The sequence below is a fragment of the Gammaproteobacteria bacterium genome, assembly GCA_029862005.1.
Classification (GTDB): domain Bacteria; phylum Pseudomonadota; class Gammaproteobacteria.
Window position 1 is genome coordinate 1 of the sequence record JAOTYD010000005.1, and the last position, 57,671, is coordinate 57,671.

The window sequence follows — 57,671 nt, forward strand, 5'->3', positions numbered from 1 at the left end:
TCAGCTGGATCTGAAGTCCGAATCGGACCGGGAGGCCTTGTTGGCGCTGCTCGCTGATGCCGATATTCTGCTCGAATCCTTCAGACCGGGCGTGCTGGCACGGCTTGGCCTTGGTCCCGACCGACTCGCCCAGGTTAATCCCGGGCTGATTCACTGTGCGCTCTCGGGTTACGGCCAGACGGGACCTTATGCCCGACGCGCCGGACACGATATCAATTATTGCGCGCTCAGCTCCCAATCGATTGTCAGCGGCACCGCGAAGCAACCGGTGATCGGCTATCCACCGATTGCCGACCATGCCGCGGCGATGCAGGCGAGTATCGCCATGCTCGCTGCGCTGCACGCACGGGCCGGCAATCCCGGCAGTATTTATCTCGATATAAGCATGACCGAATCGATCCTGTCCTGGCAGTACCTGCCGATATTGACCCAATCCGGGGAACGCGCGACGTCGATACTCAGCGGCGGTGCAGCATGCTACAACCTATATCAATGCGCCGATGGTGGTTTCATCAGTCTTGGCGCCATCGAAACCGCATTCTGGAAAAATTTTTGCGATGCATTGGACAAACCGGAATGGATTGACCGTCAGTTTGAATTAATGCCCCAAAAGGCCCTGATCGCCGAGGTCAATGCAGTCATATCCAGCCATCCCCGGCAGCACTGGTGCAATTTACTGGACAATGTTGATTGTTGCTTTGAAGCCCTGCTTGACACGAACGAGTTGACGCAACAGGCACAATTCGTCTCTCGTGGCGCGTTAACCGAAAATGGACCAACCTACCCGGCCCGGATCAACAACCAGCCGGTTGATATAACGATTGAAGTAGAGGAGATCACATCATGTGATCAACTCCACTGGAACTCAAAGGATAGTTAAGACTGCGGGAGTAACGCTCTTGATAGCTACTTTCTTAAATAGGTTCTTTTCGCTCCATCCCATTGCTTAGGGCCGTAAGTCGTCGCTCGATTCTTTAATTTGTGCGTCTGTTTTGCGGAAATTACAGGTTAGTGTCTATCGGTTCACAGAAACTGTAGGGGGCTGAAGATAATTTTAAGCGCGGAGGGGCATGTAGTTTTCGATACTGCTCAGTTGTAACTAGAATTTCACTGTTAAGTATCGTTAATGCCCCTTCTCACTTCTTTCCGAATTCTCATTCTGCTTATTCTTATCTTGATCCCGCTACGACATGGGGTCTGGGCGCGTCCACAGGAAAGTGCCTATGCAAAGAAAGAACAGACTCATGCCGAGCAGGAAGCCCCAGTGATAGCCTGACCAAAGCAAGAATAACCAGCTTACGATCATCATCACAGTCGCAAGCCACTTGGCATTCGACGGCACCGCGCCCTGCTCATGCCAGTCGTTAATCAGGCGTGCAAACTGAGGCTGGCTGTAAATCCAGTCATGTACGCGTTGCGATCCTCTCGACGCCGCCCAGATGGCTACCAGCAAGAATGGTGTCGCTGGTAGCAACGGCAGGAACACCCCGGCAATGCCGAGCGCGGTGGCGGTATAAGCGAGCACCAGGTAACCCAACTGCACTCGTTTACCCGGCATCGGATGATCTTGACAGGCTTCATCTACGTCTTCAGTCATCAAAAGATTCGGGGGACTTTTGGCACATACACAAAATTAACAGATTAACAACAATACGAACAATAGGGGACAGATCACGTATTCTAGATTGAGAATTTCATGGGCGTGATTACCAGAAAATTACAAACCTCCGTTCTTGGCCGAAGATTGCCTCCTGTAACTAGTTGCCAGCGTCGGCTTTGGAGAAAGCTGCCGCTCAGAACGAAAATTTCAGAGGCGATTGTCGACCCAATAGAGACGCTCATATTCATAGGAAAAATATTGCAGATCACCGTTTGAACTACCAATAAACTTGACAGAATCTAATAATAGGCAGACCCTGCATTCATCTACTGACGACCTCGAATGTTAACGCTGATTACAAAAGAGGTGCGGAACCTGCGGTTCAAATAGTTATTCAATGGGCCAACAATAGCCTTCCCAAGTCGCCCCTAGAGATCGTAGCTAATAAGCTAAGACCGCGATGGGATATTGCTTACATACAATTCATTATCTTGTGATTCTGGATTACATCCGACGTATTAACATCGCGCTCGTTTAATAATAATTAGGAGAGCAGTATGAAAGCATTAAAAACAAGTATTCTCGCGGTTGTATTTTGCACTTTCTCAATGGGAGCTGCGGCGCAGCAGAACTGGCCCGAAGCCATCGAGATTCCCCTCGGATTCGAGGCGGAGGGCATCGAACTGGGCAAGGGGCACGATTTTTTTCTGGGCGCCTTTTCCTTTTCCAGCGCTTTCGACTTCCTTTCAGCCAACCCCTTCATCTGTGAAGAGCCTCAGTCTCACGACCTATCCGCTTTCGCCGGCTCCATCTACAAGGGGAACCTGCGCACTGGAGAAGGCACTATTCTGGTCCTGCCGACAGGCAAACCGGTCAGCGGCTTGTCCTATGACTCCCGCACCGATTATCTCTACGCCGCGACAGGCTCCGGCGACTTAGTCAACGGATTTACTGCTCAAGGCGTCATCATCTATGACGCCAGCAGCGGCGAACTCATCATGGAGATTGGGTTCGGCGATGGCATTGTTATCAACGATGTCCTGGTCACCCGCAAGGCCGTGTATTTCACGGACTCGTTCAACCCCTTCTTGTACAAGCTACCCCTTGAGAAGGGCGGACGCCTTCCCTCGACCCCTGTGTTCGAAACGATCTTCATGCCTGACTTCGGGATGGTGCCCGGTTTCAACGCCAACGGTCTCGTCGGAGAGTTTGACGGCAGACAACTCGTGATCGTGAATATTTCCACCGGGGTGCTTTGGCTGGTGGACACGGCAAGCGGTGAGGCATCTCCCCTCGAGATCGAAGGCGCTGAGCCACTGTTTCCGGACGGCGACGGGCTCTACCTGGACGGCCGAACTCTTTACATTATGCAGAACTTCTCCGACAAGATCGCTGTGGTCCAACTCTCGGGAGACCTCAGCAGAGGCGAGTTCATCAGGAATATTGGCGAGGGTCCAGACACTCCGTTGAATATCGCCACGACCATCATCGGTTTCGGCGACAGCCTCTATGCCATCAATACGCACTTCTTTGAACTCATCTGTGGCGACAATCCAGCCGGGGTCCAGACGGAAGTTGTAAGACTAAAGAAGGGGAAGAAAGAGAAGAGATAGGTTAAGGACTCTCTGAATTAAAGGGGTCGGGCCGGTACCGAGAGGTGTGAATGGGTGGCACATCCTCCGTAAAGGTTGTGGGCGTCTCAGTTCTCGATCAACTCAAAGCCTCCTTCACGCCGCCGCGGACTTTGCGTATATCTATGAATTTCACCCGGGTGGTTGTAGAGAAACCGGACCCGGCTCTAACTGCGATCCTATCGCGAGACTCAAAACCCTTACGCATAAAATACGGGCTGTTCGGGCTTTATAACTACTTGTCCCTTTAACTATTAAGCCTCGACCCGGCGGATTTTTTATATCTACTAGTGTCTCTTGTTGGCCGAAGATTGCCCCTGGCAAAGAATTTGTCAACGTCTGCTTTGAAGAAATCACTCGGCCTTATCGACAATAAATCCGTTTGATCTGATGTCGTTTATCTACGGGTGTCGCCGAATTCCCCAGCTCTCGGAAGGCTAAGTAAAAGTTGCACAATAGATAGTTGTCTGGATTGACTTTTATTAAAAACTTCATAATATACTTTACAAATCGGATATAAGTTATTAAATTTAAATGACTTGTTCATTCGAATTAATTGAATAAATGGGGGGATTCATGGAATTGTCTTATGCCAACGATATGGTCGATCGGCGTGCTTCTACGCGTGATCGGCGTTTCTTCGGAGACCGGCGCTCCATCGTTTTACCCAACCTGTCAGATGAATCGCGTCGGATTACGGTGACTGATCGTCGCAGCAGGTTTGTCGATCGGCGAATGCAACAACGCGTGTCTGCGTAAGCAAATGGGGTATCGCTGCGAAATGCAAGTACATGTCCATAGTACTTTTCGATGTTAGCACCGAAATTCCTAAAAGCATCCCGGATGCGCTTGTGAACTAACTCCCTTTATATAACGGGCTGAATTGGGGCGATGATGAGTAAACGACTAATACCCTCGAAGCGTGGTTGGTTACGGCGATATCTTCAGGACCATCTGAAGGTGACCGTACCCTCGAATACAGACGACAGTGAATTGCAGCAAATCTGCGATGAAATCCCGTCTAAGGACTGGGTCCGGGTAAAGAACGCATGGCGTCAGCATCAACACAACGACACGCCCCGCTACATGCGATATATCCATGCCACCAACGAAGAAAACAAGCGCTTGGGATTATTCTGGCAGCGGTTGGTTGCTCAAGATTTCATCACTAAAGAAGATGCGATACTGTTGGCCGAGAATTTTTTCCAGGGATTAGGCGGGTACAGTGACGAGATGGCGAAAAACATGGTTAGAAAAATTTTGAGTGGAGCCGCAGATCGGTACAGAACTAAAACAACCACGACCCACAGTAACTTGAAATCAGATGAGATAGTGCGGGACACTTGAATATAATCAGCAAAGAAACGGTTAACTATTTGAGATGCCTATTGATCTTTAATTAGGGCATTGAAGAAATTAGAAACGGTGTAACCGCTTGGGCACCTATCAATGAAGCCAAAACTCCGGGGCCTCTTACATGCACTAACCGCGTCCGATGTAAGGCATTCTGGTCGCCATGATCGTCATGAACTGCACGTTCGTGTCGAGCGGCAGGGATGCCATCTGCAGCACGGCCTGCGCAACATGTTCGACATCCATGACCGGTTCAGCGGCGACTTCGCCATTGGCCTGGGGTACCCCTTTCGGCATGGATCGGGTCATCGGGGTCGCAGCATTACCGATATCGATCTGGCCACAGGCAATATTATGCTCGCGACAATCGAGCGAGATGGATTTTGTCAGCCCCGTTATAGCGTGCTTGGTTGACGTATAAGGAGCCGAAAAAGGCCGAGGTGCGTGGGCTGAAATGGAGCCATTGTTGATAATTCTGCCACCTTTGGGAGATTGCGCCTTCATGATCCGAATCGCCTGCTGGGCACACAGGAACGGGCCGGTCAAATTGACATCGACTGTCGACTGCCACTGCTCGTAGGACAGTTCCTCCATTGGAATTCCCGGGGTATAAGCACCCGCGTTGTTGAACAGTAAATCGAGTCGACCGAAGCTTTGCTCGACCTGCGCGAACAAGTCTCTTACCTGCTCGGGTTTACCGACATCCGTTGGCACGCAAAGAGCCCGGGTCGAGTCCACGCCGGCAAGTTCGACAGTTTCCTGCATGGGTTCAAGTCGCCTGCCAGCCAGCACCACCGAGTAACCCTGCGTCAATAGGGTACAACTAACCGCCCTGCCGATCCCGCTTCCGGCCCCGGTTACGAGCGCAATATCCGTTTCTTTAACCATGCTCGCTGCCTCGATACTCGATCGAAGTACTATAACGAGGATCGTCATGCAGGGCCCAGTAGGCCGCATTCAGCTTTGCCGTCAACGCACCCGGCTTACCGTCCCCAACCTGTTGATCCGCGATCCTCGTAACCGGCATAACACCGCCCGCGGTGCTGGTGATGAACATCTCGTCAGCAGTTCGTGCCAGGGCTGCGGGCAGCGCGTCCTGCACCACCTCCAGGTCTTCCTTCATCAGCAACTCAAGTATCGTCAGACGGGTCACCCCCTCGAGCACACCGCGTGCAGGCGTGATTACGGTACCACCCCGGCGCACGAATACGTTAAACCCCGGTCCTTCTACGAGATTGCCCTCGGCGTCAACGAGCACCGCGCTATCGGCGTTATTGTCATAGGCTTCGAACAGGGCCATGACCATATCGAGCCAATGATAATTCTTGATCGTGGAATCGACTGACTCGGGCGGGATACGCTGCTGATGGCTGATTAATAGATTGAGCCCCCGCTCGCGCAGCGCGTCATCGGCGATCCAGATGAAGGGGATGGCGAACGCCAGAAACCGGTTTTCACAACTGCGTGGGTCGCGTGATCCGGGCGCGGGTATGCCCCGGGTACAGACAATTTCGACATAGGCATCTTGCAAATTGCTGCGGCTGACCAGCTCGAACATGATTGATCGAACCTGTTCGCGGCTGTAGGGCAACGACATGCGCAGTTTTGCCACGCTGGCATGAAAACGGTCCAGGTACTCATCAATGCGAAAAAATTTACCCCGCCAGGCGTGTGCGACATCGTAGGTTGCATCTGAATGCAGGAATCCCCAATCCAGCACAGGGATTCTGGCCTCGGCAACCGGTATGTAGCTGTCATCGATAAATGCAATGCCCTGTGAAAAATCCGCCATCGCAGCGCTACCCCTGTTCAAATTCCGGTTTACGCTTTTCGACAAAAGCCTGGATTCCCTCACGCCCGTCGGGTGACGCGGCGCAGCGTGACAAGAGTTTTCCCTCGAGTTCCATCTGGGCCTCGAGATCGTTATCCACGCTTGCGAGCAGCAGTTTCTTGACGTAGGCGGTAGACAGGCGCGCACTGTTGACAAGATCGTTCGCAACCTGGTCGGTCTGCGCCGCTAGTTCGTCATCGGCCACGACGCGTGTTACCAGACCCATTGAAGCGGCTTCTGCCGCATCCAGGGTGCGGTTGGTTAACATCAGCTCCTGGGCCCGGCGTAATCCCACCAGGCGTGGCAGGAAATAACTCGAGCTGCCGTCCGGGCACAGCCCGGCCCGGGTATAGGCCATCGTAAAACTGGCGGATTCTGAAGCCAACACGATGTCACCGATCAACGCCAGGCTGAATCCGGCACCCGCAGCGACACCGTTAACCGCGACGATCAAGGCCGCCTGCATACGCGACAACGTGGAAATCGAACTGTGCAAGTCATCCGCCAGCGATTTGACTGCCCCGCCAACCTCGTCGCCATGCGACAGCATTTCCTTGATATCGCCCCCGGCACAAAAAAACCGGCCGCCGGCGGTCAGCACGACTGCCTTGAGCCCTGGGTCAGTGCTACATAAGTGGGCTGCCTGGTTTAACTCACTGGCCATGAGGCTATCGAGCCCGTTGGCTGCATCAGGACGATTTAACGTAATCCTCGCAATCGCATTCTGCGTTTCTAATTTTATGTGTTTGAATTGATTCATCTCGAACTTGATCGGATCTGGTTAAACGCAGTATAACGATTCACCGAACCATGCAGAACATAATTTCTACCTGCCAACACAACGGGAGTCAACCATGAGCGCATACCTGATCGTCGATACAATGATTGAAAACGCGGACCAATACGAAAACTACAAGCAACTGGCGAAACCAATTGCTGAAAAATATGGGGGCGTTTACCGGGTGCGGGGCGGTGACATGGATGTTCGCGAAACGGATTTGTGGACACCGACACGCATGGTCATCATCGAGTTTCCGGATATGGATTCAGCGCGTGCATTTGTCGACTCGGAGGAATATGCCCCGGTTAAACCGCTGCGTCGCGACAATGCCAGGTGCACGCTGGCGATTTTAGATGGGGCCTAGCGGGTGAGATAAAACCGACAGGTTCAGGTTTGCCTGGCGTGAACATTGGCAATCGCCAGGTCAAAGGCATCCAGGGATTCGGATTCACGGTTGCTCACGTCCGGATCACCGCTGCTGACATTGTTGTGTTCCGATTTGTTCCACAGGATTTCCGAGGCCGAGTTAAAGGCATCGACAATTTCGACATAGATATTGGTTGGCGAAAGCAGGGTATTGAGGAAGCTCATGATTATCGACAACACGATGCCGAGTATCGACGTGCTCAGCGCGAATGAAATTTTGATCAGGAAATTATCGATGACAATCTTACTGGCCTCGGCATTGGTGATATCCATCGCAGTCAGTTCAGGTAGAGCTCTCATAATTCCGAGAAAGGTACCGAATATTCCGCCGACGATGAAAATGCTCGGCAGGATGTTTAGTACGTCATTGGTTCGACTTAACGAGAATATACCCAACACCCGGTTGAATACCGGGTTCGAGCCAAACACGCTGTTTGAAATCTCGTGAAAATCGGGCTGGTGGCCGGATTCCTTGCGCAGGTACCGGATGTGCTGCAAAAAATCATCGATCAGGCGAATAATGCCATCCTGGATTAAAAATACGCGGTCGCCAACCGTCATAATATGATCCTCGTTACGACGCTTGTAACGCGCACGTAACTCGAAGTTTTCAAAATAGGTTCGCGTCATTGCCCTTTTGACATGATGATAAAAAGAGCCCCGCGGTTCCGGCCGGGCCATGATGTCTTCATGCACGCGTTTGCAGAACTCTTTGACGAAACGTCGCTGCCGGTGAATCGTTACCGTGATCAACAGTCGCATGATTACGGCGAGAATAAAGGCGAATAACAACACCGGCATCAGATAGTCGGTCGCGTATTGCACCACCACGTTAATTAACTCGACAATAAATTCGTTCATTAGGTGTTCCTTTTTTCTATTAGCCCAAACTTGATAATTACGCGTTGTGATTCCAGGCAATTATAGAGCTTGCAAAAATCTCTGCGTGACAGGTTGCCGGTATCGTTCGGGTCCACCTGCTCGGTGAAGAAACTTCTACCGGTTACCTTGATTAACGGCAACATGGCGTCCTGGTGTTTGAACTTAAGCTTCTGGGTATCGAAAACATACTCGAAGATCGATCGCGCCCGCGCATAACTCAAATCCAGGTTGTAGTTAACCGCTTTGCGGTTCGCTAATGACAGTGAATTGGGATTGACCGGCTTGCCGCCATAGGTCGGGGATGCGAATCCAATAATCTCGATTGACGAAATATCGGCGGTCGCCGATTCACGGTCAAACAGGCTCTTGGCGTAGACCGGAATAGCCCTGCGGATGGTCGTGCGCATACCCGGCTTGAGTTTATAACTATCAGTATCAAAATAATCGTTGCCGAAATCCAGTATCACGTCACCGGTGCTCTTATCAACGTCGGCGATGATACCCGCCTTGGCAAAATCATCTTTAATGCGTTGCGCAACATCCTGGCGATTCTTGGCCAGTTCAAGCGCCTTTTGCAGCTCCTTGGAAGTTTCGGTCAGATCAGATTCGGCCTTGCTCAGGTTTTGCGCGGTATCCTCGAGATCTTCCTTGGCACTGCCCAGGTCCTCCTGCAAACGCGCCACTTCAGCCTGGTTTGCTTCGTAGGCATCCTGTAAACCCTTGAACTTGTCTTCGAGTTCCTTGACCTGCCCCTGGTGTTCTTCTTCAAGACCTGCTATCTGCGACCTGCCCTTCTCGATATCGTCTTCCAGCGATTCAAGTTCACCGCGTTTCTTATCATAATCACCCTGCAGGTTTTCATATTTTTCTTCCAGGTCGGCCAATTCCGCGGCACTCGCGTTTTTCAACGCGGCTTTCTCCGCAGCCTGCTGGTCCAACTGATCTTCGAGCGCTGCGAGCTCCTCCTGGCTTTGACCCTGTTTTTGTGTGAGCTCCTGGATCTTGCCTTCAAGGTTTCTGGTTTGTTCAGCCAGGGATTCTTCCAGCGCGGCTTTTTCGTTCGCTTCCCTGGCCAGGGTTTGCGCCAGCGCCGCAAGTTGCAGTTCGCTTTCGTTGCGCTGGGCACTCAATTCCGAGATCTTGCCTTCGAGGTAATCGGTTTGCGTAATCAGGGTTGCTTCCAGGGCCTGTTTTTCGGCAGCACGCTGTTGCAGTTGCTGTTCAAGCGTGGCCAGCTTGGTCTGATTCTTACCATACTCACTGGCCAACTGCTTTAGCTGGTCTTGAAGGCCCTCGGTCTGCCTGGCATAGGCGACTTCAAGCGCGGCCTTTTCCTGGGTTTCCTGCTCAATTTGCCCCTCGAGTGAAGCCAGGTTACTCAGACTCTGATCAAACTCTGATTTCAGCGAGGAGAACTTTTGCTCCAGCGCCTCGGTTTGCTTCGTGTGCAGTTTTTCCAGGCGTGCCTTCGCTTCCGCTTCTGCGACCAGGGTTTCCTCCAGTGTAGCGACCTGGCTTTTACCCTGCTCGTGTTGCGCTTTCAGCTCTTCGTATTCGGCAGCGAGTTTTTGGGCTTCCAGGGCATGCGCTTTTTGCAACGCTTCGCGTTCCTGTGCCTCGGTACGGATGAAATCTTCCAGCGAGGCGAGTCGGGTCTGATCGTCCTCGAACCTGGAGCGCAGGGTTTCAATTTTCTGTTCCTGCTTTCGGGTTTCGGCGGCGTACTGTTTTTGCAGCTGAGCCAGTTCCGCTTCTTCCTGCTGTAACTGTTGCTGTAGTGTTTGGAGGTCCGCACTACGCTCGTAAACGGTTTGCTGCAGTCGCTGGTTCTGTTGCTTTTGCGATGAAAGTTGCCGCGATGCCTCCGCCTTGGCAACCGCGTTGGCGTTCATCATCGAAACTATCATTTGCTGGTATTTATTAAGCTCGGCCTCGCGCTGTTCCTGATCCTTCGATTGCTGTGCCAGCTTTTTCTTCTTGGCCGATGCTTCGTCTTCTAGCAGGGCAATCTGGTCGATGATTTCCTCGTATATTTTTTGTTCCTGCTGGCTGGCTTGCTCGGCCAGGTACTCATCCTTTACCGTTTCATATAGTTCAAGCTCCTGTTTGACTTCCTTGATCCTGGCGTGAGAGGTGACCGAGATCATGCCGGTGCGCAGGCTCGATACCATGTACATGACGAGAAAAATAAAGGCGAGCACCATAAACAGGTCGCTGTACGAAGCCCACTGGGTACCGCTTGCATGTTGACTTGCACGAATTTCGTTGTAGTCGAAGCTCACAACCTGTCCTTAGATACTGTTAGAGTATGTGTGGACAATTAAGGTTAGCACGGAAACACCCCTTTTGTTAATTGAACTGCGTAACAGTTTTGAGATAAATGTTACTGAATTTAATGGAATAACGGGGTCTGAGAAGGGCCTGCGGAGGGCAATTTGGTTTCCTTGATACAGGCCATCGGCGGTATTGGTGTTTTTCTGCTCGGTATGGTCGTCATGACCGAGGGTCTGAAAGCACTCACCGGGGCACGCATCAGCCAGTGGCTGGCGGACGCCACGCACAGTCCCTGGAGCGGCGCTACCACCGGGGCCATTAGTACCGCAATCCTGCAATCCTCGAGCGCAACCACGGTCGCCGCGGTCGGCTTTGTCGGCGCTGGGCTGCTCGGTTTTTCACAATCGCTCGGGATTATCATCGGCGCCAATATTGGCACCACGATCACCGGCTGGATGGTCGCACTCCTCGGATTCAAGTTGCAATTGGGAAGCCTGTTGCTGCCGATTATTTTCGTTGGTGTGATGATGCGCATTTTTGCGTCCGGCAGAATTAGGCAAATTGGTTTCTCGCTGGCCGGATTTGGTTTGATATTTATCGGCATCGACCTGTTGCAACAGGCGGCGGCGCAGTACACGGATTTCGTCAACCTGGATCTGCTGCCGGCAGACAACCTGACGGGTCGCCTCAAGCTTTTACTGCTGGGCATTATCATCACCATTCTTACCCAGTCATCCAGTGCCGGTGTCGCCACGGCACTGGTCGCGATCAACGCCGGTGCGATAAATTTTGAGCAGGCCGCAGCGCTGGTGATCGGCATGGACGTCGGCACTACCGTGACCGCAGCAATCGCCACGATCGGTGGCACTGCCGGCACGAAACGCACCGGCTTTTCACATGTCATCTACAACTGCTTTACCGCGATCGGTGCCCTCATCCTGATTACACCTTTCGTCTACCTGTGGGAGGCGTTAATTGAAATTCAGATCCTGGACAACCCGGAAATCGCACTGGTCGCCTTTCACACCAGTTTTAATCTGCTCGGTGCACTGCTGGTGCTTCCATTCACGCAACAGTTTGCGGCGATGATGGTAAACCTGATTCCCGATACCGGCCCACGCTACGCGCGTAGCCTTGACAAGGCACTGTTGAGGGAACCCGACGTCGCACTCATGGCAGTAGAGAAAATTATTGTCAGCGAGTTTCTGACCCTGATGGTTAACATCAACCTGATACTGGAGCAGGAAGAGCATGAAATTCGTGCCGACATGCCGAAGCTGCAAACCATACTCGATGAAACACACGACTTCCTCGACCAGATCGAACTACGCAATCCGCAGAGCCGGGAAGCACAAAAACTGATTGCACTGATTCATGCCACCGATCACATGCAGCGTCTGCACGAGCGCTGTGACGAGGATCTGCAGCGAGCCATTATTGCCAGCCAGCGTCCTGAATTGACCGATGTCGAAATCATCATGGATAGCCAGATCGATGAAATTATCGACGCCGTCGAAGCCCGCCAGTTCGAACGAGCCTGTGAACTGTCCGAGCAATCCTATCAGCGTACACACGGCATGGAAGATCCCCAACGTGAAAAAATTTACCAGGCGGTAGCACGCGGTGAAATCGATATTCGTTATGCTACCGAGTCGGCCGAAGCGCTGCGCTGGTTAACCCGCGTCAGCCACCACATCGATCGCATTTGCCATTATCTGCACAATACACAACAGCAATAGCCGCAACTACGGCAATGGTTCAGCCGAATTGCAACTCTCGAATCTGAGCGGTGTGCAGGTGCTCCAGCTGGCGATGTTCGGAACCATCCATCCGGGCAAATGCCGTTTCTAAAATCTGCAGTGCGTCACCGTGGGAAACCAGCAAAATGCTGGTATTCGAACAGCAATTTTCATACTCGACAATCACCGATGTAACCCGCTCCATTACCTGGTTTACACTCTCCACTCCCATCACCTGGTGGTCGGGATTCTCCGCGTCTGCTTTCCACACATCGTCGTAGCCACTATCCGCGGTGAGTTCCAGCTCGCCAAAATTGCGCTCACGTAATCGCCGATCGAGATTAATTGCCTCGACAGCGTCAAGCGAATGGGCCGCGATTTCGGCCGATTCCCGGGCGCGACAGAAATCAGAACTGACAATAATGGTGTTGGCAAATGGAAATTGAATCAGCTGTAGACTTTCCCTGACCTGTACCCGTCCCTGGTCGCTTAAGCCGAAACCGTCGAGACCGTTTTCGGGCTGACTAACGATAATAGCCCGCTGGTTAGCCAGGCTATGACCATGCCGCATCGCGAAGTAGCGGTTATTCAAATGCTCGAATTCAAGCAGGCAATTCAAACTGAATCTCTACAGTAACATGGGAAGTCGGGATTCTCCCGCGGGTTGAACAACAGTTGCATCACCGGTATCAAAGGATAATAATGAACCCACAGCGGGGACAGGTCTAATTTACTGACACCGATAATAATAGCCCGCTCAATACAACAAACCGAGGAGAATTTTAATGAATAAGCCGATATCGATCCCGGCCCGTCTTTGCGGGATGCTTTTAATCTTTTGTTTTTCTAGCCTTGCAATGGCCGCAGACTGCTTTCGCGGTACGCTGGATGAACAATACTGTGACCGCGACCATGACCTGGTCGCCGACCTGCCGCTTGACCCGGCCGAGTGGATCAATCCCGACACCATCATCTTTTCTTATACTCCGGTCGAAGATCCCGCGATCTACGCCAAGGTCTGGGATGGTTTCATCAAGCACATGTCCGAGGTTACCGGTAAGAAAGTCGTATTTTTTCCGGTCCAATCCTATGCCGCCCAGTACGAAGCAATGCGCTCCGGGCGACTGCATATTGCAGGGGTAAACACCGGCGGCAATCCGGTTGCAGTTTCCTGCGCCGGCCTGGTGCCATTTGCAATGATGGCGTCGAAAGACGGATCTTTCGGCTACGAAATGGAAATCATCGTGCCCAAGGGTAGCGCTATCAAATCACCCTCTGACATCAAGGGCCGCACGCTCGCATTTACCTCACCGACATCCAACTCGGGCAACAAGGCCCCGTCGGCACTGCTGAAATCCGAATTCGGCCTGGTCAAGGACGTTGATTTCAAGACCGTGTTTTCCGGTAAGCACGATAATTCCGTGCTCGGCATCGCCAACAAGGACTACGAGGTCGCCGCGGTGGCAAACTCGGTCATGAATCGCATGATCGATCGCAAGGTAATCGACCCAGCCAATATAACCTCGATCTACAAATCGGCGACCTTCCCGACCACCGGTTACGGGCACGCACACAACCTGCACCCCGAAGTCGCGGCCAAGGTCAAACAAGCCTTTTTTACCTTCAAATGGGAAGGTTCTGATCTGCAGAAAGAGTTCAAGAAAGAAGGCCGTTTCGTCTCGATACACCATAAATCCGACTGGAACGTCATCCGCAAGATCGACACTGCCAATGGTGTCAGCTACGACTGTAAGTAGGTGCTGCCTGCATTATTGAAACACTGAGCCGCGAAAACTTTTTCGCGGCTCGGATTCTCTACACGCCTGCATAACACTTCCACCGGATCAGCAAAATGCTTCGCATCGAAAACCTGGATAAACAGTATAAAACCGGCGATCACGCACTTAAAGACATTCATCTTGTGATCCCTGGAGGCCAGGTTATGGCATTGATCGGCCCGTCAGGAGCAGGCAAGAGCACTCTGATACGTTGCGTTAATCGACTGGTTGAGCCGACCTCGGGCCAGGTTTATCTCGGTGATCTTGAGCTGACCGGTCTGGGTTCGACCGCGTTGCGGCGCGCACGCCGGCGCATGGGCATGATATTCCAGGAATACGCACTGGTGGAGCGACTCAGCGTGATGGAAAACGTATTGTCCGGACGCCTTGGCTACGTAGGCTTCTGGCGCAGCTATTTCCGCAAATTTCCGCAATCCGACATCGACGAGGCTTTCAAATTACTGGGCCGCGTTGGCCTCGATCACATGGCCGACAAACGCGCAGATGAACTATCGGGTGGACAACGCCAAAGAGTTGGTATTTGCCGGGCCTTGATCCAGAATCCGGAATTGTTGCTGGTCGATGAACCCACTGCGAGTCTCGATCCCAAAACCTCGCGCCAGATCATGCGTCTTATCTGCGAACTCTGCGACGAACGGCAACTGGCCGCAATCATCAATATTCACGATGTGCTGCTGGCGCAGATGTTTGCACGGCGCATCGTCGGTCTGCAACTGGGCACCATCGTCTACGATGGTCCTCCAGAGGATCTGACCTCCGAAGTGCTGACCGATATCTACGGTGAAGAGGACTGGGAAGCGACCATTGAAGCCGTCAAGGATGACGATGACCTGGATAATGACCTGGATCTCGATGCAGATTCCAAGGTCGCAAAATTGAAGCCCGTCTCTTGAATCAGACCGCACCAATCCGCACCTGGAAACGGCCACCGTTTATCAAGAACCCAACCCTGCGCTGGGGGCTTTGGGTCGGCGTTGCAATTTATCTCGCGCTGGCGCTCGGCACGATGGAAATTGACTGGATCCGTGTTACCGAAGGCGCGACCCGCGGCAAGCGTTTTATCATGGCGTTTTTTCCACCCGATTTCGTGTCACGCTGGGATTCGATCGAGGAAGGCATTATGGAAAGCCTGTGGATGACGATTACATCGACCGTAATCGGTATCCTTCTATCGATACCGGTAGGTCTTGGTGCTGCTAGAAACCTTTCCTACAGACCGATCTATCTTTTCTGTCGCGGAATACTCGCGGTATCACGGACATTTCCCGAAATAATACTGGCCATCTTCTTTGTCAAACTGTTTGGCTTTGGTCCGTTCGCTGGATTTCTGGCACTCAGCGTGGGTACCATTGGTTTTTACGGCAAGCTCCTCGCCGAGGATATCGAATCCATGGATCCGGTACAGGCAGAGGCAGTCAAGTCCGTTGGTGCCGGCTGGCTGCAATGGTTGAACTATGCGGTGCAACCGCAGGTGATGCCGCGCATGATCGGCCTCGGAATATATCGGCTCGATATAAACTTTCGCGAATCGGCCGTGGTTGGAATCGTCGGTGGTGGCGGCATCGGAGCGACCCTGTTGACATCCTTTGATCGCTACGAGTTCGATTCCGCGGCGGCGATCCTGCTGGTCATTATCGGCATCGTCATGGCGATGGAGTATTCCTCCGGTTACATTCGGCGCTGGGTGCAATAATGCCGACACTGGAAATAGCGGGTAGCAAGATCTGGAAACGACGCACCACGCCGGCACAGTTCGCCGTGTGGTTTGGGTGGCTAACCGGGGTTGCAATATTTGTTTATTGCTGGGAATTGATTTCGGAAAAAACCATCTGGTTTTTCGTTACCGACGCACCCAAGCAGGCCGCCGATATGGCCGAACGCATGGTACCACCGAAGTGGTCCTATATGGATACACTATGGGCACCTGTCTGGGATACGATTAATATCGCCACGCTGGGCACGATGATTGCCATCGTGATCGCAGTACCGGTTGCTTTTTGCGCGGCGCGCAATACAACGCCCAGCGTGCATTTCGTGCGCCCCGTGGCCCTGTTTGTCATCGTCTCGTCGCGTTCGATCAATTCGCTGATCTGGGCATTGATGCTGGTGACGCTGATCGGCCCCGGTGTGCTCGCCGGCGTCATTGCGATCGGCTTGCGCTCGATCGGTTTTTGCGCCAAGTTGCTGTACGAGGCCATCGAAGAGATCGATCACAATCAGGTCGAGGCAGTTATCGCGACCGGTTCATCACGCGGTCAGCAGTTAAGCTTCGGTATCGTGCCGCAGATCATGCCGGCGTTTGCCGGTATTTCCGTGTTTCGCTGGGACATCAATATCCGCGAATCGACCGTATTGGGACTGGTCGGCGCCGGTGGAATAGGCCTGCAACTCGACGCATCTATCTCGACCCTGGCCTGGACCCAGGTGTCATTGATTCTACTCGTGATTCTGGCAACCGTCATAGTAAGTGAGTGGGTCTCGGCGAAAATCCGACACGCGATTATTTGATCCAGAAAACTTCATGACACGCGCCATACCCGTCGATCCTCTGCTCGAAGACAATTACAACAATATGGCCCGGCGCCCCGATGCGCCCGAACTGTTGCGTCAATGGTCAGAGCGCAGCGAACGTTATCGAAGCAAGGCGGATGCGATACTCGATTGTGCCTATGGCAGTAGCGAACGGGAACGAATCGATTTGTTTCGTTGCGGTGAAAAAGATGCCCCGCTCCTGGTTTATATTCATGGCGGCTACTGGCAGCGTGGTGATAAATCGATCTACAGTTTCGTTGCCGCCGCTTTTAATGATTCAGGAGTAGACGTGGCAATCATCGGCTATCCATTGTGCCCGCAGGTCACGCTATCCGAAATCGTCGCCAGCATCCAGGACGCGCTGGCCTGGTTGTACCTGAGTGCGTCATCCCTTGGCATCTGTGCCGAACGCATCAATCTTTGCGGTCATTCAGCGGGCGGACATCTGACCGCAATGGCACTGATCACAAACTGGATCGCCCGTGACAATGGCTTTCCCCTTGACCTGGTCAAGACTGGAATCCCCATGAGCGGCCTGTATCAACTTGAACCATTGCTGCACACAACGATCAGCGACGCGCTGCACCTTAGTACAGACGAAGTGCAACGACTCAGTCCCGGTTTCTCAAGGCCGACATCATCGGCACCTGTGCTGGCGATTGTGGGCGGTGCCGAAACCCCCGAGTTCTTCCGGCAAACCGACGCACTGGTTGAACACTGGTCTGAATCCGGCCAACAAATTGAAAAGTTTGTCGAATCCGACGTCGATCATTTCGACCTGGTCGATCGGCTCGCATCCACCGACAGTGAAATTTTTCGGCGCGTTACCGGCTGGCTCAGGTAAATTCAATTCCGGAAAGTTTGCTGTCGTCTAAACTGCTTCAATCGCGCTCGCGCTATGCATCGAGATAATCTTCGTAGGCAGTGATGAAATCGGGTGACAGCTTACGCAAACGCTCCATGTCAATCCTGCCCGAGCGAGCCAGGTAGCTGTAGGCAAATTCCATCGGCGGCAGCTGCATGTGCTCAGCAAAATGATCGTACCATCGCGCCGAGCTGTTGGCGGCGTCGACGATCTTGCGCGCGATCGGCTGACGTTGCCGCTGAAAATCAGCGAGGGCGGATTCAAGTTCCAGGTTGTCTTTAATCGCCTTACCCAGTGCAATCGAATCCTCGAGCGCCAAGCGCGTGCCCGAGCCGATCGAAAAATGTGCGGTATGCGCTGCATCACCGAGAATTACGCGATTGCCAGCAACCCAGCGCTCGCACCACAGCCGCGGGAACTGCCGCCAGTGCGATTTATTGACCAATAGCGGCGCCTCGTCAAGCGTTTCGAAAAACAGTTCGCCACAGACGCGTGCACTTTCGCACTCGTCCATGTCTGCAAAACCGTAGGCGGCGAAGCTCGCCGGGTCGCACTCGACAATGAAAGTGCTCCGGCCCGGCGCATAGCGGTAATGGTGCGCGTTCAACACCCCGTGTGGACCTTCGATGAAGGTTTGCGTCAACGTGGCAAAGTCCCGCGGCGTGCCGAACCAGGCAAAGTGATTATCGAAATTTGTCAGCTTTGGCGCGAAAGCTCCCGGATCGCTGCGGCGCACCAGCGAATTCAGGCCGTCGGCGCCGACGACTAAATCGGCCTCGATACCGTCAAGGGATTCGATTGTCTGTCCGAATGTGATTTCGACGCCGCAGTCCTGCGCCCGCCGCTGCAGGATTTGCAACAGCTCGAGCCGCCCGATGGCGGCAAAACCGATACCGTCCAGCTTGATTCGTTTGCCCTTGAGCGAGAGCGTCATGTCACGCCAGCGCTCCATCTGCGGCGTGATCAATGCATGCGTCGCGGGGTCGTCGGCTTGCAGAAAATCGAGTGACTGGTCGGAAAACACCACGCCGAAGCCGAAGGTAGCATCTGTCGGGTTCTGTTCGGTGATCCGGATGCGGGATCGTGGCAATGCGACCTTGAGCAAAATCCCGAGATACAGACCAGCCGGCCCGGCGCCAATGATTTCAACCTGTTTCAGTTCGACCATGAATTATCCTGCCCGCGAATTGGTAGCCGCGTTTCAAACACCGAGATAACGCGCCTTCAATTCGCCATCGCCGGCCAGCGACTCGGAATCGCCAGACCAGACAATGCACCCTTTTTCGATAATAAAATGGCGATCGGCAATCTGCGTCAGCTCTTCAATGTTTTTGTCGATCAGCAAGATGGTCAGGCCGGTTTGTTTTAACTGCTCCAGTCGGCGCCAGATTTCCTGACGGATTAACGGCGCCAGCCCCTCGGTCGCTTCGTCCAGGATCAACAGGCGCGGATTGAGCATTAACGCGCGGCCGATGGCGAGCATTTGCTGCTCGCCTCCCGACAGCAGGGCGCCCTGATTACCGAGACGCTCGGCCAGCCGTGGGAAAAACTCGAGCACCTTTTCAAGCGTCCATGGATCGTCGCTGCCGCTGTAGTTGGCGGCGGTCGCGAGCAGATTCTCGCGCACGCTCAAATTGGGAAAAACCTGGCGGCCTTCCGGTACCAGGCCGATACCGAGCTGTGCCACTTCATAGGCCGGTCGGCCATCGACGCGCACACCGTCGAAACGAATCTCGCCCTGGCGGCACGGAATGATGCCGAGGATCGAGCTGATCGTCGTGGTCTTGCCCATGCCATTGCGACCAATCAGTGTGGTAACCTGCCCTTCGTCGCAATTTAGGCTGACGCCGAACAGAGCCTGGATCGGACCATAGAAGGTCTCGACTCCGTCGAGCTCAAGCATGACTGTCCCCGAGATAAGCGCGCTGAACTTCCGGATTGTTGCGGATATTCTCAACCGTGTCGGTGGCAATAATGTGGCCGTTAACCAGCACCGACAGGCGGTCTGCCAGGCTGAACACCGCGTCCATGTCGTGTTCGACCAGCAGGATCGTCATCTCGCCCTTCATGCGGTTTAAGATTTCCACCATCATCGCGCCCTCCTCCTTGCCCATGCCGGCCATGGGTTCGTCGAGCAACAGCATACGTGGTTGCATCGCCAGTGCCATTGCCACCTCGAGCTGGCGTTGCTCACCGTGGGAAACATTGGCGGCAATGCGGTCGGCTCTATCGTCGAGGCCTACCTGCGCCAGGCCCGCCAGTGCAGCCTGTTTCAATTTATCGTCCTGATTGACCGGCGCCCAAAAGCGAAACGAATGTCCGCTACGCCCCTGCACCGCGAGCATGACATTTTCCAGCAGCGTCATCGGCAGCACCACGCTGGTGATCTGGAACGAGCGCGCCAGACCCTCGCGGGCACGCCGCGCCATGCTGAAGCCGGTAATGCTGTGCCCGGCAAACTCAATTTCACCGCTGTCGGGTTTCAATTGTCCGGACAGCTGTGCCAGCAGCGTGGTTTTACCGGCGCCATTGGGACCGATGATCGCATGTATCTGCCCGCGCTCGATTTCAAGGTTGACGTTTTCAGTAGCGACGATGCCACCGAAATACTTGTGCAGACCACTGATCCTGAGCAGTATTTCAGCCATCTTCGTCTCGCTTGCGATCGAGCAGGCTCATCCAGCCGTGAATGCCGCCCTTGCCGTAGAGTACCAATACCACCAGCATCAGGCCGAAGATCAGGTGCCAGTAAACCGTAATCGCCGACAGAAACTCCTCTAGGGTGATAAAGGCTATGGTGCCGATCAGCGGCCCGAACAGACTGCCGACGCCACCGATCAGGACCATGAAGATCAGCTCACCGGAACGCGCCCAGCCGATCATGTCCGGGCTGATAAAGCCGGAGAAGTTACCCAGCAGCATGCCGGCCAGGCTGCATAACATTGCCGAGATCACGTAACAGGCGAGCCGGTAGCGGTATGTGTTGAAGCCGAGCGCCTGCATCCGCTGTTCGTTGAACTTGGCGCCGACGATGACCCGGCCGAAGCGCGCATGCACCAGGCGATGAATCAAAAACAGCGACAGGATCAAAAGGCCGAAAATCCAGTAGTAAAGACGGGCGCTGCCATCCATGCTGAGCCAGGCCGGGAATTCGCTGCGCGAATAGATCACCAGGCCATCGTCGGCGCCGTATTCTTCGAGGCTCAGGAAAATAAAATAAACCATCTGGCTGAAAGCCATCGTGATCATGATGAAATAAACGCCTTTCGTGCGCAGGCTTATCGCGCCGGTTATCAACGCAAAAATCCCGCCGACCGATAACGCCAGCGCCAGATGCAGCCAGCCATTGTATAAATCGTAATAAGACGGGATGCCGACGCAGTAGGCGCCGATGCCAATATAGGCGGCGTGGCCGAGGCTGACCATGCCACCGAAGCCGAGTATCAGGTTCAGGCTGATTGCCGCGATGGCGAAGATCAGCGCGCGGCTGAGCAGATCGAGATAAAACGGCTGACCGATCCATTCGAAAATAAACGGCGCCGGCGCGAGGATCAGCAGAATCGCCGCATATACTCTGCCCGAGACCGTCGGCGGCAGCCAATTCACTATTTCATCCCGGCCGGTGGAAACAATCCCTGCGGGCGAAACGCGAGCACGGCCGCCATCAGGATGTAAATCAGCATCGCCGACAGCGCCGGCGCCGCCGTCTCGGCATAGGTGACGGGCATTGCCAGCTTTAAAATGGCATCGAGATACGACCGGCTCAGCGTATCGATCAGACCCAGGATCAGGGCCGCGTAAAACGCGCCCTTGACCGAGCCAATGCCGCCGACAATGACCACCACGAAGGCAACGATAATGATGTCGTTACCCATGCCGATACTGGCCTCGGTAATCGGAGCGATCAGCATGCCGGCCAGTCCGGCCATCGCGGCGCCGAGCGCAAACACGATCAGGAACAGGCGGTTGATGTTGATCCCGAGCGCCTCGACCATGGTGCGATTCGAAGCACCGGCACGGATCAGCATCCCGAGCCGGGTGCGGCTGACCAGGAAATACAGGATTGCCGCTACGCTCAAACCGGCGACGATAATCAACAGGCGGTAGCTCGGCAGCACCAGGCTACCGATCGTAATTTGACCGTTTAATATATCCGGTAACGGTATCGCCATGCCGGCAGCACCCCAGATCAGATGTACCAGCGTGTCGAAGATCAGAATCAAGCCAAAGGTGACGAGTACGTGATCGAGATGATCCTCGCGGTATAGTTTGCGCGCGATCAGCCACTCGACCGCCGCCCCCACGGCAAACATACCAAGCAGGCCGAACACGACGCCGGCGAGAAACGAACCGCTCTTGGCCACCACCGTGCCGCAAAAGTACGCCCCGATCATGTAGAAAGAGCCATGCGAAAGATTGATGAAATCCATGATGCCGAAGATCAGCGTCAGGCCGGATGCGAGCAGGAACAGCAGCAGCCCGAGCTGCAGCCCGTTCAACAATTGCGTGATCAACAAGTTCCAATCCATGCGCTTCGGCCCATAGTGGAATCGGTAGGGAAACGGAGTCGCCCGGTTCAGTTTGGAACCGGGCGCTTCGGTTCAGTTTACATCTTGCAATCTTTGGCGTAGGGATCCTGGTGGTTGGTCAGGACGGTCGAGACGATCTTCGTAGTCCAGCGACCCTGGGAGTCCTCGACGACCTCGCGCAGGTAAAAGTTCTGGATCGGCATATGGTTTTTGCCATAGCTGTACTTGCCGCGCACCGAATCGAAGTCGGCCTCCATCAGCGCCGCTCGCAAAGCATCCTTGTCTTTCAGATTGCCACCCACCTTCTCGACCGCGCTCTTGATCAGCATGATCGCATCGTAGGATTGCGCACCGTAGAAAGACGGGTATTTGCCGTGTTTCGCCAGATAATCGTTGACGAAGCGCTGGTTGGCCGCATTCAGGATATCGGGCGACCATTCCTGGGTATTCTTCGATCCCAATACGCCGGACAGTCCGGCCGCCTGCAGTTTCGGCAGCGCGATCGAATCGACAGTGAATACCGAGTAAAGGTCCATCTCGCCCTGCAAACCGGCCTGCTGGTACTGCTTGATGAAGGCACCGCCGGCCTTGCCGGGGTAAAAGACGAATATGCCTTCCGCACCCGAGGATTTAGCCTTGGCCAGTTCGGCGGAAAAATCAAGCTGGGCATCAGCACCCCACTTGGTCATGTCCTTGCCCAGAACCTTCCCCTTGAAGGTGGATTCGACACCGCGCACCATGTCCTTGCCGGCGGCATAGTTCGGCGCCATGACGTAGATCGACTTGACGCCTTTCTGGTTCAGGTGCTCACCCATTGCCATCGGCGTCTGATCGTTCTGCCAGGACGACGAAAAGAAATTCTTGTGGCAGCGCTTGCCAGCCATCTGTGACGGACCGGCGTTGGCGCTGATCAGGAACTTGTCCGCGTCGAGCACTGACTTCGCCGACGCCAGCAGCACGTGCGACCAGATGTAACCGGTGACGAAATCAACGTCGTCCTGCTTCACCAGCTTGTCGGTTTTCTGCTTGCCGATATCGGGCTTGAAGCCATCGTCTTCCATGATCAGCTCGACGTCGAGCGGACCCATTTTGCCGCCGATGTGCTCAAGCGCCAGTTCGACCGAGTTTTTCATGTCTTCACCGATAACGGCCGCGGGCGTAGTCAACGTCGTAACAAAGCCGATCTTGACCTTCGCTGCCTGCGCGGATCCGGTCGCCAGCACGGCGGCCGCGATCATTGTGGTAGTAATTATTTTTCGAAACATCTTATATCTCCTCTTCGGTTAGTGGCGACCTGCGACGAGCGCCTCCTGGTACAACAGCCAGAGCATTATCATGCCTGGTTTGTCAAAAATCGATTCCGGATTGCCAGATATCGCTATTATTATTTCCGTGTAGCCGCCGTCGCCTGCGCGTCGTAGCATCACGGAATCACATTAACGCTATATCTTACCTCAAAATATTACCGAATAGATCGTCCGATTAGGTTAATACCCGGGTTTCCGTGGTAACTGGCTGTTGCCGGTTGCGCGCGATAAATCCGGCCGCGTGGCGAATTAATGCCTCGGCCTGGTCGCGGTGCGGTGAATGGCCACAATCGGGTAACTCGATGATTTCGGTTTGGTCGACGCTGGCGGCGATGCCGTGAATCTGCGCCAGGGTTCCGTATTCGTCGTCGAGGCCCTGGATTGCGAGCACGGGGCATTCGATTGCGTCGATTTCGTCTTCGATCGACCAGGCACGAAATGCCGGATCGAGCCAGATATCGTTCCAGCCCCAGAAGGCCGAATCGGGATCGTCGTGATAGCGCGACAGGCGCTGTTTCAAATCGGTTTCGAGATAGGCCTGGCGTGCCAGTTCAATGCTTTCGACGGATATGTCTTCCACCATGATATGCGGCGAAAGCACGATCGCACCGGCCAGCCGTTGTGAAAAGCGCGCCGCGTACACTAGTGCAATCGAGCCGCCGTCACTATGACCGAACAGCCAGGGTGGCTCGGTTGCGGTATCGACATCGAGTGCCCGCAACAAGGCTGGCAGTAGTTCGTAGGCCTGATAGTGCATGAAATCGACCCCCCAGCGCTCATCGACGGCGCGCGGCGACGAACGACCGTAACCCGGTCGCGAATAAACCAGTCCGCGACACGAGGCGCGGGCGCACAGCTGCAAGGGAAAATCCTTCCACATCGCGCGCGAGCCGAGGCCTTCGTGCAGGAAAACTATAAGCGGCGCGGCGCGATCGTTGCTACCAACCCACTGATATTCGATCCGTTGCGGTGGCTCCTGCAGGCGCAGCGTTACGAACTCGACCGCCGCGCTCATGTACTCGCGGCGGCCTCGCGCTCGCGCAGGCGGAAGCGCTGGATTTTTCCGGTGGCAGTCTTGGGCAACTCGTCAACGAACTCGATATATCGCGGGTATTTATGCGGCGCCAGTCGATCCTTGACGAAGGCCTGCAGATCCTCGGCACTGGCCTGCTGGTCTTCGGCAAGCACGACGAAGGCCTTGGTTTTGACCAGCCCATCGGCGTCGGTTTTGCCGATGACCGCCGATTCGAGCACCGCCGGGTGCTCGACCAGCGTGGCCTCGACCTCGAACGGTGACACATACATGCCGCTGACGCGCAGCATGTCATCGCTGCGTCCCGAGCAGGTAAAGCTGCCGTCGTCGTTAAGCACGTACTTGTCGCCGCTCTTGGTCCACTCGCCCTGAAAGGTTTCGCGACTCTTGTCGCGATTGTTCCAGTACATCAGGGCTGCACTCGGCCCGCGCACGTAAAGATCGCCAATGTCGCCCGCCGCAACCGCCAAACCATCGTCGCTGCGCAGCTCGATATCGTAACCCGGCACCGGATAACCCGAAGATCCGAGACGCACCGCGCCCGGACGATTCGAAATATAAATGTGCAGCATCTCGGTCGAGCCGATACCATCGATCACATCGACGCCAAACTGATCGCTGAAGCGCTGCGCCAGGTCGGCTGGCAAAGCCTCGCCGGCCGAAACCGCGAGGCGCAATGCAAGCTGCTCGCGTGCGGGCTTATCCGCATAGGCCAGCATGGCTACATACCCGGTCGGCGCCCCGAAAAACAGGGTCGGTTGGTGATCGATCAGGCGTTGAAATATGACGTCGGGTGTCGGACGGCCGCCGAGCAACACGCTGGACGCACCGACGCATAGCGGAAAGGTCAGGGCATTGCCGAGCCCGTACGCAAAAAACAGCTTGGCTGCCGAAAAACAGACGTCCACCTCGGTAATGCCCAGCACCCCCTTACCGTAGAGTTCGCTGGTCCAATAGGGATTGGCATGGGTGTGCACCGTGCCCTTGGGCTTGCCGGTCGAGCCGGACGAATACAGCCAGAATCCGGGGTCATCAGGACTGGTGGCCACCGCCTGGTCGAGCGCTTGCGCCTGCTGCATAAAGTTGTCGAAGGCCGTTTCGGATGCTGCCAGATCGCCATCTGGCCGCGACACGATAACCGACTCGACTTCGTGATTTCCGCTTTGCATGGCCTCGCGTAGCACCGGCAATAGCGCGCTCGAGACCAGCGCGGCACGTGCGCGGCTGTGTTGCAGCATGTAACGGTAGTCGTCCGCCGGCAGCAGCGTGTTGACCGCAACCGGCACGATACCGGCATACATGGCACCGAGAAACGCAACCGGCCAGTCGTTGCAGTCGTGCATCAGCAGCAGTACTCGTTCTTCACGACGCAGACCGGCAGCGAGTAGTGCACCTGCGACACGGCGCACGTCGTTGGCGAGGTCGCCGTAGCTCAGCGTACCAGCATCATCGATATAGGCGGTTTTTTGTGCCCGCCCCTGGTTGAGTTCGAGCAGATACCCGGCGTAATTGAATATCTCGCCCGGGGCTTTGACGTCTTCGCTATTCATGCGCTCCTCCAGCAGTCGGTCGGGTCGCGACCCGGCGCGGGGCCCGGGCCGAAATTATTTGTTATCGGGTAAATTCTATGCTGCCACCCGGTAACAGGTACAGCACTAATGCGCGTCCGTCGGAGATCGTCGGCTGATGGGCGCTGCCGGCCGGGTAGACCACCCATCCGGCCGGATGATCGTCGAACCGGGCCTCGCCCTCGAGCGGCATCACCAGGTCGATCTCGCCATTGGGGTGCGCATGATGCGGACCGACGACATTGTCCATGTCGACGACATCGACTGAGAAATCCTGCAGGTCATCGGCCGGCTTGAATACTCGACCGTAGCGTATCCCGCCGGCCTCATGCTGGCATAACCAGCCTTCGGTGACGCCCTGGCGACAGATCCGCTCGAGATTGCGAAAGGTATCGCTACCGACTCCGTGCTCCCGGTTGAGCCAGATTTGCAGGTTCTCGTTCAGGCTTTTACCCGCGATCTGGCGGGTTAAATCGGCTATTTGTTGACGTAATTCGGTATCGCTCATGGTGCGGCCTCCCCGTTGCCCGGATTCGTTATTTTACTTGCCTGGCGAACAAATATGAATTATTGTGCATAATATTTCTCTATTTCACCAAGAAATGGCATTATATTGCATTTTATATGGCTAGTCGATGAATAGCGTAACAAAATCCGCCGGCGCACGAACGGGTAATCCTCGCAGTGCAGATGGCAATCGCCTGCTGATCGAGCTGGGCGACCGGGTGCGCGCGCTACGCGAGCGCCGTGAGATTACCCGCAAAGCGCTGTCCTTGGCCACCGGGGTATCGCAACGCCACCTGGCCAACCTCGAATACGGCGAAGGCAACGTCTCGGTGCTGGTACTGGAACAGGTCGCGGCTGCGCTGCACTGTTCGCTGGCCGAACTGATCGGCGATTTTACAACCCGTTCGCCCGAATGGCTGCTGCTGCGCTCGCTGTTAAAAAACCAGAATGAAGACACGCTGCGCAGAATTCGTATTGCCGCCGGTGAGATGCTGGATAGCGGCGAGAATGAATATTCCGAAAGCAGCCGGATCGCGTTGATCGGCCTGCGTGGCGCCGGCAAATCGACCCTGGGCGCGATGCTGGCGCAGCACCTGGACTGTAAATTTATCGAACTGAGCCGCAGCATCGAAAAACTGGCCGGGTGTACGATCGGCGAAATACAGGATCTGTACGGCACTGACGCCTTTCGCCGCTACCAGCACCGCGCACTGGTGGAAGTCATCGAGCATGACCCCACTGCGGTCATCGCCGTTCCGGGCGGACTGGTATCCGATGCGTCGACCTTCGACCTGCTGCTGTCCAGTTGCCACACCGTCTGGCTGCAGGCAAAACCAGAAGATCACATGCAACGCGTGGTCGAACAGGGTGACCTGCGCCCGATGGCGGGCAGCAGCGAAGCGATGGAGGACCTCAAGGACATCCTCGCCTCGCGCTCGCCGTTTTACGCCAGGGCACAGCACCAGCTTGATACCAGTGAACTGCCGCTGCAGCGGACATTTAAACAGCTGTGCGGTCTGGCAGGCCGGATTGGGCAAAACACGAGTATTGATTCAGTACTCAATCAGCAACCTATCGAGGAGATAAGATCGTGATCGCTTCGGATCGAGTCGACTATCAAACCCACCCTTCGCAGTACCGGCACTGGAAACTGAATTTCGATGGACCGGTAGCAACGCTGCAGGCCGACTTCGACGAAGACGGCGGTTTGCGTCCCGGCTACAAGCTCAAGCTCAACAGCTACGATCTCGGTGTCGATATCGAGCTCAATGACGCGATAAACCGTATCCGTTTCGAGCATCCCGAGGTGCGCAGCGTCGTGATTACGAGTCTCAAGGATCGCATCTTCTGTTCCGGCGCAAATATCTTCATGCTCGGTACCAGCAGCCACGCGTGGAAGGTCAATTTTTGCAAGTTCACCAACGAAACCCGCAACGGCCTCGAGGATTCTTCGCACCACAGCGGACTGAAATTTATTGCCGCGGTTAACGGCGCCTGCGCCGGCGGCGGCTACGAGCTGGCACTGGCCTGTGACGAGATAATTCTGATCGACGACCGCTCGAGCAGCGTCAGCCTGCCCGAAGTGCCGCTGCTTGGCGTCCTGCCCGGAACCGGGGGATTGACTCGAGTCACCGACAAGCGCCACGTGCGCCATGACCTCGCGGATATCTTTTGCACCACCACCGAGGGCGTGCGTGGCCAGCGCGCCAAGGACTGGCGCCTGGTCGACGAAATCGCCAAACCCGCCGCCTTCGACGCAACCGTGCGCCAGCGCGCGCTGGCGCTGGCCGAACAAAGCGATCGCCCTGCCGTTGCCGCCGGGATTGAACTGACACCGCTGCAACGCAGTATCGAGGATGATGCATTGCGTTACTCGCAAGTTAAAGTCGAAATGAATCGCACGGCGCGCACCGCAACCTTTACCGTCAACGCCCCCAAAGGTGAGCCATTGACAGATATTGCCGCGATCGAGGCCGCCGGTGCTGACTGGTACCCGCTCGTACTCGCGCGCGAACTCGACGACGCCATTCTTTCGATGCGCACCAACGAGCTCGCTCTAGGCACCTGGATCATACGCACCACCGGCGAGACGCAGGCGATGCTGGCAATGGACGCCACCCTGCTCGAATTCCGCGATCACTGGCTGGTGCGCGAAACCATCGGCTTTTTACGGCGCAGCTTGAGTCGATTCGATGTATCGTCGCGCAGCCTGTTTGCACTGATTGACGAGGACTCCTGTTTTGCCGGCACGCTGTTCGAGCTGGCTCTGGCCTGTGATCGCAGCTACCACCTGGCGCTGCCGGACGACGAGGCCGCGGCACCGGTGATTACGTTGAGCGAGGCCAATTTCGGCCTGTATCCCATGATCACCGGCGAAACCCGCCTCGAGCGTCGCTTTTATCGCGAGCAGGTCGCGCTAGCAGCCGCGCACGCGGAAATATCGCAGCCGCTGGATGCCGACGCCGCTTTCGATCTCGGGCTTGTGACCAGCAATCCGGACGATCTCGACTGGGAAGACGAGGTTCGTATCGCAATCGAAGAGCGCGTGGCGATGTCGCCGGATGCGCTCACCGGCATGGAGGCAAACCTGCGCTTCAACGGCAGTGAAAACATGCTGACCCGAATATTCGGTCGCCTTACCGCGTGGCAAAACTGGATCTTCCAGCGTCCGAACGCGGTCGGCGACAGCGGCGCACTCAAAGTTTACGGTACCGGTGAAAAATCGCAGTTCGACTGGAACCGGGTCTAAACCAACCAGAGAGTAATAAAATGTCATCCATTGATTACAACGAAAAAATCCCGAACAACGTGGACCTCGCCGGGGACCGCGCGCTCAAACGCGCGCTCGAACAATGGCAGCCCAACTACCTTGAATGGTGGCAGGACATGGGACCCGAGGAATCGCAGGACATGGACGTTTACCTGCGCACCGCAACCAGCGTCGACAAGGACGGCTGGGCGCAGTTCGGTTATGTCAAGATGCCCGAATACCGCTGGGGAATATTTTTGAACCCGTCCAAAGAGGACCGAAAAATCCATTTCGGCGACCATAAGGGTGAAGACGCATGGCAAAGCGTGCCGGGCGAATACCGCGCCAATTTGCGCCGCATCATCGTCACCCAGGGCGACACCGAGCCAGCCTCGGTCGAACAGCAGCGCCACCTCGGGCTGACTGCGCCGAGCATGTACGATCTGCGCAACCTGTTCCAGGTCAACGTCGAAGAAGGCCGTCATCTGTGGGCCATGGTTTACCTGCTGCACAAGTATTTCGGCCGCGACGGCCGCGAGGAAGGAGAAGCCCTGCTCGAGCGCCGCAGCGGCGAGGAAGACAACCCGCGCATCCTGCAGGCCTTCAACGAAAAGACGCCCGACTGGCTGGCGTTTTACATGTTTACCTATTTCACCGACCGCGACGGCAAGTATCAGCTTCACGCCCTGTCCGAGTCGAGTTTCGACCCGCTGGCGCGCACCACGCGGTTCATGCTGACCGAGGAAGCGCACCACATGTTTGTCGGTGAGACCGGCGTGGCGCGCATCATCGAACGTACCTGCGATGTCATGAATGACCTGAAAAGCGACGATCCGGCCGCGTTGCGTGCCGCCGGCGTGATCGATTTACCGACCATCCAGCGCTATCTCAATTTCCACTTCAGCGTTACCGTCGACCTGTTTGGCGCCGACGAATCGAGTAATGCGGCGATATATTACTCGACCGGACTCAAGGGCCGCTTTGCGGAGGGCAAGCGCAAGGACGATCACCTGCTAAAAGATGATTTTTACCCGGTGCTCGAGGTACGCGATGGCAAGCTGGTGGAAAAACAGGTGCCGATGTTAAACGCGCTCAACGAAGTGCTGCGCGACGATTACATCCGTGAGGCCGCGTCGGGGGTCAAACGCTGGAATCGTGTCATCGAAAACGCCAGCCTGCCGTTTCAGCTCAAGGTGCCGCACAAGGCATTCCATCGTAAAATCGGCGCGCTCACGGGTACGTCGATCAGCCCCGATGGTCAGGTTCTGAGCCGGGATCAGTGGAATCAGCAGGCCGCGCAGTGGTTGCCGACCGACGAAGACCGCGCGTTTGTTGCCAGCTTGATGGGGCGCGTGGTCGAGCCGGGCAAATTTGCGCACTGGATTGCACCGCCGGCGCTTGGGATCAATAACCAGCCGGTCGATTTCGAATACGTGCGATTTAGTTGAGATCACTCTGGGTCGACAGCGTCACCGCATTCGATTTACTATCGACTTGCGAGTAGGAGACCCAACGATGAGCGAATCAAACCTGGAAATCAGCCAGCGCCGCAACGGCGTGGCGCAAATCACGATGGTGCGCGTGGACGTATTCAACGCTTTCGATGAGGCCATGATCGCCGAAATCGATACGGCCTTCGAGCAGCTCGGTGCCGACGCAAAGGTGCGCGTTATAGTGCTCGCGGGCGAGGGCAAACATTTCAGTGCCGGCGCCGATCTCACGTGGATGAAACGCGCCAGCGAGGCCACGGTCGAATGGAACCTCGAGGATGCCCGCCGACTCGCGGCAATGCTCGACCGCATCGACCGCTGCCCCAAGCCTACCATTGCCCGGGTACAGGGAGCCGCGCTTGGCGGCGGTGTAGGTCTGGTCTGCTCCTGCGATATCGCGATTGCCGCTGACAACGCGAGCTTTGCCGTCAGTGAAGCCAAGTTCGGTATCCTGCCGGCCACCATCGGCCCCTACTTGATCAACGCGGTCGGCAAGCGTCACGCACGCCGGCTGGCCCTGACCACAACCCGCATCCGTGCCGCTGAAGCATTGACACTGGGTTTGGTGCACCAGGTCACGTCGCCGGATGAGCTCGATGTGGCAATCGATGCAATCCTCGATGAATTACTGGCTGGGGGACCCAATGCGCATCGCGAAATCAAGGACTACTTCGCCGGGCTCGAAGTCGGTCCGATTACCGACGAGGTTCGCGAACACAGCGCGCAAACCATCAGCCGTGTTCGCGGCAGCGACGAGGCACGCGAGGGTTTTGCCGCTTTCTTCGACAAACGCCCGGCCGACTGGATTCCCAAATGACACAACGCAAGGACCTGGACCCGGTGCTCGTCGTCGGTGCCGGCATCATGGGTGTCGGCATCACCCAGGTCGCGGCGCAGGCCGGGCACAGGGTATTGTTATACGATCTGCAAGCGGGCACGGCTGCCGACGCGCGCGATCGCCTGAAAGCAACCTTCGACAAGCTGGTCGATAAAGGCAAGCTCGACAGCGCCGATGCCGCCCAGGCTCTCGAACGCATTATCCCGATCGACAATCTCGGCGACGCCGCCGACGCCAGGCTGGTGATCGAGGCGATCGCCGAGCAACTCGACGCCAAACACGAGTTGCTGCAGCAGTTGCAGGGTATCGTCAGCCAGGATTGTATTCTCGCGACGAATACGTCGTCACTGTCGGTCACCGCGATCGCCAACGGCCTGGACCATCCAGAGCGCTGCGTCGGCATGCATTTCTTCAACCCGGTGCCGCTGATGCGGCTGGTCGAAGTGGTCAGCGGTTTGCAAACCTCGTCGTCGACGGTGGACACGATCGCCGAACTGGCGGTTTCCTGGGGAAAGACCGCGGTGCACGCGAGTTCGACCCCGGGATTTATCGTCAACCGCATCGCGCGACCCTTCTATGCCGAAACCCTCGCACTGTTACAGCAACAGGTGGCGACGCCAGCCGAGCTGGATGCGTGCCTGCGCGGTGCGGGCTTTCGCATGGGGCCATGCGAACTCATGGACCTGATCGGTCACGACACTAATCTAGCGGTGACAAAATCGGTATACGAGGCCAATTATTACGATAAACGTTACGTCCCGTCGCTGCTGCAACAGAGCCTCGTCGACGGCGGCCTGCTCGGGCGCAAGACCGGGCTTGGTTTTTACGATCATAAGAGTGGCAAAAAAATAGAGTCACCGTCTTATGCTGCGCCGAGGCAACCGCCATCAAGTGAAAATCTCGCGGTGCGTGGCGACAACCCGATCGCCGAGCGCATTGCCGCCGCCCTGAAACAACACGGATGCCGCTTCGAGCGAAATACCGAGAGCAAGTGGACCGGCCTGCAGGTCGACGGCGCCCGGCTGCGCCTGACCGACGGCCGTGCTGCGGCCGAACTCGGTCGCGATGTCGCCGTGTTCGATTTTCCCCTGAGCGACGAAACCGGCGCCGTACTCGCCTGGAGTCATGCCGCGCGCTCATCCGACGAATGGCTGCAAGCAGTGCCCGACTGGCTCGCGATATGCGGCTTCACGCCGCTGAAAATTGCCGATGCACCGGGCCTGGTGGTCGCACGCACGATCGCGATGCTGATCAACGAAGCCGCCGATGCCGTGCATCAGGGCGTATGCAGCGAGGCCGACGCCGACACGGCAATGCAACTCGGGGTCAATTACCCGGCGGGCCCATTCGCCTGGTTGGCCGCCTGGAATGTTCACGCAGTGGTATGTCTGCTCGATGCTCTGGACGACTTTTATCGCGGCGAACGTTACCGCGTAAGCCCGTGGCTGCGCCAACTCGCGTGGCAAACCCCGAAAAGATGATCGCCGCCCTGCGCTCGTGAAATTTGCTGATTTCCATCCGGGGCAAAGACTCGAGGCCGGTCCTTACGAGATCAACGAGGCCGAAATTATCGAATTCGCCAGGGCTTACGATCCGCAATGGTTTCATACCGATACGCAAGCTTCGGCCACGGGCCGTTTCAGTGGCCTGATCGCGAGCGGCTGGCACACCTGTGCCATCGCGATGCGGCTAGTCGTCGACACCGCGCTGAAAGGCTCGGAGTCTTTCGCCTCTCCCGGCCTCGAATACGTCAAGTGGCCGGCGCCGGTGCGCCCGGGCGATTCATTGTCGCTACGGGTCCAGGTGCTTGACGTGCGCCGGTCGTCGAAGTCCCCGAAACTTGGTATTCTGCACTGGCGCTGGCACCTGGTTAACCAGCAACAGATCGAGGTACTCGAACTCGAGGCCACCAGCTTTTTCGATTTAACCGACGAGGACAAGGCATGAACGATGCGTTTATCTGCGATGCGATCCGCACCCCGTTCGGCCGTTACGGCGGGGCCCTGGCATCGGTGCGCACCGACGATCTCGCTGCCGTACCGCTGCAGGCGCTGATGGCGCGTAATCCTGGCCTCGACTGGGCCGCGGTCGACGACGTTATACTGGGCTGCGCCAACCAGGCCGGCGAGGATAATCGCAACGTTGCGCGCATGGCGCTGTTGCTGGCCGGGTTGCCCGAAAGCGTGCCTGGATCGACAATTAACCGCCTCTGCGGCTCGGGTATGGACGCGCTCGGCAGTGCCGCACGCGCGATCAAGTGCGGCGAGGCGCGATTAATGATTGCCGGCGGCGTCGAAAGCATGAGCCGCGCACCGTTTGTCATGCCCAAGGCCGAGAGCGCATTCAGCCGCGGCAACGAAATTTATGACACGACGTTGGGCTGGCGTTTCGTCAATCCACTGATGACGGAACGTTTTGGTATCGACTCGATGCCAGAGACCGCGGAGAACGTGGCCCGCGAATTTAAAATCGAGCGTGAGGCGCAAGATGAAATGGCCTTGCGTTCGCAGCAAAACGCCGCCCGCGCAATCGACGACGGATTCTTCGACGCCGAGATTACGCCGGTCAGCGTACCGCAACGCCGAGGCGCTGCGGTCAGCGTCGACAGCGACGAACATCCCCGCGAAACCAACCTGGATAAACTCGCGGCGCTGAAACCGATCGTTAGCGTCGATGGTACCGTGACCGCCGGCAACGCGTCTGGCATCAACGATGGCGCCTGCGCACTGCTGCTCGCAGACGCGACCAGCGTCAAAAAATTCGACCTGATACCGAGGGCGCGCGTGCTCGGCATGGCCACCACGGGTCTGGCGCCGCGTATCATGGGTATGGGCCCTGCGCCGGCGACGCGCAGGGTGCTCGAACTGACCGGCCTGGAGCTGGGACAGCTAGACGTGATTGAACTCAACGAAGCCTTTGCCGCGCAGGGTCTCGCCGTGCTGCGCGATCTGGGGCTCGACGATGCCGATCCGCGGGTCAATCCCAACGGCGGTGCCATCGCCCTCGGTCATCCGCTCGGCGCCAGCGGCGCGCGCCTGGTTACCACCGCCGTCAACCAGTTACAGCGCAGCGGCGGGCGCTACGCGCTGTGCACCATGTGCGTCGGCGTGGGCCAGGGTATTGCAGTCATCGTCGAGCGGGTTTAATCCCGACCCGATGCAGCAAACGTCCTGGCTCAAGATCTGGGTTGCATTCCTGTTTTCAGCCTTCGGCGGCATATTTCCCGGTAACGCCTGATTTAAGGTGATTTTTATCAAGCTGGTATGGTGGTCATTGTGGTAAGTTTAAATTTCGAATCCTTTGTCAGGAGCAATTGATGCGCGCGATCTTGATTATCAAGCGGGAACATAACAACCTCGGCGCAGTGTTATATAGCCTCGAAAAACTGGTGGAAGAAATCGACAGCGGCAAGCAACCGGACTTCCCTATTTTTCACGGCTTATTGACTTATCTGGACCGCTTTCTCGATCGCTACCATCATCCCAAGGAAGATCAATATCTTTTTCCCCGACTGCTGGCGCGCGCTCCCGAATCCGAAAACCTGGTCCGGGAACTCGGTCAGCAGCACACCGAGGGCGAAATTCTTCTGGTCGCAATGCTCAAGGCGCTATCGGCCTACGAGTTTTCCGGCGACGCCGAGTACCCCCATTTTCGCGACACGGTTCTGGCCTATTGCGACTTCGAGCGCAGGCACGCGCAAAAGGAAGAGGACGAAGTGCTGGAGCGTGCCCGGCAGGTGCTCGAGCCCGCGGACTGGGAAGAGATCGATGCCGCTTTCGAAGAGAATGTGGATCCGATGTTTGGCCAGCAGTGGAATAACGAATTTTCGGATTTGCTCAACCATTTGATTAACCGGCTGCCCGCGCCGCTGGGCCTTGGTGAGGAGTGGAAGTGATTGCGATCGATAGAGATGGAGGCGCGGTTTAGCCCGGCAAATCAACCCCGATTCAGGTAGCGGAGGTTTGTTCTGACCCTGCCCTGCCCGGCGAGGAGACAAGCAATAAAAATTAAAAATATCAGCGACCTCATAACGGGTCACAAGCTACCCGCGGAAACCGGCGCAATCACGTGGATGCGCGGCCCGCTCGGCGGCCTGTTCACGCTGCCCTGGTTCGACCCGGCGTCGATATATTTTCTGCGCAATTGGTATCTGCCCCTGTCGCGCTTGTGGGGAGTGGCGGACGAGGCACAGGGCTCGGTGGCCAGATTCGTCGAGATTGCTCAATTCGAGCTCGGCGACAGCCGGTACCAGCGCCTCGGCAAGGTACTGTTTCGCTTCGAAGTCTCTCGCGCCCGGGTAAACGCCATCGACGCCGCCTGGCGGTGTGCTTTTTTCGGGGACAATGCGCCGACCGCTTCTGATCTCGTCGCCATCGAAAAGGCGCGCAAGGATGCGCATCAGGCACATAACATGAGGCGCGGCGATTTACGCTTTTTATTGCGCTTCAAGCCGCAAACCTCGCGTTACGTCATTCCTTCCCAGACCGAGGTCGAAGCACTGTACGGTGGGATTCGCGCCGATCCTCAAGCTTATTTCACGCTGCCCGCGGCAATGCCGCCGGTTGAGCAGTCTCGGGGATTCGATGCCGCCGACGGCAGGCAATACTGGATTCGATTTCAATCGCCGTCGCAACGCACCGGCGACCTGGTTTATGCCCGGGTGCATGAGCCGGCCGGCGTCAACAACCCACCCACGATTATTTACGGGCATGGTATTTGTGTCGAATTTGATTACCTCGAAGGACTGGTCGACGAAGTCGACGTGCTGTGCCGTCTCGGTTTTCGCGTGGTGCGTCCAGAGGCACCGTTTCACGGACGCCGCCGACCCCAGGGCTATTACGGTGGCGAATACATCAGCGCAACCTCGCCGCTCGGAGTCCTCGACACATTTACCGCCGCGGTCGCCGAGCGTGCCGTGCTGATGGACTGGTGCCGGCGCAGTTCTACCGGGCCGGTGACCATGGGCGGCAGCAGCCTGGGTGCGTTGATAGCACAACTGTTGACCGGAGCGGCAGCCAACTGGCCGCAGGCATTGCGGCCCGACGCGTTGTTGTTGATCATGCATTGCTCGAAGATGGAAGATGCCTTGATCCATGGCTCTATCGCAAAATTGTTCGGTGCGCTCAAGGCCAAGCACGAGGCAGGCTGGAGCGTCACCACGGTAGCCGAGTACCTGCGTGCGCTGAATCCGCCGGCGCAACCCTCGGTAGCTGCAGCCAACATTGTTTCCGTGCTGGGCACCAGGGACGCGGCAACGCCATTCAGCGGCGGCCTGGAATTACTCGATCGCTGGCAGGTGCCGCCGTCGAACCGGTTCGTCTGGCCGCAGGGTCATTTTTCCCTGCCGATCGCGTTAACGCGCAACGATGCGCCGCTGCGGCATTTCCAGCAGGTGGTAAAAGGGCTGACTTGAAATGACCGAACCTGTCGTCATTCCGCTCTGGTTATTGCTGCTGCTGGTGTTAGTGGCGCTGCCGACGCTGCTGACCCAGCTGCTGATTCCGCTATGGCTCAAAGTCTGGAATCGCTGGTCACGGCAGGCGTTTCACGAGGTCAACCCGCAGCTACAACTGAAACTGTCGCCATTCACACTGACCCGTTATCGCGCACTGGCCGATCAGCTGGCGACAGACCCACAACTGCTAGAGGCGGCCACGGAAATCGCCGAAAGTCAAGGCATGACGCTGCAAGACCTGCGCGAAAGGCTGCACCGGATCGCGCTCGAAATCGTGCCGGCGTTCAATCCATACTTTTACTTCCGTGTCGGTTACCGCCTTGCGCGCGGCATGCTGCGCGGGTTTTACCGGGTGTCGATCGGCTTTATCGACGAGGCATCGCTGGAAACCGTCAGCAGCGACGACAGCGTCATCTTCCTGTCGAACCATCGCACCAACATGGACTACCTGCTGGTTACCTACCTCACGTCGCAGCGCACAATGTTATCTTTCGGTGTCGGCGAATGGTCCGGTATTTTTCCGGTGCGCCAGTTAATGCGTAGCGCCGGTGGTTATTTTATCAAGCGCGATTCGAATGACTTACTGTACCGCCGTGCGTTGGAACGCTACGTGCAGCTGGCTACCGCGGCCAGGGTACCGCACGCGATCTTTCCCGAAGGCGCGCTATCGCCTGACGGTGGCCTGCAACCCGCCCGATTCGGCCTGTTCAGTTATGTTACCAGGCACTTCGATCCGACGACTTCACCCGACATCGTGGTCATACCTATCGGCACCAACTATGATCGCGTGGCCGAAGACAACAACATGCTGCGCGTCAGTTCGGCTGAATTCAAGGCAAGAGGAAAGCCCTTCGTGGTCTGGTCGGGTATAAAATTTGGTCTGCGTACGCTCGCCGAAGTCTTGCTGCAGCGCCGCTCGTTCGGATACGCCTGCGCTAATTTCGGCCGCCCGGTATCGTTTCGCAAGTGGCTCGAGCAGCATGAAGTCGACTGGCCAGCGCTCGATCGCGAGCAACGTTTTCAATGGTTGAATCGATTCGGTGAGGAGTTGATGAACGCAGTGAGCGCTCTGATTCCGGTACCGCCGGTGGCAACCCTGTGCTGGGTGCTGCAGCAGGCGCCACAACAGGGGCTGGATAAAGTCGAACTGCTGGGTGCCTTTAAAGCGGCGCTAAACCACGCTCGCGCACGCAATGCCTTTATCGTCCTGCCGCGCTCGAGCGCACAGTATGCTTTGCAGCACGCGATCGAATTGACCCTGCTCAGGGGAATGATCCGGCATCAGGCCGGCGGAAAATACTGGATCAATCCCGACAAACAGGCACTGGTTGCCTATTACGCGAAATCGATAGCACATCACTTCGAACCGGTCGAGGACTGATGGTTGCGACGCGCTGGCGTAACGACGGATTGGACGCAACCCCACCGACTCGGCCACGCCTGCCATACTTGCTGCAGGCATTTGACATCATGTTCCCGGCACCGCAGGATAAAACCCGATTACGAATGTTGAACAGGCAGAGCATAAGACACAAATGAGTGCCTTACCCGTTATCATCGCTGGCGGTGGTATTGGCGGCCTGGCCGCCGCGCTCGGTCTGGCGCGCAAGGGATTCACGTCGATTGTGGTCGAGCGCGCGCCCGAGATCGGCGAAATTGGCGCCGGCATCCAGATCGGTCCGAATGCATTTCACTGTTTTGATTATCTCGGTGTCGGCGACGAGGCACGTGCGATAGCAGTTTATATCGACAGCCTGCGACTGATGGACGCGGTCGGCGGCGAACAGATCGCGGCGATTCCGCTCGACGATGCATTCCGCGAACATTTTCGCAATCCGTATGCCGTGGTGCACCGTGCCGATTTACACGGTGTCCTGCTCGACGCCTGTCGCGCGAGCGACCTGATCGAGCTACGCACCCACCACCAGGTGGTCGCTTATGCACAAGATGGCGCGTCGGTGCAGGTATCATGCGCCGGCCAGGCAAGGCTCGATGGCAGTGCTTTGATCGGAGCCGATGGCCTGCGCTCGGACGTGCGTCAGCAATTGGTCGGCGACGGCGAACCGCGCGTCTCCGGGCACACGACCTATCGATCGGTGATCCCGACCGAGCAAATGCCCGAGGATTTACGCTGGAACGCGGCCACGCTTTGGGCCGGCCCCAAGTGCCATATCGTGCACTACCCGTTGAAAGGCTGGAAAGTCTTCAACCTGGTCGTGACTTATCACAACGACGTCACCGCAGCGGTTGCGGGCAAACCGGTCGACAAGGAGGAGGTACGCCAGGGTTTCGAGCATATACACCCGCGGGCACGGCAAATCATCGAGCACGGGGAAGACTGGAAACTCTGGGTTCTATGCGATCGCGACCCGATCCTGAACTGGGCCGACGGCCGGGTCGCGCTGCTCGGCGATGCCGCCCACCCGATGTTGCAATACTTCGCCCAGGGCGCGTGCATGGCAATGGAAGATGCGGTTTGCCTGAGCCACATGTTTGAACAGCATGGCGACGATATCGAGACCGCGCTCGAACGGTATACGCGCCAGCGTCGCGTGCGCACCGCGCGGGTACAACTCGATTCACGCCTGATCGGCGAATACATTTATCACGCCGCCGGCGCCACCGCCGAGGTTCGCGATCACATCATGTCGGCCTTGACGCCCACGCAATGGTACGACAAGCTCGGTTGGCTTTACGGCGGCACCGGCCTGGATAGTTGACGCCATCGGAGTCAGATATGTCATTAACCGAAAAACCCGAAGAGACCCCCGAGCGCCTCGCGTTTTACCGCAAAATCGACGCTGAAGCCTATACCCCGCTATGGGCGGTATTCGCTGACATCATCACGCCGCAACCCAAAAGCCCTTGCCTGCCGCATTTGTGGCGCTTCGACCAGGCGCGTGAATGGCTGCTCGAAGCGGGTGAATTGATTACCGCCAGAGAAGCCGAGCGGCGCGTGCTGATACTCGAGAATCCAGGTCTGCGCGGTCAATCGAGAATCACCACATCGTTGTACGCCGGATTACAGCTGGTGTTACCCGGCGAGGTCGCCCCGGCACACCGGCACAGCCAGTCGGCACTGCGATTGGTGCTCGACGGCGGCGGCGCCCACACGGCGGTCAACGGTGAGCGTACGATCATGCACTATGGCGATTTTGTCATTACCCCGCCCTGGGCCTGGCACGATCACGGCAACGAAAGCGAGCAGCCGATGATCTGGCTCGACGGCCTCGATATCCCGGTGGCGAGTTTTTTCGATGCGTCTTTCGCCGAAGGCTACGACGCCGACGAACAACCGGTGGCGCGTGCGACCGGTGATAGCCTGGCGCGCTATGGCGCCAACATGCTGCCGGTTGACTATCGCCAGCAGGAACTGGCCTCGCCCCTTTTCAACTACCCTTACGCCCGTTCGCGCGAGGCGCTGGACTCGATGCAGCGGCAGGATGAATGGGATCCCTGCCACGGCCTGAAAATGCGCTACGTTAATCCGGTTGACGGCGGTTTCGCAATGCCGACGATTGCGCCGTTTCTGCAGTTATTACCGAAGGGCTTTAAAACCAAACCGTATCGCAGCACCGATGCGACCGTATTCGCCGTCACCGAGGGCCACGGGCGCAGCACCATCGATGATCAGACCTTCGCCTGGGGCCCGAAGGATATTTTTGTCGTACCAAGCTGGAAACGAATCGTGCACGAGGTCGACGAGGAGTCGGTCCTGTTCAGCTACTCGGACCGGGTAGCGCAGGAAAAACTCGGCTTCTGGCGCGAACAGCGCGAAACATAAACAATGAACAATGGAGCACACAGTGACTGAGTATGTTTTCGATCCACCCGCGGTGCCGTCGGTGGCGGTGGCCGGTGCCGACGCACGCTTCCCGGTAAGACGGATTTTTTGCGTCGGGCGTAACTACGCCGCGCACGCACGGGAAATGGGTAAGGATCCCGAGCGCGAACCGCCGTTTTTCTTCAGCAAGCCGGCCGACGCGTTGGTAGACGACGGCGCCACCGTGCCCTACCCGCCCGCAACCGAGAACCTGCACTACGAGGCCGAAATGGTGGTCGCCATGGGCCGGGGTGGAATCGACATAGACGAGGCGGCCGCACTCGAACACGTCTGGGGTTACGCCATCGGCAATGAATTGACCCGGCGCGATTTGCAGCTCAAGGCGCGCGACATGGGACGGCCATGGGATTTCGGCAAAGGTTTTGATCGCTCCGCGGTATGCGGGCCAGTGCACCCGGTCGCCGAGGTCGGTCATCCGGCCGATGGCATGATTCGCCTCTACGTCAACGGCGAGATCCACCAGGACGCCGATCTCAGCGAAATGATCTGGAATATCCCCGAGCAGATTTCGATTTTGTCGCGTAGCATGGAAATCAGACCTGGCGATCTGATTTACAGTGGCACCCCGGCCGGTGTCGGAGCGTTAGTACCGGGTGACGTCTGCGTGGTTGAAATTGGCGGGCTCGGTAAGCTGACGACAACCATCGGGCCGCGGCGCTAAATCGAGAACATCGACTCCAGATCGTGCTTGGAAAAGGTTTTAAACGCGAGCATGGTGTCGGTTTTCTTGATCCCGTCGATAGTGCCGAAGTGACTGGTAACCAGTTCGGCAACATCGTCATTGGTTTTGGTGCGAACAATCGCAACCAGGTCGTAAATGCCGGTAACCGAATAGACTTCCGAGATTTCGGCCATGTCCGCTAGCTGTTCCGCCACCTCGGTAATCTTGTTTTTCTTGACGTTAATTAAAACGATGAATGTAACCACACCGGGCTCCTCCGCCGATCGATTTACCCGTCATTATAATGGATTCTGGAGTTTAAACGGTAACGTCGATCGTGTTTTCGACGGATAACATTTTTCGCACCTCTTCCGGCATGCGCACCGCAACCAGCTTTTCCGGTTGATCGGGATCGGAAGATCCCCAGACCCTGACCTCGTTGCCGGTCGCAGCCGGTTCAGGATTATCGCCATGATGAAAGGCATGCGCGACGACAAACGACGTATTGCCGAATTTCTCGACGCGCGATGTGAGCACGGTAACGTCACCGAAGTAAAGCGGCCGCTTGAAAGCCATGTTGCTTGCCACCAGGGGACAACCGCGAAACAGTTTGTCCTTGTGAGTGTTACCGATCAAATCGAATCCGGCTGCCTGCAACAGGGCATGCGTGCCGGAGTCCATCCAGATATAGTAGTGCGGATTAAATATGATCCCGGCGGGGTCACAATGTGCCCATTCGACTCGAATTCTCTGCGTTGCTGTTAGCATTTCTGGGATCTCTTTCGTGTTCTCTGCAAATGGGCAAAGCGTCAGCTAAATGCGTTAAACTGGCACGTGAAGCGGAGCCAGTATATCGAAAATCAGGTTGCTTGCGTCAATTCAGGGCTGGTCAACACATCAGCTGCTAAATACAACCGCAATGACTTACGGCGAGCTCCAGTTTAGGAATAGAAAACCCATGTTTCCTGAAAATTTCAAACAGCAGATTATTTCCGTCAATGGTGTGGCGCTCAGCGTCACGACCGGTGGCGACGGCCCGCCGCTATTTCTCCTGCATGGTTTTCCACAAACCCATGTCATCTGGCACCGAATTGCACCCGAACTGGCGCAGCACTTTTCGCTGGTCATGCCGGACCTGCGCGGTTATGGCGACAGTGCCGCGCCGCCGGGTGATCCGGAACATGAAGTATATTCGAAGCGGATGATGGCTATGGATATTATCGCTCTCGCCGATTACCTTGGCTTCGACCGCTTCGCACTGGCCGGGCATGATCGTGGCGGGCGCGTTGCTTATCGCCTGGTGCTCGATCATCCGGGACGGGTTACAAAATACTGTGCCATCGATATCGTACCGACGCTCGACGTCTGGGAAGAAATGAATACGGCGTCGACCGTCTCCGCGTTTCACTGGTCGTTTCTGGCGGCAGAATCGCCATTACCGGAAGAGGTGATCGGACAAAATCCGACACTATTCTATCGATTCCTGCTGGAACGCTGGGCGTCAGACATCACCAGACTGGATCCGTCGGCGGTACAGGCCTATCTCGACCAGTACCGGGATCCGCGCACGATTCATGCACAATGCGAGGATTACCGCGCGGGTGCGTCTGTCGACCGCGCGCTCGACCAGGCAAGCCGGGATGCCGGCGATCGGCTGGCTTGCCCGGTACTGGTGTTATGGAGTACCGGTTACCTCAGCGACAAGGCCAACTCGCCGCTCGAAACCTGGCGTAAATGGGCCGTTGACGTGGCAGAGATGCCGATCGATTGCGGCCATTTTATCGTCGAGGAGGAACCGCATCTCGCGGCACTGGCGCTGATCGATTTTTTCGGTTAACCAACCTAGCACTAATCAATCAAATTGATCGCGTCACTGGCTAATACCGGCGCAAGCGCGCCGTAGGCAAACGCTTATTCACTCGACGCATTACCATCGAACGCGGGATCTGCCTTAACGCTTTAGTTACGCTGTTTCTGCGGGCTCAGTTTTGGATTCGTCCGAGGCAGATGTAACCTTTCGCTTCTGCTTACCCGGTTTCGCTGCCATTTTTTCCGCCTCGCCGTCGCTGCCCTTCGCTGATTCAGCCCTGTCAGCACTTTGCTCAGGGATAGGGTCGGCTTCTCCGTCATTGAGTGCCGGCTCGCTTTTTTCATCTGGTTCTGCCGATGACTCTGACGATTCTGGCTCTTTAACTTCGGCCGCGATATCGGCGTCGACTTCAGAAGATCCTTCCTGTTCGACCACGTGATCGAGGGGCTCCGACACTTCCTGTACTTCAGGCGCATCTGCCGGCACTTCGCTGACAATAGTATCCTGCACCGCTGATTCACCGTCGACCGAAATCAGGACTTTGCCCTGGTGCTGCTCGAGCACGTGGGTGAATTCCCTGCCGTCACCCAGCACCTGGGCGCCTTCCGCCAGGTGCTTATAGACCTTGACATAATCCTGGGTCAATTCGTTAACCAGTTCCGAGGTCTTATCGAAGTGGCTGTTGACACTGGTCTTATAGCTCTCCATCTCCTCCCTGGCCTGGTCCAGCTCGGCCTTGAGGTTGCTGGCCTCTTTCCTGGCTGGAGCCAGGTTTCGGTAAGCGATGGCGCCAATTATGCCGCCACCGATCAATGCGCCTATGCCCATCAGCCATACAAATTGAACAGGATCCATGGCAAAACCCCCGTTTTTTCTATTTTTCGTTTAGGAAACTCGATTGTAAGGTATCCAATTCTCGAATAACAGGATCGCTATCCGAGTCCGGGGTAGTCAACAATCGAAAGGCAGGGTTACAGCTTAGTGATACTGAAAGCTGACGCGAGGATAGTAGCGGTCTGCTCATCCAGGTTTGACCGAGTGGCGCCATTTGTCGTAGCCTCTCCCGCTAGGGCACCGAGCGGCGCCCTGGTGGCCAGTCTCAAGCAGGCGAGCGTCGTGCCGATATTTTAGGTATCATTTGCAGACGGGCGCGGCCCAATAGAACAATAATTCAGTCAAGTTTTGCCTGACATATAACAACAAAACCAGGGGGAGCCAGGTCAGTGCCCAAGTTCATCGTCAACTACGTCAAGGTGATCGACTACCTGTCGACCAAGTTTGGGCGCCTGGCCATGTACCTGATCTTTGTCATGATCGCTACCCTGCTCATCAACGCCTTCACGCGCAATATCATCAACTTGCCGCTATCGTGGTGCATCGAAATGGCGCAGTTCACGATGACCGCCTATTACATCGTCGGCGGCCCCTACTCAATGCAGCTCGACAGTCATGTCCGCATGGACTTGCTGTATTCAAGATTCAGTCCTAAAAACCGGGCCCGCCTCGACAGTTTTACCGCGATTTTCCTGGTGGTATATCTCGTCTGCCTGTTGATCGGTGCAATCTCGAGCACGATGTACGCGATCGAATACGATCAGCGCAAGTTTTCACAATGGAATCCGTCGATGATTCCGATCAAGGTGATCATGGTGTTCGGCATTTTCCTGATGCTGCTGCAGGCCATTTCCACCTTCTTCAAGGACCTGGCCAAATCCAGGGGTATCGAGCTGTCATGAGTTACGAAACCATTGCCATCTTCATGTTCGTGTCGATGTTGCTGATGCTGTTGACCGGGCAACGCGTGTTCGCCGCAATCGGTATCGTTTCGTCGGTCGCGGCGCTGTTACTGTGGGGTGACGGTGCGGTTGAGATGCCGTTTAACGCGGCGTTTAAACTGTTTAACTGGTACCCGTTGCTGACCCTGCCACTGTTTATCTACATGGGCTACGTCCTCGCAGAATCGGGCATTGCAGATGACCTCTATGCCATGTTCCACGTCTGGTTCGGCGGCCTCAGGGGAGGCCTCGCGGTCGGCACCATACTGCTGATGGTGGTTATCTCCGCGATGAACGGACTCAGCGTGGCTGGTATGGCCATCGGCGCGACGATTGCGTTACCGGAAATGCTCAAGCGGGGTTACGACAAGATAATGATCACCGGGGTCATCCAGTCGGGCAGTTCGCTCGGCATCCTGGTGCCGCCAAGTGTCGTGCTGGTGCTCTACGGCATGATCGCGCGCCAACCGGTCGGCCAGCTCTGGCTTGCCGGGGCAATTCCGGGCCTGATGATGGCGACTCTGCTGATCATCTACATCGTCGTAAGATGTCATTTCCAGCCTCATCTCGGACCGACCGTCGCTCAATCGGAACGCGACATGCCGATGTCGGAAAAACTAAAGCTACTGCGCGCGGGCATTACCCCGTTCCTGATTTTCTTTTTCATGACCGGCCTGTTCATCATGGGGATTACGAGCCTGGTGGAGAGTTCAGCCGTCGGTGCAACCGCTGCCACGATAGCGGCCCTGGTACGCAAGCGCCTGAACCGCAAGGTGATGGAAGAAACCATCCGTAAAACACTGGCCATATCCTGCATGTTCATGTGGGTAATCCTTGCAGCGCTCGGCTTTGGTGCAGTATTCGACGGCATCGGTGCTGCGCGCGCGATCGAATCACTGTTTATCACCAACTGGAATCTGACTCCCTGGGAAGTGCTGATCATGATGCAGCTTTCCTACCTGGTTATGGGCATGTTCCTCGACGATACCGCGATGCTGGTCATCGTCGCCCCGCTCTACGTACCGCTGGTCAAACTGCTGGGGTTCGACCCGATCTGGTACGGCGTGCTCTATACCATCACCTGCCAGATTGCATACATGACACCGCCATTTGGATACAATCTGTTCCTGATGCGCGCAATGGCGCCACCTGAAATAACGTTGATGGATATTTATCGATCGATAATACCTTTTGTCATGGTCATGACCTTTGCACTGGTCCTGGTCATGGTTTTTCCGCAGATCGCCCTCTGGTTACCCGAATACGTGTATTCGAAATAACGGGAAAGAGGTTTATTATTGGGAGTCCAGTGGAAAATTAACTGAAGCCTAAACCTTAGGAGCCTTTAAATATGAAACAAGATAAGAAAGCATCCAAACCGGACGCAACCCAACCGAAAGACAACAGCAGACGAAGTTTTGTCAAAAAAGTAGGTGCCGGAACAGCGGGCATCCTGGCGGCAAGCACGGCACCCTATGCCTACTCCGCAAGCAATCCGATCAAGTGGCGTTTGCAAACCTATTCAGGCGCACCGCTAGGCGCGCACGTTATCCTGCCGCAAATCGAGGAGTTCAACAAGGCAGCGCATGGACGGATGGAGATCGAACTCTATTACGCCGACCAGCTGGTGCCGACCGACGAACTGTTTCGTGCGATGCAAAATGGCACCATCGACGCGGTACAGAGCGACGATGCTACGATGGCATCACCGGTGGATATCAGCGTGTTCGGCGGTTACTTCCCGTTTTCGACCCGTTACAGCCTCGACCTGCCGGTCCTGTTCAAGTATTACGGCCTCGACGATATTTGGGCGGAAGCCTACGGAGAAGTCAAGAACGTTGAATGGATCAGCGCCGGCGCCTGGGATCCGCTGCATATTTTTACCAAGGAACCGATCCGTTCTATAGCCGACATGAAAGGCAAGCGCGTATTCGGCGTGCCGACCGCGGGTAAATTCCTGTCACGTTACGGCCTGGTGCCAGTCACGCTGCCCTGGGACGATATCGAAGTCGCAATCCAGACCGGCGAACTCGACGGGGTGGCCTGGTGCGGCTTTACCGAGGCCTACGAAGTGGGCTGGGCGGATGTCTGTAACTATGCGCTGCTGAACAACGTGACCGGTGCCTGGTGCGGTTCCTACTTCGCCAACTCGAAGAGCTGGAACGCGCTGACACCGGATTTGCAGGCTCTGTTCCGCATGTCCTGTAACGATTCGCACTATTATCGCCAGGTCTGGTACTGGGGTGGAGAAGCCGATCTGCGCGTCAACGGCAAGAAGATGGAACTGACCACGATACCTGCCGATGAATGGGACAAGGTGGTGGCCGACTCGGCTGAATTCTGGGAAGAGCTGGCATCCATCAGCCCGCGCACCAAGAAGGTCGTGGACGCGTTCAAGAAGTACTCCGAGGTCATGGAGAAAACCGGCGTACCCTATCGTTACAGCTAGAACGAGGTATTAAACCGGGTAAATTAACGGTGATGCTGAAGCATCACCGTTTTTTATGCTCAGGTCAGAGTCGTTCAGTCGGGTGGTATCAGCACCAGTTTACCGGTGAACTTTTTTTCCAGGAATACCTGTTGCGCATTACCGATTTCAGCGAGTGGGAAAGTTTTCGCAACCAACGGTCGGATTTCACCGCGCTCGATATAACCAACCAGGTTTTCAAAAACAACATCATCCTGGAATGTACAGCCGATCAAGGTCAAATCCTTGAGATACAGTGTGCGCACATCCAGTTCGACCAGGGGTCCGGCGATCGCGCCTGCGGTTACGTAACGACCACCCCGCTTGAGCACTTCGAGCAACAACGGCCATCCCTCGCCGGCAACCAGGTCGACAACTACGTCGATACTGACGGCTCCAATGGCAGCAACCAGATCCGCACCACGGTCGATAACCTCGTCTGCGCCAAGCGCGCGCAAGTCTTCCATCTTCGCTGTACTGGCAATCGCGATGACATGGGCACCGCGGCGTTTGGCAAGCTGAACGGCGGCCGAACCAACCCCGCCAGAGGCGCCGGTAACAAGCACGCGCTCCGCACCGACAGCGGCCCGATGTAGCATGTTCTCAGCGGTCGAGTAGGCGCAAGGAATCGAAGCGAGTTCGGCATCGGTCCAGTCGCATTCAACCTGGTAAGTCTCGCGTGCCGGCGCCCTGGTATATTGCGCGAAGGCGCCATCGCATTCAGAGCCCAAGGTCCAGCACTCGAAGGGCCGGTAATCGACATAGCTACGCAACATGTTACGTACTATTACTCTTTCGCCAATTCGGTCGCCATCGACACCGTCACCGACTGCAACGATAGTCCCACAGCAGTCCGCACCCTGTATACGCGGAAATTCCATCGGCACTCCGGACCAGGTCGCATCCTCATTGTCGACTTCGTCGAAGCCGTCCGCACCCCCGTCATTGGTCGCATCCCTGACTTTCTTGGAATACCAACCTATGCGGGTATTGATGTCGGTGTTGTTGGCGCCGGCAGCTGCCACTTTTATCAATACTTCGCCTGGGCCAGGCATCGGCACAGGAACATCTTCTCGATATTGAAGGGTTTCGATACCGCCGTGACCGGTCAGGTAAACCGCCGTCATGTGCTGTGGGATTTTATTGTCCATTATTTTGCTCTGTTAAGAAAATTCGATGCCTCACAGCCGCCCAACGTCGCCACATTCAGACGCTATTCATATGATAGCCTTTTCATTGAAAGGCTCATTGCGTTCTATACGCTGGAAATTAAATGGTGTCAGATCGAGCGAGCGGTATTCACCGTAGGTAATCAACTCTGATGTACCGCGACCCATCGCTGGAGACTGTTGCAATCCATGGCCGGAGAAACCGTTAACGAAAATAAAATTTTCGATGATAGTATGCCGGCCGAGTATCGCATTTTGATCAAACGTATTAAAGGCATAGTGACCGGCCCAGGAATTGACCAGCTTGATCGCCTCGAACTGTGGGATTCGAGCCGCAATTATCGGCCATACTTTGTCCTGCCATAGACTATGGTCCTGTTCGAAATCATCGTAGTCGACAGCTGGATCATCGTCAGGTGGGCAACCGGCCAGGTAGTAGGTGCCATCGGTACGCATATGCACGCCCGACGGATCGATGGTCAACGGCAGATCCCGATCCAATGGCTGTTCGGCATCAAAAATAAAAGTGTATCGCTTACGTGGCTCGACCGGCAATTCGATGCCCGCCATGCGTGACGTCAATACCGCTCTTGGGCCGGAGGCGTTGACGACGGTACCGCAAACGACCACTTCGCCTGATCGAAGCGTTACGTTTTCAACCCTGGTATCACTGCTATTTCGGGTCATTGCGATCACCTCGTTGCCAACGTATTCAGCCCCTTTTTCCCTTGCCGAACGCCGCCACCAGTCAAACAGCGTAGCACCGTCAAAGTAACCCTCGTCGACCAGGTTGTGACTGCCAACCACGATATCGTCCACGTTATAAAAAGGGTAATCGTGCTTAATCTCTTCCGCAGTCATGATTTTTGTGCCCGCACCGCAGCTCGCCTGTACTGACTGGCTTTCACGCAATACATCGGCAAAGGCTTCGTTGTCGGCCAGGTACATGTAGCCATAGCTTCGAAAAGGTAAATCAGGCACGCGCGGATCGTTACCGAGATAGGCGCAAAAGTTTTTTACGAATTCAGCTGCGAATTGTGAGATGCGAACGTTGATCTCGCGTGAGAATTGCTGGCGCATACAGCTGTTGGTATACGCAGTCTAGCAGGCCGTATACATCGGATCTTTCTCGACCACCAGTATGGAACCATCGAAATCCGGATTGTCGGCGAGAAACCAGGCCACCGCAGAACCGTAGATGGCTCCACCGACGATAACAACATCGTAGCTTGAATGCTGCGGGGGATTTAAGACTGGATCCTGGCCCATTACAAAACATCACCGCGCTTGACCGCATCGACGACGCCGGCGATTTCAGAATCGCTCAATCCGTACTCGGTGCGGGCGACTGCTGCCGAAATATAACCGCGCGCCAGGTCTCTACGCACCAGTGCTTTACCTCTTTCACGTGGATCGCCGTAACCCGCACCTCCCGGCATCGCCAGCATCACGCGCCGACCAGCCGGAACGAACTGCTTGCCCTTGCCCTTCATCGCCTGGCCGTCGTCGCGGGCTATGGTCATGGCAGCGCCGTGTTTACCACCCTGCCGACCTCTTGCCGGATGGTCGACCCGATCGAACATTGCGGAAAAATCAAATTCGTGACCCTCGGTGGCACCGACTTCCATATATTGCCCGAGGCCACCACGGTACTTGCCGGCGCCACCACTATCTGGACGCAACTCCTTGCGCCAGATAATCACCGGGCCGGTGTGCTCGGTTGCCTCGACGGGCATAGTCATAACACCCGACGGGAACGCGGTGGCATTGAGACCATCCGACGTCGGGCGCGCACCGGAGCCTCCCGAGTTGAAGGCCAGGACTTCGGCCCTGACCGTATTCGCCGGCGCCTCGGTGTCGGTCCTCGGGCGCAGCGACAACTGGAAATTACACAAGGTACCGGCGCCTTCCGCCGGCACCGTAGCGGGCAGGATCTGGTCGAGCGCGGCGTAGACCGCGTCGGGAATCATGTGGCCGATCACATGTCGCAGGGCTACCGGCGCGGGATGCACCGCGTTGACGATCGTGTTCTCGGGAGCGGTGATCTCGAACGGTGCCAGCGACGCTGCATTGTTCGGAATCTCCGGCGCGATGGCGCATTTCAATGCAAAACAGGCATAGGCCTTGGTGTAAACCAGTGGCACGTTGATACCTTTGCGGTCGAGCCCCGAGGTGCCGGTAAAATCGCACAGGATCCGATCGGGCTGGATATCCAGCGTCACCTCGAGTTTTACCGGATGACTATAGCCGTCGATCGTCATTGAGCCCGAGGCCTGCGCACGCGGTAATGCGGCGATGCGCTCCAGCGTCGCGCGACGAGAATTATCCAGGATGAAGTCCGCGATGTCGTCCAGGTCCGATAAGGCGAACTCGTTCATCATGTCGATCAGGCGCCGGTGACCGATCTCGTTGCAGGTCGCCAGCGCATAAAAATCGCCGACCGCCTGGTCCGGTTCGCGTACATTTCCACGCACGATTCGAATCAGGGTCTTGTCGACTTCTCCCCTTTCGGCGAATTTCATGATCGGGATATAGAGACCTTCTTCATAAATCGAATTGGCGTCGGCGCCAAATCCGCGACCGCCGATATCGACGATATGCGCGGTACAACCGAGGAAGCCAACATGCCGGCCCTCGTGGAAGGCGGGCGTGACAACCGTTATGTCATGCAGGTGGCCGGTGCCTTCCCAGGGATCATTGGTGATATAAACGTCACCTTCGAACATGTTGTCGTAGCCGATCCGACGAATGAAATGTGCGACCGCATCGGCCATCGCGTTGACGTGGCCGGGTGTCCCGGTAACGGCCTGCGCCAGCATCTGCCCGCGGGTGTCATAAACGCCGGCCGACAGATCACCGGCTTCGCGCACCGAGGCTGAAAAAGCGGTTCGAATGAGCGCCTGGGCCTGCTCTTCGACGACGGATATCAAGCGATTCCACATGACCTGGTGAGATACTGTCGAGGTTTTGCGGGTCACGGTTCGCTCCTAGGTCTGTTGCACGACATCGATACAGCCATCCGACTGGCGTAGCGCCTGGCGGCTGGTCGGCAAAATAATCGTGGTTTCATCTTCCGTGATCGCAGCGGGTCCCGGCACCAGGTCGCCGGGTAACAGGCCTGAACGCGGCACTATTGAAGACTCCACGTGCTGACCTACGGCAGGGTCGAATATATTTCTGTGACCGTTGGCCGGCACCCTGGCGCCTGCCGTAAGTGCCTGCGTCGCTTCAACTTTTTGCGCCAGCGTGGTCGCGTTCGCAGACCAGACCGTAATCTCGATATCCATGCCCTCCACGGCGCGGCCAAACAGCGCTATGTAATCCTGTTCAAACAATTGCTGATAGTTTGATGCATCCGGCTGCGTCGCCTGTTCTGTACTCAGCACAACTGGAATTTCCTCGCCCTGCCCGGTGTAGCGCATGTAGGCTTTATATTCAGACTGGATGGTGGCGTTTGCATCACAGGAACGCACAAATGCAGTCGCCTCCGCTTCCAGGTCCGCTAAAAGGTTTCGAACCGTGTCCGGTTTGAAATCGGCCAGGCGCATGTAAACGCTGCGATTTGCCTCGAAACTGAACGGTGCCCGCAGGAAGCCGATAGCGGAACCCACACCGGCACCCGGTGGTACCAGCAGACGCTCAACCCCCAGTTTTTCGCACAGGCGACCCGCGTGCAGCGGCGCGGCACCTCCAAAGGCGATCATGGTGTACTCGGACAGGTCCTCGCCATTTTCGACGGCATGGACGCGAGCAGCATTTGCCATGTTTTCATCGACTACTTCGGCAAGTCCGTAGGCTGCGGTCAGGGCGTCCATTTCGAGAGGTTTACCGAGCGTGTTCAGTAATGCATCGGCAGCACGTTGAGCGTCAAGCTTTATCGAGCCACCGGCAAAATTATCGGGGTCGATTTTTCCCAGTACCAGGTCGGCATCGGTGACCGCGGGTCGCTCGCCACCGAGACCATAACAGGCCGGGCCCGGCTCGGAGCCCGCGGACTCGGGCCCAACCCGGATCTGGTGCATCGTATCCACGCGCGCCAGCGAACCGCCACCTGCTCCAATCTCGACCATGTCAATCACCGGGATTGAAATCGGCATACCCGAACCTTTTTTGAAGCGATAGGTCCTGGCGACTTCGAATACGCGGCTGGTTTTCGGCGCCTGGTTCTTGATCAGGCAAATCTTGGCGGTGGTGCCGCCCATGTCGAAGGATAGAACCTTATCGAGACCATATCGAGCAGCGATATGCGCCGCAAAAACGGCGCCACCCGCAGGACCGGATTCAACCAGCCTGACCGGGAACTCCGCTGCACTTTCAATGGAGATGATGCCGCCACCCGAGTGCATCAGAAAGATTTTGCAGGCGACACCCTCATTCTGCAGTTGCCCGCCCAGCCGATCGAGATAACTTTTCATCATGGGCTTGATGTAGGCATTGGCGACCACAGTGTTGAAGCGCTCGTATTCGCGCATCTGGGGCGATACTTCCGATGACAGTGAAACCGAGACCCCCGGAATGGATTCGGCGAGCACGTCGCGAATCATGGTTTCATGGCGATCATTCAGGTAGGCGTGCATCAGACCTACCGCGATGCTCTCGTACCCTGCCGGTTTAATTTTTTCTGCCAGCGCCTCGACTTCAGAACGCTGCAATGGTATCAGCACGTCACCGTTGGCGCCGATGCGTTCCTCGACGGTATAGCGTTGCTGGCGCGGTAACAACGGTTCGGGCAGCGTCAGGTTGAGATCATACTGCTCAAACCGCGACTCGCTGCGCATTTCGATAACGTCGCGAAAGCCCCGGGTTGTAATCAACGCGGTCCTGGCACCATGTCGCTCGATCAAGGCGTTGGTCGCCAGGGTCGTACCGTGAATAATCTGCTCGATCTGGGCCGGTTCTATCCCGGCCTGGTCGCAAACCTGCTTCATGCCCGCGATAATCGCGTCTTCGGGTGCAATGTAGGTGGTCAGTACCTTGGTCGAAAATTGCCGGGTACCGACTTCGAGCACGACGTCGGTAAACGTCCCCCCGATATCGACACCCATCCGAATTGACGATTGATTCATTGTTTCCCGTATCTGCGATTAGCCGTGCTTATCAGGTGAGCAGTGTAAAACGGGACAGGTCACAAGCGCCAATTATTTAATCGAAATCACCCTGTAACGCCCGATCAGCGCCCGCTAACCGCCTCGTAGCCCTCGAGTCCCGAGTTTACGAAATTCGATCTGATTTCATCGACTGCGCGATCATCATAGGGCAGCGCCGGCACTTTCCCCCACACTGGTGCCGGCCAGGCAGGGTCCGACACGTAGCGTACGACATGGTGCAGGTGTAGTTGCGGAACCTGGTTGCCGAGTGCGGCCAGATTGAGTTTCTCGCCGTCGAAAGTGCGCATCAGGAAATCGGACAGTCGGCAGGACTCGTCCATCAATTGCGTACGGTCTGCCCGTTCGAGTTGGTAGATTTCACGAATATCTTCGCGATCAGGAACCAGGATAAACCAGGGATAATTGCGATCGTTCATTAACAGCAAATGACACAACACAAATCGTCCGAGGTAGATGCAGTCTGCTTCAAGCTGGTCATGTATTGCGGCCATGCTGCCTCCGATCAAGCATTTTTCTGTTGGTGTTGGCGTTGGCGTTTATTCGCCACACCCGTGCGGGTAACGATCTCGAGCCCCGGGTTGTCCAGATCAAGGATCCCTTTTTGCCCGGACCGCCTGTAATCTAGCTCTAATGCCGGGCGGACCCGGTCTGGTCGAAGTTTCAGTGGCCCGGTCAGTGCCTTAAACAGCAACGCGTACAGTCGGCGCAGCGAGATTTTCCAGGTGCTGCCCGCGAGTTCATACAGGCAGTCGCTCAGCGCGAGAAAGTTTTCGAAGGGTTGCTCTGCCAGTACCAGTGGCAGGGTATTGCCGAAGCGACCCGAGTTTCCAATCATGTCCCAGAATCGTGCGAAGCGGCTGATGCGCTGCATGGTCGCAAAATCAATATCCCGGGTACTCAGGATGTTGTAGGGGGCCACCGGGTTATAGCGCATTTGATATTCATCGACGCGTCGATTAATCGGGGCTCCGCGCAGACGTTTGAGAATGCCAAGCTGTATTTCCTGCGGGTTCAAAGCCACCAGCTGATCAAAACTCCGGGCAAAATTTTCCAGTGAATCTCCAGGTAAACCGAATATGAGGTCAGCATGTAGGTGAGCCCCGGTGTTTTCACGTAACCAGCGCAGATTATCGCAGGTATTTCTGTTGTTCTGCCTGCGGCTGATGATTTGCTGGATTTCGGGATCGAAGGTTTGCACGCCAATTTCGAACTGCAGTGCTCCGGGCGGAAACCGGGTTAGAACCTGTTTCAGCTGCTCCGGCAGGTAGTCAGGTATAACTTCAAAATGCAGGTAGAGATCATCGTCTATTCGCTGCAGGAAAAACTCCAGGATCGCAATGCTGGTGCTGATCTTTAAATTGAAAGTACGGTCAATGAACTTGAAGTTGCGCGCACCCCGTTGGTACAAGTCATCCATGGCATCGAGAAAGCGTTTTAACTCGAACGGTTTTGCCGTTTTATCCAGCGAAGACAGGCAAAATTCGCATTTGAAGGGACAGCCACGCGACGCCTCGACATAAATCAGGCGATTGCGAATATCCTCGGTGTTGTAATAGGCGTAAGGCAACTCGAGCGTATCGAGGCTGGCCGTTACCCCGGCAATGATGCCCGGTGCTACCGGCTTTTCGCCGAGCAGGTCTTCGCACAATTCACGAAAACTGGTTTCTCCCGGACCCGTAATAATGTAGTCCACCAGCTCGGTGAGTTCAGGCAAGTCATCGGCGAAGCTGACTTCGGGGCCACCCGCAACAATAATGGTTTGCGGTGAAACCTGCTTCAGTAAAGCGATAACTGCCGTGGTTTCGTTTACATTCCATATATAAGTACTGAAGCCGATTATTCTCGGCTCTAGCGCGAGCAATTGCTCGACGATATCGATGGGCCGCTGCTGGATCGTGAATTCCCTGATTTGCACAACCGATTTCAGGGCACCCAGGTTCGCATACAGGTAACGCAAACCGAAAGCACAATGCATGTAGCGTGCATTCAGCGTGGTCAGCAGAATTTTATGATTCATCGGGTTGTATCAGCACATTGCTGTGAGCAAAGAGGACAAGTATTGGAACCAGGCAATCCAGTTCGGGCAGTATATCGATTAAAGCCGCGATATTAAGGCCTTTTTGCCTGTCGGAGCCAATTACGGGGAAAAAGTGGTGGGGCGTGGGCGGCTCGAACGCCCGACCACCTGATTAAAAGTCAGATGCTCTACCAACTGAGCTAACGCCCCCCCGGGAAAGGTCTGGAATAATACCGATACGCGGACCGATTTCAAGCGAATTCTAAAAGGCGATAATGTTAGTGGCCTTCCTTACGAATACGATCCAGCCGCTTGGCGGCCAGGCTTGCCGCGGTCGTTTTCGGAAATCGCTTGCTCAGATCCTGCAGTATTGCCTTGGACTGATCGAATTGCTTGCGTTCGTAGAAGGTATAACCGAGTTTCAACATCGCGTCCGGCACCTTGTTACTGTTCGGGTAGCTCTTGAGCACCTTTTCGAATTCGATTATGCCCTGGTCGAAGTTGCGCGTTACGTAATGCGCCTCGCCAAGCCAGTACTGTGCGTTACCGGAATAACTGCTGTTGGGATACTTGTCCAGAAAGGTCTTGAGTTCGGTCTTGGCCTTTTTGTATCGACCCTCCTTCAGGACATCAAATGCCGCCTGGTAGGCCTCTTTTTCGGCACTCTGTGTCACCGACGGCGTTTGCGAGATTGACGCGGTCGTTGATTCGGTCGTTGTTACCGGCTCGGGCAACGACGGCTCCACTGACGGCGTTTGTTGGCCGGCTGTCGATGAGGTTCCGGCCGGAGGCGTGGTCGCAACCTGGGGCAGGGTTACCTGGCCGCTGGAAGCCTGCGAACCGGCGCCGCTTTCCAGGCCCCGCAGGCGTCGATCGATATCGAGGTATAGTTCACGCTGGCGTTTTTTGATCTCGGTGATATCGTTACCCTGCACTTCGATATCGCCGCGCAGCAAACCAACTTCTTGCGATATCTCGTCAACCTGCTGAATCATGTCCAGCACTGCCCGGTTGTCGATCAGACGGCCCAGACGAGACATTTCTTCAGACAGCTTCTTCAACTGGGTCTGTACCGCCGACAGCTTGGTATCGGAACGCTGTGACAATTCAGTCAGGCGTTCGACCCGCAGCGTCAATTGTTCGGGGGTCAGGGTGCCTTGCGCAAATGCCGCGGTGGTGAATAACCCGGCCAGCAGGCTACCGGCCAGGGTAACCTTGCGAATCGAACCTATCGCCGCACTCATATCAATTCACCGTATAGATCAATTCAACGCGGCGGTTTTTGCTCCAGGCCTCCTCGGTGTGACCCGACATTGCAGGTTGCTCTTCGCCGTAGCTCACGGTATCGAGCTGATCGGTCGAAGCACCCTGAAACAGCAGAACGCGCCTAACCGACTGGGCCCGTCGATCACCGAGGGCAATGTTGTACTCACGGCTGCCGCGTTCATCGGCGTGGCCCTCGAGGCGCACAGTTACTACACCGTTACCGGCGATAAAACTGCCGTGAGTTTCGAGGATCTGGATCGACTCGCTGCTCAGCTTGGCGCTGTCAAACTCGAAATAAATAGTGCGACTTGCCAGCGCGCCTTCGGTTTGTTCGAGCATTGCGATTGCGTCAATCGGCGCACCAT

General features: G+C 56.1%; 54 protein-coding genes, 1 tRNA gene and 1 pseudogene (1 of these 56 running past the window's edge). 28 read left to right on the plus strand and 28 right to left on the minus strand.

From position 1 onward, the window contains the following. On the plus strand, positions 1 to 880 hold an 880-nt coding region (locus OES20_04865), incomplete at its 5' end, for a CoA transferase (protein MDH3634019.1). Between the two features lie 303 nt (positions 881 to 1,183). On the opposite strand, the gene OES20_04870 is transcribed toward OES20_04865, so the two are convergent. Beyond that, positions 1,184 to 1,597 carry a YbaN family protein gene (locus OES20_04870; GenBank protein MDH3634020.1) on the minus strand — a complete coding sequence of 138 codons (414 nt, stop codon included), beginning with the start codon at positions 1,595 to 1,597 and terminating at the stop codon, positions 1,184 to 1,186. A gap of 560 nt (positions 1,598 to 2,157) precedes the next feature. On the opposite strand from OES20_04870, the gene OES20_04875 reads away from it, so the two are divergent. The 3 genes from OES20_04875 to OES20_04885 all read left to right on the plus strand — a co-directional run bounded on the left by OES20_04875 (position 2,158) and on the right by OES20_04885 (position 4,578). Continuing rightward, positions 2,158 to 3,213, plus strand: coding sequence for a hypothetical protein (locus OES20_04875; protein MDH3634021.1), 1,056 nt, complete (start codon positions 2,158 to 2,160; stop codon positions 3,211 to 3,213). A gap of 594 nt (positions 3,214 to 3,807) precedes the next feature. Continuing rightward, entirely contained in the window at positions 3,808 to 3,990 is a 183-nt protein-coding gene (locus tag OES20_04880) for a hypothetical protein (GenBank protein ID MDH3634022.1), read from the plus strand. Between the two features lie 201 nt (positions 3,991 to 4,191). Continuing rightward, positions 4,192 to 4,578, plus strand: a complete 387-nt coding sequence (locus OES20_04885; GenBank protein MDH3634023.1) for a hypothetical protein — start codon at positions 4,192 to 4,194, stop codon at positions 4,576 to 4,578. Between the two features lie 135 nt (positions 4,579 to 4,713). Here OES20_04885 and OES20_04890 read toward each other — a convergent pair whose 3' ends face one another. Genes OES20_04890 through OES20_04900 form a run of 3 tightly spaced genes read right to left on the minus strand, consistent with a single transcriptional unit; the run spans position 4,714 to position 7,175 of the window. After that, positions 4,714 to 5,472 carry an SDR family oxidoreductase gene (locus OES20_04890; GenBank protein MDH3634024.1) on the minus strand — a complete coding sequence of 253 codons (759 nt, stop codon included), beginning with the start codon at positions 5,470 to 5,472 and terminating at the stop codon, positions 4,714 to 4,716. After that, on the minus strand, positions 5,465 to 6,376 hold the full coding sequence (locus tag OES20_04895) for an aminotransferase class IV (GenBank protein MDH3634025.1): 912 nt from the start codon (positions 6,374 to 6,376) through the stop codon (positions 5,465 to 5,467). Before OES20_04895 ends, OES20_04890 begins: the two co-directional genes overlap by 8 nt. Before the next feature lie 7 nt (positions 6,377 to 6,383). Beyond that, positions 6,384 to 7,175 (minus strand): enoyl-CoA hydratase-related protein, encoded by a 792-nt coding sequence (locus OES20_04900; protein MDH3634026.1) that lies wholly within the window; start codon positions 7,173 to 7,175, stop codon positions 6,384 to 6,386. 94 nt (positions 7,176 to 7,269) lie between these two features. Here OES20_04900 and OES20_04905 point away from each other — a divergent pair, with 94 nt between their 5' ends. Further along, entirely contained in the window at positions 7,270 to 7,560 is a 291-nt protein-coding gene (locus tag OES20_04905; protein MDH3634027.1) for a DUF1330 domain-containing protein, read from the plus strand. A gap of 23 nt (positions 7,561 to 7,583) precedes the next feature. Here the strand turns inward: OES20_04905 and OES20_04910 are convergent, their stop codons facing one another. Then, positions 7,584 to 8,483, minus strand: a complete 900-nt coding sequence (locus tag OES20_04910) for a hypothetical protein (GenBank protein MDH3634028.1) — start codon at positions 8,481 to 8,483, stop codon at positions 7,584 to 7,586. Next, positions 8,483 to 10,786, minus strand: a complete 2,304-nt coding sequence (locus tag OES20_04915; GenBank protein ID MDH3634029.1) for a hypothetical protein — start codon at positions 10,784 to 10,786, stop codon at positions 8,483 to 8,485. Before OES20_04915 ends, OES20_04910 begins: the two co-directional genes overlap by 1 nt. 153 nt (positions 10,787 to 10,939) lie before the next feature. Here OES20_04915 and OES20_04920 point away from each other — a divergent pair, with 153 nt between their 5' ends. Continuing rightward, positions 10,940 to 12,517, plus strand: a complete 1,578-nt coding sequence (locus tag OES20_04920; GenBank protein MDH3634030.1) for a Na/Pi symporter — start codon at positions 10,940 to 10,942, stop codon at positions 12,515 to 12,517. A 19-nt stretch (positions 12,518 to 12,536) separates the two neighbouring features. Here OES20_04920 and OES20_04925 read toward each other — a convergent pair whose 3' ends face one another. Next, complete coding sequence (locus tag OES20_04925) at positions 12,537 to 13,136, minus strand: phosphoglycerate mutase family protein (GenBank protein MDH3634031.1); 600 nt, start codon at positions 13,134 to 13,136, stop codon at positions 12,537 to 12,539. Between the two features lie 205 nt (positions 13,137 to 13,341). On the opposite strand from OES20_04925, the gene phnD reads away from it, so the two are divergent. The 5 genes from phnD (at position 13,342) to OES20_04950 (ending at position 17,692) form a co-directional block, all read left to right on the plus strand. Then, positions 13,342 to 14,274: a phosphate/phosphite/phosphonate ABC transporter substrate-binding protein gene (gene phnD, locus OES20_04930; protein ID MDH3634032.1), complete on the plus strand. Its 933-nt coding sequence runs from the start codon at positions 13,342 to 13,344 to the stop codon at positions 14,272 to 14,274. Between the two features lie 95 nt (positions 14,275 to 14,369). Further along, positions 14,370 to 15,209: a phosphonate ABC transporter ATP-binding protein gene (gene phnC, locus OES20_04935; protein MDH3634033.1), complete on the plus strand. Its 840-nt coding sequence runs from the start codon at positions 14,370 to 14,372 to the stop codon at positions 15,207 to 15,209. Beyond that, a complete protein-coding gene (phnE, locus tag OES20_04940; protein MDH3634034.1) occupies positions 15,206 to 16,009 on the plus strand; it encodes a phosphonate ABC transporter, permease protein PhnE in 804 nt (267 codons plus the stop codon). The genes phnC and phnE (OES20_04940) overlap by 4 nt, the downstream gene beginning before the upstream one ends. Beyond that, entirely contained in the window at positions 16,009 to 16,824 is an 816-nt protein-coding gene (gene phnE, locus OES20_04945; protein ID MDH3634035.1) for a phosphonate ABC transporter, permease protein PhnE, read from the plus strand. The genes phnE (OES20_04940) and phnE (OES20_04945) overlap by 1 nt, the downstream gene beginning before the upstream one ends. 13 nt (positions 16,825 to 16,837) lie before the next feature. Then, positions 16,838 to 17,692: an alpha/beta hydrolase gene (locus OES20_04950; GenBank protein MDH3634036.1), complete on the plus strand. Its 855-nt coding sequence runs from the start codon at positions 16,838 to 16,840 to the stop codon at positions 17,690 to 17,692. A 52-nt stretch (positions 17,693 to 17,744) separates the two neighbouring features. Here the strand turns inward: OES20_04950 and OES20_04955 are convergent, their stop codons facing one another. From OES20_04955 to OES20_04995, 9 genes are all read right to left on the minus strand, one after another. Next, entirely contained in the window at positions 17,745 to 18,881 is a 1,137-nt protein-coding gene (locus OES20_04955; protein ID MDH3634037.1) for an FAD-dependent monooxygenase, read from the minus strand. A gap of 33 nt (positions 18,882 to 18,914) precedes the next feature. Continuing rightward, positions 18,915 to 19,616, minus strand: a complete 702-nt coding sequence (locus tag OES20_04960) for an ABC transporter ATP-binding protein (GenBank protein ID MDH3634038.1) — start codon at positions 19,614 to 19,616, stop codon at positions 18,915 to 18,917. After that, positions 19,609 to 20,361 (minus strand): ABC transporter ATP-binding protein, encoded by a 753-nt coding sequence (locus tag OES20_04965; GenBank protein MDH3634039.1) that lies wholly within the window; start codon positions 20,359 to 20,361, stop codon positions 19,609 to 19,611. Before OES20_04965 ends, OES20_04960 begins: the two co-directional genes overlap by 8 nt. Beyond that, positions 20,354 to 21,319, minus strand: a complete 966-nt coding sequence (locus OES20_04970; protein MDH3634040.1) for a branched-chain amino acid ABC transporter permease — start codon at positions 21,317 to 21,319, stop codon at positions 20,354 to 20,356. The genes OES20_04965 and OES20_04970 overlap by 8 nt, the downstream gene beginning before the upstream one ends. Next, on the minus strand, positions 21,319 to 22,242 hold the full coding sequence (locus tag OES20_04975; GenBank protein ID MDH3634041.1) for a branched-chain amino acid ABC transporter permease: 924 nt from the start codon (positions 22,240 to 22,242) through the stop codon (positions 21,319 to 21,321). The genes OES20_04970 and OES20_04975 overlap by 1 nt, the downstream gene beginning before the upstream one ends. Before the next feature lie 77 nt (positions 22,243 to 22,319). Beyond that, positions 22,320 to 23,507, minus strand: coding sequence for an ABC transporter substrate-binding protein (locus OES20_04980; protein MDH3634042.1), 1,188 nt, complete (start codon positions 23,505 to 23,507; stop codon positions 22,320 to 22,322). A gap of 217 nt (positions 23,508 to 23,724) precedes the next feature. After that, the gene (locus OES20_04985) at positions 23,725 to 24,564 is read right to left on the minus strand and encodes an alpha/beta hydrolase (protein ID MDH3634043.1); all 840 of its coding nucleotides are present in this window, start codon (positions 24,562 to 24,564) and stop codon (positions 23,725 to 23,727) included. Next, positions 24,561 to 26,132 (minus strand): benzoate-CoA ligase family protein, encoded by a 1,572-nt coding sequence (locus tag OES20_04990; protein MDH3634044.1) that lies wholly within the window; start codon positions 26,130 to 26,132, stop codon positions 24,561 to 24,563. Before OES20_04990 ends, OES20_04985 begins: the two co-directional genes overlap by 4 nt. A gap of 61 nt (positions 26,133 to 26,193) precedes the next feature. Beyond that, entirely contained in the window at positions 26,194 to 26,658 is a 465-nt protein-coding gene (locus OES20_04995) for a DUF4863 family protein (protein ID MDH3634045.1), read from the minus strand. 127 nt (positions 26,659 to 26,785) lie between these two features. Here OES20_04995 and OES20_05000 point away from each other — a divergent pair, with 127 nt between their 5' ends. From OES20_05000 to OES20_05060, 13 genes are all read left to right on the plus strand, one after another. Then, positions 26,786 to 27,751: a helix-turn-helix transcriptional regulator gene (locus OES20_05000; protein ID MDH3634046.1), complete on the plus strand. Its 966-nt coding sequence runs from the start codon at positions 26,786 to 26,788 to the stop codon at positions 27,749 to 27,751. Beyond that, a complete protein-coding gene (gene boxC, locus OES20_05005) occupies positions 27,748 to 29,406 on the plus strand; it encodes a 2,3-epoxybenzoyl-CoA dihydrolase (GenBank protein ID MDH3634047.1) in 1,659 nt (552 codons plus the stop codon). Before OES20_05000 ends, boxC begins: the two co-directional genes overlap by 4 nt. Positions 29,407 to 29,426: 20 nt before the next feature. Continuing rightward, complete coding sequence (gene boxB / locus OES20_05010; GenBank protein ID MDH3634048.1) at positions 29,427 to 30,854, plus strand: benzoyl-CoA 2,3-epoxidase subunit BoxB; 1,428 nt, start codon at positions 29,427 to 29,429, stop codon at positions 30,852 to 30,854. Between the two features lie 67 nt (positions 30,855 to 30,921). Next, complete coding sequence (locus OES20_05015) at positions 30,922 to 31,713, plus strand: enoyl-CoA hydratase-related protein (protein MDH3634049.1); 792 nt, start codon at positions 30,922 to 30,924, stop codon at positions 31,711 to 31,713. Beyond that, positions 31,710 to 33,215 carry a 3-hydroxyacyl-CoA dehydrogenase gene (locus tag OES20_05020; GenBank protein ID MDH3634050.1) on the plus strand — a complete coding sequence of 502 codons (1,506 nt, stop codon included), beginning with the start codon at positions 31,710 to 31,712 and terminating at the stop codon, positions 33,213 to 33,215. Before OES20_05015 ends, OES20_05020 begins: the two co-directional genes overlap by 4 nt. A 16-nt stretch (positions 33,216 to 33,231) precedes the next feature. After that, on the plus strand, positions 33,232 to 33,681 hold the full coding sequence (locus OES20_05025; protein ID MDH3634051.1) for a MaoC family dehydratase: 450 nt from the start codon (positions 33,232 to 33,234) through the stop codon (positions 33,679 to 33,681). Then, positions 33,678 to 34,880: a 3-oxoadipyl-CoA thiolase gene (gene pcaF / locus OES20_05030; GenBank protein ID MDH3634052.1), complete on the plus strand. Its 1,203-nt coding sequence runs from the start codon at positions 33,678 to 33,680 to the stop codon at positions 34,878 to 34,880. Before OES20_05025 ends, pcaF begins: the two co-directional genes overlap by 4 nt. Before the next feature lie 170 nt (positions 34,881 to 35,050). Further along, entirely contained in the window at positions 35,051 to 35,629 is a 579-nt protein-coding gene (locus OES20_05035) for a hemerythrin domain-containing protein (protein ID MDH3634053.1), read from the plus strand. A 177-nt stretch (positions 35,630 to 35,806) separates the two neighbouring features. Further along, positions 35,807 to 37,147: an alpha/beta hydrolase family protein gene (locus OES20_05040; GenBank protein ID MDH3634054.1), complete on the plus strand. Its 1,341-nt coding sequence runs from the start codon at positions 35,807 to 35,809 to the stop codon at positions 37,145 to 37,147. A gap of 1 nt (position 37,148) precedes the next feature. After that, a complete protein-coding gene (locus OES20_05045) occupies positions 37,149 to 38,570 on the plus strand; it encodes a 1-acyl-sn-glycerol-3-phosphate acyltransferase (protein MDH3634055.1) in 1,422 nt (473 codons plus the stop codon). 154 nt (positions 38,571 to 38,724) lie between these two features. Then, a complete protein-coding gene (locus OES20_05050) occupies positions 38,725 to 39,909 on the plus strand; it encodes a 3-hydroxybenzoate 6-monooxygenase (protein ID MDH3634056.1) in 1,185 nt (394 codons plus the stop codon). Between the two features lie 17 nt (positions 39,910 to 39,926). Continuing rightward, positions 39,927 to 40,973: a gentisate 1,2-dioxygenase gene (gene gtdA / locus OES20_05055; protein ID MDH3634057.1), complete on the plus strand. Its 1,047-nt coding sequence runs from the start codon at positions 39,927 to 39,929 to the stop codon at positions 40,971 to 40,973. Between the two features lie 22 nt (positions 40,974 to 40,995). Further along, positions 40,996 to 41,694 carry a fumarylacetoacetate hydrolase family protein gene (locus OES20_05060; protein ID MDH3634058.1) on the plus strand — a complete coding sequence of 233 codons (699 nt, stop codon included), beginning with the start codon at positions 40,996 to 40,998 and terminating at the stop codon, positions 41,692 to 41,694. Here OES20_05060 and OES20_05065 read toward each other — a convergent pair. Beyond that, complete coding sequence (locus OES20_05065; GenBank protein MDH3634059.1) at positions 41,691 to 41,960, minus strand: Lrp/AsnC ligand binding domain-containing protein; 270 nt, start codon at positions 41,958 to 41,960, stop codon at positions 41,691 to 41,693. The two genes, OES20_05060 and OES20_05065, sit on opposite strands and share 4 nt — an antisense overlap. A gap of 52 nt (positions 41,961 to 42,012) precedes the next feature. Further along, the gene (locus tag OES20_05070) at positions 42,013 to 42,462 is read right to left on the minus strand and encodes an acyl-CoA thioesterase (GenBank protein MDH3634060.1); all 450 of its coding nucleotides are present in this window, start codon (positions 42,460 to 42,462) and stop codon (positions 42,013 to 42,015) included. Between the two features lie 190 nt (positions 42,463 to 42,652). On the opposite strand from OES20_05070, the gene OES20_05075 reads away from it, so the two are divergent. Continuing rightward, positions 42,653 to 43,531 (plus strand): alpha/beta hydrolase, encoded by an 879-nt coding sequence (locus tag OES20_05075; protein ID MDH3634061.1) that lies wholly within the window; start codon positions 42,653 to 42,655, stop codon positions 43,529 to 43,531. Between the two features lie 126 nt (positions 43,532 to 43,657). Here OES20_05075 and OES20_05080 read toward each other — a convergent pair whose 3' ends face one another. Continuing rightward, positions 43,658 to 44,359 (minus strand): YhcB family protein, encoded by a 702-nt coding sequence (locus OES20_05080; protein ID MDH3634062.1) that lies wholly within the window; start codon positions 44,357 to 44,359, stop codon positions 43,658 to 43,660. 368 nt (positions 44,360 to 44,727) lie between these two features. Here OES20_05080 and OES20_05085 point away from each other — a divergent pair, with 368 nt between their 5' ends. The 3 genes from OES20_05085 (at position 44,728) to dctP (ending at position 47,728) form a co-directional block, all read left to right on the plus strand. Continuing rightward, complete coding sequence (locus OES20_05085; GenBank protein ID MDH3634063.1) at positions 44,728 to 45,240, plus strand: TRAP transporter small permease subunit; 513 nt, start codon at positions 44,728 to 44,730, stop codon at positions 45,238 to 45,240. Continuing rightward, positions 45,237 to 46,559 carry a TRAP transporter large permease subunit gene (locus tag OES20_05090; GenBank protein MDH3634064.1) on the plus strand — a complete coding sequence of 441 codons (1,323 nt, stop codon included), beginning with the start codon at positions 45,237 to 45,239 and terminating at the stop codon, positions 46,557 to 46,559. Before OES20_05085 ends, OES20_05090 begins: the two co-directional genes overlap by 4 nt. Before the next feature lie 71 nt (positions 46,560 to 46,630). Beyond that, complete coding sequence (gene dctP / locus OES20_05095; protein ID MDH3634065.1) at positions 46,631 to 47,728, plus strand: TRAP transporter substrate-binding protein DctP; 1,098 nt, start codon at positions 46,631 to 46,633, stop codon at positions 47,726 to 47,728. Between the two features lie 74 nt (positions 47,729 to 47,802). On the opposite strand, the gene OES20_05100 is transcribed toward dctP, so the two are convergent. The 9 genes and pseudogenes from OES20_05100 to pal all read right to left on the minus strand — a co-directional run. Continuing rightward, a complete protein-coding gene (locus OES20_05100; protein MDH3634066.1) occupies positions 47,803 to 48,897 on the minus strand; it encodes an alcohol dehydrogenase family protein in 1,095 nt (364 codons plus the stop codon). Between the two features lie 66 nt (positions 48,898 to 48,963). After that, positions 48,964 to 50,184 (minus strand): annotated as a pseudogene (locus OES20_05105) (FAD-binding oxidoreductase). After that, the gene (locus tag OES20_05110) at positions 50,184 to 51,893 is read right to left on the minus strand and encodes a hydantoinase B/oxoprolinase family protein (GenBank protein ID MDH3634067.1); all 1,710 of its coding nucleotides are present in this window, start codon (positions 51,891 to 51,893) and stop codon (positions 50,184 to 50,186) included. The pseudogene OES20_05105 and the gene OES20_05110 overlap by 1 nt, the downstream one beginning before the upstream one ends. A 9-nt stretch (positions 51,894 to 51,902) precedes the next feature. Then, positions 51,903 to 53,981 carry a hydantoinase/oxoprolinase family protein gene (locus OES20_05115; GenBank protein ID MDH3634068.1) on the minus strand — a complete coding sequence of 693 codons (2,079 nt, stop codon included), beginning with the start codon at positions 53,979 to 53,981 and terminating at the stop codon, positions 51,903 to 51,905. A 104-nt stretch (positions 53,982 to 54,085) separates the two neighbouring features. Beyond that, the gene (locus tag OES20_05120; protein MDH3634069.1) at positions 54,086 to 54,514 is read right to left on the minus strand and encodes an HIT domain-containing protein; all 429 of its coding nucleotides are present in this window, start codon (positions 54,512 to 54,514) and stop codon (positions 54,086 to 54,088) included. 11 nt (positions 54,515 to 54,525) lie between these two features. Further along, positions 54,526 to 56,040, minus strand: a complete 1,515-nt coding sequence (locus OES20_05125) for a B12-binding domain-containing radical SAM protein (protein MDH3634070.1) — start codon at positions 56,038 to 56,040, stop codon at positions 54,526 to 54,528. A 134-nt stretch (positions 56,041 to 56,174) separates the two neighbouring features. Next, a tRNA-Lys gene (locus OES20_05130) sits at positions 56,175 to 56,250 on the minus strand. 68 nt (positions 56,251 to 56,318) lie between these two features. Next, the gene (gene ybgF, locus OES20_05135; GenBank protein ID MDH3634071.1) at positions 56,319 to 57,284 is read right to left on the minus strand and encodes a tol-pal system protein YbgF; all 966 of its coding nucleotides are present in this window, start codon (positions 57,282 to 57,284) and stop codon (positions 56,319 to 56,321) included. Position 57,285: 1 nt separating this feature from the next. Further along, positions 57,286 to 57,671, minus strand: the 3' portion of a protein-coding gene (gene pal / locus OES20_05140; protein MDH3634072.1) for a peptidoglycan-associated lipoprotein Pal. Its footprint extends 208 nt past the window's final position; 386 of the gene's 594 nt are visible here — the last part of the coding sequence; the start codon falls outside the window, past its right edge — the gene reads right to left on this strand; the stop codon is at positions 57,286 to 57,288.

Bases quoted from the DNA above. Each gene is read 5' to 3' on its own strand.
- OES20_04870 (MDH3634020.1), bottom strand. From the start codon at position 1,597: ATGACTGAAGACGTAGATGAAGCCTGTCAAGATCATCCGATGCCGGGT.
- OES20_04875 (MDH3634021.1), top strand. From the start codon at position 2,158: ATGAAAGCATTAAAAACAAGTATTCTCGCGGTTGTATTTTGCACTTTC.
- OES20_04880 (MDH3634022.1), top strand. From the start codon at position 3,808: ATGGAATTGTCTTATGCCAACGATATGGTCGATCGGCGTGCTTCTACG.
- OES20_04890 (MDH3634024.1), bottom strand. From the start codon at position 5,472: ATGGTTAAAGAAACGGATATTGCGCTCGTAACCGGGGCCGGAAGCGGG.
- OES20_04895 (MDH3634025.1), bottom strand. From the start codon at position 6,376: ATGGCGGATTTTTCACAGGGCATTGCATTTATCGATGACAGCTACATA.
- OES20_04900 (MDH3634026.1), bottom strand. From the start codon at position 7,175: ATGAATCAATTCAAACACATAAAATTAGAAACGCAGAATGCGATTGCG.
- OES20_04905 (MDH3634027.1), top strand. From the start codon at position 7,270: ATGAGCGCATACCTGATCGTCGATACAATGATTGAAAACGCGGACCAA.
- OES20_04910 (MDH3634028.1), bottom strand. From the start codon at position 8,483: ATGAACGAATTTATTGTCGAGTTAATTAACGTGGTGGTGCAATACGCG.
- phnD (MDH3634032.1), top strand. From the start codon at position 13,342: ATGCTTTTAATCTTTTGTTTTTCTAGCCTTGCAATGGCCGCAGACTGC.
- phnC (MDH3634033.1), top strand. From the start codon at position 14,370: ATGCTTCGCATCGAAAACCTGGATAAACAGTATAAAACCGGCGATCAC.
- phnE (MDH3634035.1), top strand. From the start codon at position 16,009: ATGCCGACACTGGAAATAGCGGGTAGCAAGATCTGGAAACGACGCACC.
- OES20_04950 (MDH3634036.1), top strand. From the start codon at position 16,838: ATGACACGCGCCATACCCGTCGATCCTCTGCTCGAAGACAATTACAAC.
- OES20_04955 (MDH3634037.1), bottom strand. From the start codon at position 18,881: ATGGTCGAACTGAAACAGGTTGAAATCATTGGCGCCGGGCCGGCTGGT.
- OES20_04960 (MDH3634038.1), bottom strand. From the start codon at position 19,616: ATGCTTGAGCTCGACGGAGTCGAGACCTTCTATGGTCCGATCCAGGCT.
- OES20_04965 (MDH3634039.1), bottom strand. From the start codon at position 20,361: ATGGCTGAAATACTGCTCAGGATCAGTGGTCTGCACAAGTATTTCGGT.
- OES20_04975 (MDH3634041.1), bottom strand. From the start codon at position 22,242: ATGGATTGGAACTTGTTGATCACGCAATTGTTGAACGGGCTGCAGCTC.
- OES20_04980 (MDH3634042.1), bottom strand. From the start codon at position 23,507: ATGTTTCGAAAAATAATTACTACCACAATGATCGCGGCCGCCGTGCTG.
- OES20_04985 (MDH3634043.1), bottom strand. From the start codon at position 24,564: ATGAGCGCGGCGGTCGAGTTCGTAACGCTGCGCCTGCAGGAGCCACCG.
- OES20_04990 (MDH3634044.1), bottom strand. From the start codon at position 26,132: ATGAATAGCGAAGACGTCAAAGCCCCGGGCGAGATATTCAATTACGCC.
- OES20_04995 (MDH3634045.1), bottom strand. From the start codon at position 26,658: ATGAGCGATACCGAATTACGTCAACAAATAGCCGATTTAACCCGCCAG.
- OES20_05000 (MDH3634046.1), top strand. From the start codon at position 26,786: ATGAATAGCGTAACAAAATCCGCCGGCGCACGAACGGGTAATCCTCGC.
- boxB (MDH3634048.1), top strand. From the start codon at position 29,427: ATGTCATCCATTGATTACAACGAAAAAATCCCGAACAACGTGGACCTC.
- OES20_05015 (MDH3634049.1), top strand. From the start codon at position 30,922: ATGAGCGAATCAAACCTGGAAATCAGCCAGCGCCGCAACGGCGTGGCG.
- OES20_05020 (MDH3634050.1), top strand. From the start codon at position 31,710: ATGACACAACGCAAGGACCTGGACCCGGTGCTCGTCGTCGGTGCCGGC.
- pcaF (MDH3634052.1), top strand. From the start codon at position 33,678: ATGAACGATGCGTTTATCTGCGATGCGATCCGCACCCCGTTCGGCCGT.
- OES20_05035 (MDH3634053.1), top strand. From the start codon at position 35,051: ATGCGCGCGATCTTGATTATCAAGCGGGAACATAACAACCTCGGCGCA.
- OES20_05040 (MDH3634054.1), top strand. From the start codon at position 35,807: ATGCGCGGCCCGCTCGGCGGCCTGTTCACGCTGCCCTGGTTCGACCCG.
- OES20_05045 (MDH3634055.1), top strand. From the start codon at position 37,149: ATGACCGAACCTGTCGTCATTCCGCTCTGGTTATTGCTGCTGCTGGTG.
- OES20_05050 (MDH3634056.1), top strand. From the start codon at position 38,725: ATGAGTGCCTTACCCGTTATCATCGCTGGCGGTGGTATTGGCGGCCTG.
- gtdA (MDH3634057.1), top strand. From the start codon at position 39,927: ATGTCATTAACCGAAAAACCCGAAGAGACCCCCGAGCGCCTCGCGTTT.
- OES20_05070 (MDH3634060.1), bottom strand. From the start codon at position 42,462: ATGCTAACAGCAACGCAGAGAATTCGAGTCGAATGGGCACATTGTGAC.
- OES20_05075 (MDH3634061.1), top strand. From the start codon at position 42,653: ATGTTTCCTGAAAATTTCAAACAGCAGATTATTTCCGTCAATGGTGTG.
- OES20_05080 (MDH3634062.1), bottom strand. From the start codon at position 44,359: ATGGATCCTGTTCAATTTGTATGGCTGATGGGCATAGGCGCATTGATC.
- OES20_05090 (MDH3634064.1), top strand. From the start codon at position 45,237: ATGAGTTACGAAACCATTGCCATCTTCATGTTCGTGTCGATGTTGCTG.
- dctP (MDH3634065.1), top strand. From the start codon at position 46,631: ATGAAACAAGATAAGAAAGCATCCAAACCGGACGCAACCCAACCGAAA.
- OES20_05100 (MDH3634066.1), bottom strand. From the start codon at position 48,897: ATGGACAATAAAATCCCACAGCACATGACGGCGGTTTACCTGACCGGT.
- OES20_05115 (MDH3634068.1), bottom strand. From the start codon at position 53,981: ATGAATCAATCGTCAATTCGGATGGGTGTCGATATCGGGGGGACGTTT.
- OES20_05120 (MDH3634069.1), bottom strand. From the start codon at position 54,514: ATGGCCGCAATACATGACCAGCTTGAAGCAGACTGCATCTACCTCGGA.
- OES20_05125 (MDH3634070.1), bottom strand. From the start codon at position 56,040: ATGAATCATAAAATTCTGCTGACCACGCTGAATGCACGCTACATGCAT.
- ybgF (MDH3634071.1), bottom strand. From the start codon at position 57,284: ATGAGTGCGGCGATAGGTTCGATTCGCAAGGTTACCCTGGCCGGTAGC.